This window comes from Halarchaeum grantii (assembly GCF_014647455.2).
Classification (GTDB): domain Archaea; phylum Halobacteriota; class Halobacteria; order Halobacteriales; family Halobacteriaceae; genus Halarchaeum; species Halarchaeum grantii.
The window spans coordinates 657318-712125 of record NZ_BMPF01000002.1 but is presented as its reverse complement, the minus strand read 5'-3'; the positions used below and the strand labels follow the sequence as shown (position 1 = coordinate 712125).

At 70.2% G+C, this 54808-nt stretch carries 60 protein-coding genes and 2 tRNA genes (2 of these 62 only partly in view); 29 read left to right on the top strand and 33 right to left on the bottom strand.

Going from position 1 to position 54808, the window contains the following annotated elements:
• A protein-coding gene (locus tag IEY12_RS09880; protein ID WP_188883346.1) for an aspartate kinase crosses the window boundary here: on the bottom strand, positions 1-894 show its 5' portion. It extends 291 nt beyond the left edge of the window; the window shows 894 of its 1185 coding nt (coding positions 1-894); the start codon lies at positions 892-894; its stop codon lies beyond the left edge, outside the window.
• A gap of 134 nt (positions 895-1028) precedes the next feature.
• Between IEY12_RS09880 and IEY12_RS09875 the strand changes: the two genes are divergently transcribed.
• Positions 1029-1427 (top strand): hypothetical protein, encoded by a 399-nt coding sequence (locus tag IEY12_RS09875; RefSeq protein WP_188883338.1) that lies wholly within the window; start codon positions 1029-1031, stop codon positions 1425-1427.
• A gap of 207 nt (positions 1428-1634) precedes the next feature.
• Here the strand turns inward: IEY12_RS09875 and IEY12_RS09870 are convergent, their stop codons facing one another.
• Entirely contained in the window at positions 1635-3263 is a 1629-nt protein-coding gene (locus IEY12_RS09870) for a DNA-directed DNA polymerase II small subunit (protein WP_188883336.1), read from the bottom strand.
• 98 nt (positions 3264-3361) lie between these two features.
• On the opposite strand from IEY12_RS09870, the gene IEY12_RS09865 reads away from it, so the two are divergent.
• Positions 3362-4096 carry a S26 family signal peptidase gene (locus tag IEY12_RS09865; RefSeq protein ID WP_188883334.1) on the top strand — a complete coding sequence of 245 codons (735 nt, stop codon included), beginning with the start codon at positions 3362-3364 and terminating at the stop codon, positions 4094-4096.
• Between the two features lie 24 nt (positions 4097-4120).
• On the opposite strand, the gene IEY12_RS09860 is transcribed toward IEY12_RS09865, so the two are convergent.
• Positions 4121-5596, bottom strand: a complete 1476-nt coding sequence (locus tag IEY12_RS09860; protein WP_188883331.1) for a Cdc6/Cdc18 family protein — start codon at positions 5594-5596, stop codon at positions 4121-4123.
• Between the two features lie 1164 nt (positions 5597-6760).
• Between IEY12_RS09860 and IEY12_RS09855 the strand changes: the two genes are divergently transcribed.
• From IEY12_RS09855 to IEY12_RS09835, 5 genes are all read left to right on the top strand, one after another.
• Positions 6761-7408, top strand: a complete 648-nt coding sequence (locus tag IEY12_RS09855) for an Era-like GTP-binding protein (RefSeq protein WP_123074578.1) — start codon at positions 6761-6763, stop codon at positions 7406-7408.
• Positions 7409-7414: 6 nt separating this feature from the next.
• Positions 7415-7798, top strand: a complete 384-nt coding sequence (locus tag IEY12_RS09850; protein ID WP_123074576.1) for a DUF2073 domain-containing protein — start codon at positions 7415-7417, stop codon at positions 7796-7798.
• The gene (locus IEY12_RS09845) at positions 7799-8608 is read left to right on the top strand and encodes an OapC/ArvC family zinc-ribbon domain-containing protein (RefSeq protein ID WP_188883330.1); all 810 of its coding nucleotides are present in this window, start codon (positions 7799-7801) and stop codon (positions 8606-8608) included.
• Between the two features lie 145 nt (positions 8609-8753).
• Complete coding sequence (locus IEY12_RS09840) at positions 8754-9743, top strand: bile acid:sodium symporter family protein (RefSeq protein ID WP_188883329.1); 990 nt, start codon at positions 8754-8756, stop codon at positions 9741-9743.
• 183 nt (positions 9744-9926) lie between these two features.
• Positions 9927-10703 (top strand): DUF7089 family protein, encoded by a 777-nt coding sequence (locus tag IEY12_RS09835; protein WP_188883328.1) that lies wholly within the window; start codon positions 9927-9929, stop codon positions 10701-10703.
• Between the two features lie 147 nt (positions 10704-10850).
• Here the strand turns inward: IEY12_RS09835 and IEY12_RS09830 are convergent, their stop codons facing one another.
• Positions 10851-11429 (bottom strand): DUF7090 family protein, encoded by a 579-nt coding sequence (locus IEY12_RS09830; protein WP_188883327.1) that lies wholly within the window; start codon positions 11427-11429, stop codon positions 10851-10853.
• 268 nt (positions 11430-11697) lie between these two features.
• Entirely contained in the window at positions 11698-12135 is a 438-nt protein-coding gene (locus tag IEY12_RS09825; RefSeq protein ID WP_188883326.1) for a DUF2391 domain-containing protein, read from the bottom strand.
• A 240-nt stretch (positions 12136-12375) separates the two neighbouring features.
• On the opposite strand from IEY12_RS09825, the gene IEY12_RS09820 reads away from it, so the two are divergent.
• Positions 12376-13053, top strand: coding sequence for a class I SAM-dependent methyltransferase (locus IEY12_RS09820; RefSeq protein ID WP_188883325.1), 678 nt, complete (start codon positions 12376-12378; stop codon positions 13051-13053).
• Here IEY12_RS09820 and IEY12_RS09815 read toward each other — a convergent pair whose 3' ends face one another.
• The 3 genes from IEY12_RS09815 to IEY12_RS09805 are packed head-to-tail and all read right to left on the bottom strand — an operon-like array spanning position 13054 to position 16978.
• On the bottom strand, positions 13054-14088 hold the full coding sequence (locus IEY12_RS09815) for an ABC transporter ATP-binding protein (RefSeq protein WP_188883324.1): 1035 nt from the start codon (positions 14086-14088) through the stop codon (positions 13054-13056).
• Positions 14076-15872, bottom strand: a complete 1797-nt coding sequence (locus IEY12_RS09810) for an ABC transporter permease (RefSeq protein WP_188883319.1) — start codon at positions 15870-15872, stop codon at positions 14076-14078. Before IEY12_RS09810 ends, IEY12_RS09815 begins: the two co-directional genes overlap by 13 nt.
• The gene (locus tag IEY12_RS09805) at positions 15845-16978 is read right to left on the bottom strand and encodes a thiamine ABC transporter substrate-binding protein (RefSeq protein ID WP_188883317.1); all 1134 of its coding nucleotides are present in this window, start codon (positions 16976-16978) and stop codon (positions 15845-15847) included. The genes IEY12_RS09810 and IEY12_RS09805 overlap by 28 nt, the downstream gene beginning before the upstream one ends.
• A gap of 103 nt (positions 16979-17081) precedes the next feature.
• Between IEY12_RS09805 and IEY12_RS09800 the strand changes: the two genes are divergently transcribed.
• A complete protein-coding gene (locus tag IEY12_RS09800) occupies positions 17082-18071 on the top strand; it encodes an AI-2E family transporter (RefSeq protein WP_188883314.1) in 990 nt (329 codons plus the stop codon).
• On the opposite strand, the gene IEY12_RS09795 is transcribed toward IEY12_RS09800, so the two are convergent.
• Entirely contained in the window at positions 18068-18847 is a 780-nt protein-coding gene (locus tag IEY12_RS09795; RefSeq protein ID WP_188883312.1) for a sulfurtransferase, read from the bottom strand. The genes IEY12_RS09800 and IEY12_RS09795 overlap by 4 nt on opposite strands.
• 252 nt (positions 18848-19099) lie before the next feature.
• Here IEY12_RS09795 and IEY12_RS09790 point away from each other — a divergent pair, with 252 nt between their 5' ends.
• Positions 19100-19966: a sulfurtransferase gene (locus tag IEY12_RS09790; protein ID WP_188883310.1), complete on the top strand. Its 867-nt coding sequence runs from the start codon at positions 19100-19102 to the stop codon at positions 19964-19966.
• Between the two features lie 224 nt (positions 19967-20190).
• Entirely contained in the window at positions 20191-20829 is a 639-nt protein-coding gene (locus IEY12_RS09785) for a rubrerythrin family protein (protein ID WP_188883308.1), read from the top strand.
• A 2-nt stretch (positions 20830-20831) separates the two neighbouring features.
• On the opposite strand, the gene IEY12_RS09780 is transcribed toward IEY12_RS09785, so the two are convergent.
• Genes IEY12_RS09780 through IEY12_RS09770 form a run of 3 tightly spaced genes read right to left on the bottom strand, consistent with a single transcriptional unit; the run spans position 20832 to position 22415 of the window.
• Positions 20832-21086 (bottom strand): hypothetical protein, encoded by a 255-nt coding sequence (locus tag IEY12_RS09780; protein WP_188883307.1) that lies wholly within the window; start codon positions 21084-21086, stop codon positions 20832-20834.
• 42 nt (positions 21087-21128) lie between these two features.
• Complete coding sequence (locus IEY12_RS09775; RefSeq protein ID WP_188883305.1) at positions 21129-21788, bottom strand: metallophosphoesterase family protein; 660 nt, start codon at positions 21786-21788, stop codon at positions 21129-21131.
• A 48-nt stretch (positions 21789-21836) separates the two neighbouring features.
• Positions 21837-22415 carry an IMP cyclohydrolase gene (locus IEY12_RS09770; RefSeq protein WP_188883303.1) on the bottom strand — a complete coding sequence of 193 codons (579 nt, stop codon included), beginning with the start codon at positions 22413-22415 and terminating at the stop codon, positions 21837-21839.
• Between the two features lie 173 nt (positions 22416-22588).
• Between IEY12_RS09770 and IEY12_RS09765 the strand changes: the two genes are divergently transcribed.
• A tRNA-Gln gene (locus tag IEY12_RS09765) sits at positions 22589-22661 on the top strand.
• Positions 22662-22784: 123 nt separating this feature from the next.
• On the opposite strand, the gene IEY12_RS09760 is transcribed toward IEY12_RS09765, so the two are convergent.
• The 5 genes from IEY12_RS09760 to IEY12_RS09740 all read right to left on the bottom strand — a co-directional run bounded on the left by IEY12_RS09760 (position 22785) and on the right by IEY12_RS09740 (position 27419).
• Complete coding sequence (locus IEY12_RS09760; RefSeq protein WP_188883300.1) at positions 22785-23057, bottom strand: amphi-Trp domain-containing protein; 273 nt, start codon at positions 23055-23057, stop codon at positions 22785-22787.
• A 35-nt stretch (positions 23058-23092) separates the two neighbouring features.
• Positions 23093-23740 (bottom strand): class I SAM-dependent methyltransferase, encoded by a 648-nt coding sequence (locus IEY12_RS09755; protein ID WP_188883298.1) that lies wholly within the window; start codon positions 23738-23740, stop codon positions 23093-23095.
• Between the two features lie 300 nt (positions 23741-24040).
• The gene (locus tag IEY12_RS09750) at positions 24041-24382 is read right to left on the bottom strand and encodes a DUF5789 family protein (RefSeq protein WP_188883296.1); all 342 of its coding nucleotides are present in this window, start codon (positions 24380-24382) and stop codon (positions 24041-24043) included.
• A gap of 272 nt (positions 24383-24654) precedes the next feature.
• Complete coding sequence (gene cgi121 / locus IEY12_RS09745; protein WP_188883294.1) at positions 24655-25167, bottom strand: KEOPS complex subunit Cgi121; 513 nt, start codon at positions 25165-25167, stop codon at positions 24655-24657.
• Positions 25164-27419 (bottom strand): ATP-dependent DNA helicase, encoded by a 2256-nt coding sequence (locus IEY12_RS09740; RefSeq protein WP_188883292.1) that lies wholly within the window; start codon positions 27417-27419, stop codon positions 25164-25166. The genes cgi121 and IEY12_RS09740 overlap by 4 nt, the downstream gene beginning before the upstream one ends.
• Before the next feature lie 85 nt (positions 27420-27504).
• Here IEY12_RS09740 and IEY12_RS09735 point away from each other — a divergent pair, with 85 nt between their 5' ends.
• Complete coding sequence (locus tag IEY12_RS09735) at positions 27505-27750, top strand: ferredoxin (RefSeq protein WP_188883288.1); 246 nt, start codon at positions 27505-27507, stop codon at positions 27748-27750.
• A gap of 13 nt (positions 27751-27763) precedes the next feature.
• On the opposite strand, the gene mdh is transcribed toward IEY12_RS09735, so the two are convergent.
• Positions 27764-28678, bottom strand: coding sequence for a malate dehydrogenase (gene mdh, locus IEY12_RS09730; protein ID WP_188883286.1), 915 nt, complete (start codon positions 28676-28678; stop codon positions 27764-27766).
• 219 nt (positions 28679-28897) lie between these two features.
• On the opposite strand from mdh, the gene IEY12_RS09725 reads away from it, so the two are divergent.
• Positions 28898-29644: an Sjogren's syndrome/scleroderma autoantigen 1 family protein gene (locus IEY12_RS09725; protein WP_188883279.1), complete on the top strand. Its 747-nt coding sequence runs from the start codon at positions 28898-28900 to the stop codon at positions 29642-29644.
• 39 nt (positions 29645-29683) lie between these two features.
• Complete coding sequence (locus IEY12_RS09720) at positions 29684-30076, top strand: universal stress protein (protein WP_188883277.1); 393 nt, start codon at positions 29684-29686, stop codon at positions 30074-30076.
• Here the strand turns inward: IEY12_RS09720 and IEY12_RS09715 are convergent.
• Positions 30066-32552, bottom strand: coding sequence for a DEAD/DEAH box helicase (locus IEY12_RS09715; RefSeq protein ID WP_188883275.1), 2487 nt, complete (start codon positions 32550-32552; stop codon positions 30066-30068). The two genes, IEY12_RS09720 and IEY12_RS09715, sit on opposite strands and share 11 nt — an antisense overlap.
• 140 nt (positions 32553-32692) lie before the next feature.
• Between IEY12_RS09715 and IEY12_RS09710 the strand changes: the two genes are divergently transcribed.
• Positions 32693-33079: a DUF5684 domain-containing protein gene (locus IEY12_RS09710; protein WP_188883271.1), complete on the top strand. Its 387-nt coding sequence runs from the start codon at positions 32693-32695 to the stop codon at positions 33077-33079.
• Between the two features lie 30 nt (positions 33080-33109).
• Here IEY12_RS09710 and IEY12_RS09705 read toward each other — a convergent pair whose 3' ends face one another.
• Positions 33110-34075: a cation diffusion facilitator family transporter gene (locus IEY12_RS09705; protein WP_188883269.1), complete on the bottom strand. Its 966-nt coding sequence runs from the start codon at positions 34073-34075 to the stop codon at positions 33110-33112.
• A gap of 73 nt (positions 34076-34148) precedes the next feature.
• On the opposite strand from IEY12_RS09705, the gene IEY12_RS09700 reads away from it, so the two are divergent.
• Together IEY12_RS09700 and IEY12_RS15870 are read left to right on the top strand one after the other, a co-directional pair.
• Positions 34149-34667, top strand: coding sequence for a metallophosphoesterase (locus tag IEY12_RS09700; RefSeq protein WP_188883267.1), 519 nt, complete (start codon positions 34149-34151; stop codon positions 34665-34667).
• Positions 34668-34831: 164 nt separating this feature from the next.
• On the top strand, positions 34832-34960 hold the full coding sequence (locus tag IEY12_RS15870; RefSeq protein ID WP_255494090.1) for a DUF7859 family protein: 129 nt from the start codon (positions 34832-34834) through the stop codon (positions 34958-34960).
• Here the strand turns inward: IEY12_RS15870 and IEY12_RS09695 are convergent.
• Positions 34957-35997: a threonine aldolase family protein gene (locus IEY12_RS09695; RefSeq protein ID WP_188883265.1), complete on the bottom strand. Its 1041-nt coding sequence runs from the start codon at positions 35995-35997 to the stop codon at positions 34957-34959. The two genes, IEY12_RS15870 and IEY12_RS09695, sit on opposite strands and share 4 nt — an antisense overlap.
• Positions 35998-36076: 79 nt before the next feature.
• On the opposite strand from IEY12_RS09695, the gene IEY12_RS09690 reads away from it, so the two are divergent.
• The 3 genes from IEY12_RS09690 (at position 36077) to IEY12_RS09680 (ending at position 38155) form a co-directional block, all read left to right on the top strand.
• On the top strand, positions 36077-37168 hold the full coding sequence (locus IEY12_RS09690) for an aminopeptidase (RefSeq protein ID WP_188883263.1): 1092 nt from the start codon (positions 36077-36079) through the stop codon (positions 37166-37168).
• Positions 37169-37413: 245 nt separating this feature from the next.
• Positions 37414-37953 (top strand): hypothetical protein, encoded by a 540-nt coding sequence (locus tag IEY12_RS09685; protein ID WP_188883260.1) that lies wholly within the window; start codon positions 37414-37416, stop codon positions 37951-37953.
• 7 nt (positions 37954-37960) lie between these two features.
• Positions 37961-38155 carry a hypothetical protein gene (locus IEY12_RS09680; RefSeq protein WP_188883258.1) on the top strand — a complete coding sequence of 65 codons (195 nt, stop codon included), beginning with the start codon at positions 37961-37963 and terminating at the stop codon, positions 38153-38155.
• Here the strand turns inward: IEY12_RS09680 and IEY12_RS09675 are convergent, their stop codons facing one another.
• A complete protein-coding gene (locus IEY12_RS09675) occupies positions 38156-39187 on the bottom strand; it encodes a disk-shape morphogenesis protein volactin (RefSeq protein ID WP_188883254.1) in 1032 nt (343 codons plus the stop codon).
• 209 nt (positions 39188-39396) lie between these two features.
• On the opposite strand from IEY12_RS09675, the gene IEY12_RS09670 reads away from it, so the two are divergent.
• On the top strand, positions 39397-39981 hold the full coding sequence (locus tag IEY12_RS09670; protein ID WP_188883252.1) for a phosphoribosyltransferase family protein: 585 nt from the start codon (positions 39397-39399) through the stop codon (positions 39979-39981).
• Here the strand turns inward: IEY12_RS09670 and IEY12_RS09665 are convergent.
• Entirely contained in the window at positions 39978-40892 is a 915-nt protein-coding gene (locus IEY12_RS09665) for a cell division protein CdpA domain-containing protein (protein ID WP_188883246.1), read from the bottom strand. The two genes, IEY12_RS09670 and IEY12_RS09665, sit on opposite strands and share 4 nt — an antisense overlap.
• A gap of 149 nt (positions 40893-41041) precedes the next feature.
• On the opposite strand from IEY12_RS09665, the gene IEY12_RS09660 reads away from it, so the two are divergent.
• The 6 genes from IEY12_RS09660 (at position 41042) to IEY12_RS09635 (ending at position 43354) form a co-directional block, all read left to right on the top strand.
• On the top strand, positions 41042-41191 hold the full coding sequence (locus IEY12_RS09660) for a hypothetical protein (protein WP_188883415.1): 150 nt from the start codon (positions 41042-41044) through the stop codon (positions 41189-41191).
• A 51-nt stretch (positions 41192-41242) separates the two neighbouring features.
• Positions 41243-41317, top strand: a tRNA-Arg gene (locus IEY12_RS09655).
• Positions 41318-41548: 231 nt separating this feature from the next.
• The gene (locus IEY12_RS09650; RefSeq protein ID WP_188883244.1) at positions 41549-41746 is read left to right on the top strand and encodes a XapX domain-containing protein; all 198 of its coding nucleotides are present in this window, start codon (positions 41549-41551) and stop codon (positions 41744-41746) included.
• Between the two features lie 40 nt (positions 41747-41786).
• Positions 41787-42158 (top strand): YccF domain-containing protein, encoded by a 372-nt coding sequence (locus IEY12_RS09645; protein WP_188883242.1) that lies wholly within the window; start codon positions 41787-41789, stop codon positions 42156-42158.
• A 237-nt stretch (positions 42159-42395) separates the two neighbouring features.
• A complete protein-coding gene (locus tag IEY12_RS09640; protein ID WP_188883240.1) occupies positions 42396-42947 on the top strand; it encodes an AAA family ATPase in 552 nt (183 codons plus the stop codon).
• Complete coding sequence (locus tag IEY12_RS09635) at positions 42944-43354, top strand: RNA-binding domain-containing protein (RefSeq protein ID WP_188883238.1); 411 nt, start codon at positions 42944-42946, stop codon at positions 43352-43354. The genes IEY12_RS09640 and IEY12_RS09635 overlap by 4 nt, the downstream gene beginning before the upstream one ends.
• Here IEY12_RS09635 and IEY12_RS09630 read toward each other — a convergent pair.
• The 10 genes from IEY12_RS09630 to IEY12_RS09585 form a co-directional block, all read right to left on the bottom strand.
• Positions 43351-44325, bottom strand: a complete 975-nt coding sequence (locus tag IEY12_RS09630) for a nucleoside recognition protein (protein ID WP_188883235.1) — start codon at positions 44323-44325, stop codon at positions 43351-43353. The two genes, IEY12_RS09635 and IEY12_RS09630, sit on opposite strands and share 4 nt — an antisense overlap.
• Before the next feature lie 48 nt (positions 44326-44373).
• Positions 44374-44937, bottom strand: a complete 564-nt coding sequence (locus IEY12_RS09625) for a magnesium transporter (RefSeq protein ID WP_188883233.1) — start codon at positions 44935-44937, stop codon at positions 44374-44376.
• A complete protein-coding gene (locus IEY12_RS09620) occupies positions 44938-45507 on the bottom strand; it encodes a magnesium transporter (protein ID WP_188883230.1) in 570 nt (189 codons plus the stop codon). It lies immediately after the preceding gene.
• Between the two features lie 44 nt (positions 45508-45551).
• On the bottom strand, positions 45552-46742 hold the full coding sequence (locus tag IEY12_RS09615; RefSeq protein WP_188883228.1) for an MFS transporter: 1191 nt from the start codon (positions 46740-46742) through the stop codon (positions 45552-45554).
• Positions 46743-46810: 68 nt separating this feature from the next.
• On the bottom strand, positions 46811-48217 hold the full coding sequence (locus tag IEY12_RS09610) for a signal recognition particle protein Srp54 (RefSeq protein ID WP_188883226.1): 1407 nt from the start codon (positions 48215-48217) through the stop codon (positions 46811-46813).
• Positions 48218-48263: 46 nt separating this feature from the next.
• Entirely contained in the window at positions 48264-48734 is a 471-nt protein-coding gene (locus IEY12_RS09605; RefSeq protein ID WP_188883224.1) for a DUF7522 family protein, read from the bottom strand.
• Positions 48735-48868: 134 nt separating this feature from the next.
• A complete protein-coding gene (gene ligA / locus IEY12_RS09600) occupies positions 48869-51139 on the bottom strand; it encodes an NAD-dependent DNA ligase LigA (RefSeq protein WP_188883222.1) in 2271 nt (756 codons plus the stop codon).
• A 48-nt stretch (positions 51140-51187) separates the two neighbouring features.
• Positions 51188-51355 (bottom strand): hypothetical protein, encoded by a 168-nt coding sequence (locus IEY12_RS09595; protein ID WP_188883218.1) that lies wholly within the window; start codon positions 51353-51355, stop codon positions 51188-51190.
• A 103-nt stretch (positions 51356-51458) separates the two neighbouring features.
• Positions 51459-52796: a cytochrome P450 gene (locus IEY12_RS09590; RefSeq protein ID WP_188883216.1), complete on the bottom strand. Its 1338-nt coding sequence runs from the start codon at positions 52794-52796 to the stop codon at positions 51459-51461.
• Positions 52797-52851: 55 nt separating this feature from the next.
• Entirely contained in the window at positions 52852-53487 is a 636-nt protein-coding gene (locus tag IEY12_RS09585) for a helix-turn-helix domain-containing protein (protein WP_188883214.1), read from the bottom strand.
• 105 nt (positions 53488-53592) lie between these two features.
• Here IEY12_RS09585 and IEY12_RS09580 point away from each other — a divergent pair, with 105 nt between their 5' ends.
• On the top strand, positions 53593-54808 hold the 5' portion of the coding sequence (locus IEY12_RS09580) for an O-acetylhomoserine aminocarboxypropyltransferase/cysteine synthase family protein (RefSeq protein WP_188883212.1). 77 nt of this gene lie beyond the right edge of the window; only the first 1216 of its 1293 coding nucleotides appear in the window; it begins with the start codon at positions 53593-53595; the stop codon falls past the right edge of the window.

Genomic DNA, 54808 nt, shown 5'->3' with positions numbered 1-54808 from the left:
GAAGGTGATGGAGTCCATCCCGGAGGCGACGCCGTCGATGTTGATGTCGGCGTCGCCGAGCGCCTGCGAGAGCCGCGCGAGGATGCCGTGGCTGTTCCGGATGGCGCGCCCGGCGACGGTGAGGCAGGCGAGCGGCGTGTCCCGCATGTCGATGATGTTCTCGAACTCGCCCTCGATGGAGGTGCCGCCGGTGAGGAGGTTGCTGTGCTGGTAGTGGATGACGCGGACGTCGAGGTCGGCGTCCTTGTAGGTGAGCGCGGAGGGCGCGACGACTTCGGCGCCGCGGAAGGAGAGGTTGCGCAGTTCGTCGACGGTTATCTCGCCGACGTTTCTGGCCCCTTCGACGACGTGGGGGTCGCCCGTCATAATGCCCTCGACGTCGGTGACGATGACGACTTCGTCCGCGTCCATGTAACACCCGAGCATGACGGCGGTGGTGTCGCTCCCACCGCGTCCGAGGGTCGTGACGTTCCCGTCGTGGTCCTCGGCGAGGAAGCCGGTGATGACGGGGACGACGCCGTCCATCCGCTCGGCGAGTTTCCGTGCGCGCCGCTGGGTCTCCTCGACGTCGACTTCGCCGCGTGCGTTCGTGACGACCGGCCAGTCGGGGTGGCCGGGTTCGAGGAAGACCGCGTCGATGTCGCGGGCGGTGAGCGCGGCCTTCAGCATCCGGACGGACGTCCGCTCGCCCATGGAGACGATTTCGGCACGGTCGCCCTCCTCGGCGTCGAAGGTGATGTCCTCGAGGAGGTCGTCGGTCGTCGACCCCATCGCGGAGGCGACGACGGCGATCTGGTGGCCCTCTCGAACGGCGTTCGCGACGGAGTCGGCGGCCCGGTCGATCCGGTCGCCGGAGCCGAGGCTCGTCCCGCCGAACTTCGCGACTACACGCATCGGGACACCCCGACACGGGTCGTGTCACACGCAGTCATGGACGGGGGTAGTAACGGGGTGGGGATAACGCTGTCCATCCAGACCACGGCGGGGGGATGCGATTTTTTACGCACGGCGCGCGAACCGTCTCCGCGATGACGAGTGTGACCGTTCGCGACGCCGCCCCCAGCGATGTCGACGCCGTCGCCGACCTCGTCGGCGTCCCGTCGCGCGCCGCCGAACGACTCCTCCGCGAGCGCGCGGTCCTACTCGCGGAGCGCGACGGCGACGCCACGGGCGCGCTCGCCTACGACGCCGACGCGGACGCGGTGCACGTCACGCGCCTCGTCGGGGACGCGGAGGCGGTCGCCGCCCTCCTCGAGGAACCGATCGCGTTCGCGCGCGCGGAGACCATCCCCGTGGAAGTGGTCGTCCCGGCGTCCGCGTCGGGGGCGCTCGATGCCGTCGCGAACGCGGGCTTCGAGGACGTCGGCGACGGGCCGCGCTTCGCGGGCGAGCGGACGGCGCGCTATCGGCTCGCCGTCGAGGAGTAGCACGCTCCCGCTTCAGGTCCAGTCGAGCCGCGGCTGACGGAGCGAGCCACATGATGAGCGTCCGGCGACCGAGCGGTCCGTCAGGACCCGGTGGGCCGCCGGTTCACTCGCGGCTTTGCCGCGAGGCCCGAGCACCCCAGAAGGGGTGTGACGGTGCTTTTGGTCGAGCTTTTGCAAGGGCGCGAAGTGCCCGCCGCAAAAGGTCGTTTAGAACTTCCGGACGGTGATGTCGAGGGTATCGAGGTCGACGATGGGCGCGGTGCCGACGTCGGGGTCGATGTTGACGGACTTCTGGAAGGCGGTCTGCTCCTGCCACGACCCGGAGTTGACGAGTTTGACGTTGCGGTACTCGCCGACGCCGAGTTTGTGGACGTGGCCGGTGTGGAAGACGTCGGGGACGTCGTCGATGACGAGGTAGTCCTTCTCCTCGGGGGCGACGCGCATCCGACCGCCGTACTGCGGGGCGACGTGGCGCTTCTTGAGGAGGCGCGCCATCGCGTTGTGCGGGGCGTCGTAGGAGACGCTCTCGTCGCCGTCCTCGGCGATGACCTCGTCGAGGCTGACGCCGTGGTACATGAGGACGTCGACGCCCTCGACGGTGACGGTGGCGGGGTTGCCGACGATGCGGGCGTCGTGCGCGCCCATGATCTCCCGGAGTTCCTCGTCGAAGCCGGGCTGGGGTTCGGCGAGGCGGACGGCGTCGTGGTTCCCGGGGATCATGACGATCTCCATGTCGCCGGGGACGTCCTTCAGGCGCTCGGAGAAGGCGCGATACTGCTCGTAGACGTCGACGATGTCGAGTTCCTCGTCCTGGTCCGGGTAGACGCCGACGCCCTCCACCATGTCCCCGCCCACGAGGAGGTACTCGACGGCCTCGGCTTCGGGAGTGTGGAGCCAGTCGGCGAAGGCGTCCCAGCGCTCGCCGGCGAACTCCTGGCTGCCGACGTGGACGTCGGAGACGAGCGCGGCCTGTACGTGCCGGTCGGCGGTGTTCGGTCGGTGGGTGCGCGGGACGTCCGGGAAGTGGACGCTGTCGGCGAAGAGGATGCCACCGTCGTCGGCGAGCGTCCCCTCGATGGCGATGACTTCGTCGAGGAGGAGTTCGTCGACGACGTCCGCCCAGTCGCGGTCCTTCATGATGAGGGCGGGAAACGTCCCGTTCGTGTCCTCGAGTTCGACGAGCCAGTGGCCGCTGGCCGTCGAGCGGATGTCGTTCACCATCCCCACTATGGCGGCGTCGCTCCCGCCGGGCATCGCGTCGAGCGCGTCCGTCGGGCGGTGGTTGATGCGCCCCCGGAGTTTCTTCGAGAGGCGCTCATAGCGGTCGCGAAAGACGGTGACGAAGTCGCCGTACTCGCCGGTCCCCGTGGAGTGGCCGGTGACGTCCTCGGCGACGGCGGGCGGGGTCGGCGTTCGCCCGCCGGCATTCGCCGATTCACCCCCTCTCGTTTCGTCTGGAGTCCCCGCTTCTGTCGGCGATTCACGCCCGGATGTGGCTCCACTCGAAGCGTCGGTCGATGTCGGGTCGGCCGGTGGCGTGGCGCTCGCGTCTGCGGTGGCGGATACGTCGGCGGGCGCACCGCCGTCCGTGGTCGTGTCGGGGGGCTCGGCAGGCGGGGTCGCGGCCGGCGCATCGTCGGCGTTCGCGTCGTCGAGGAGGGCGCGGACGTCGTCGGCGGAGAGCGTGAGGGCGTCGTCGGGGGCGGCGTCGGCGACGCGCTCGACGGCCGCGTCCGGGTCGGGTTCGTCCGCGAGGAGCGTCACGGCGGCGCGGTCGGCGTTGTAGCCGCGCGCCGTGAGTTCGCGGGCCACTCGGACGGGCGTCGAGTCGGGCACAGTTCGACTCCCACGCGGCCCGGAGCAAAAAGCGTGCGGATGCGGGCCACGTCCCGATTGGGGAACCTTCAAACGCGGGTCCGCCGTAGCGGGTGGCAATGAGTGCGGACGACGTCCCCGACCCTCGCGACGGTCCGCTCGCCGCGATTCGCTGGTTCCTCCGCACGGACACCGAAGCGGTCGTCTTCGTCCGCGAGCTGGCGAGTAGCGCGCTCGCCGTGGCGGTCGTCGGCCTCCTCCTCTTCGCCGTCAGCGGCCTCTGGCCGCCGCTCGTCGCCGTCGAGTCCGGGAGCATGCATCCGAACCTGAAGCAGGGCGACCTCGTCTTCGTGATGGAGGAGCACCGCTTCCCCGGCGACGGCGCCGTCGCCGGGACCGGCGTCGTCACCTATCAGCGCGGACAGGATACCGGGTACGCGAAGTTCCACAACCCGGGTGACGTCGTCGTCTACGCCCCGTACGGCGACGGTGAGCGGACGCCGGTCATCCACCGGGCGAGGTTCTGGGTGAACGAGAGCGAGAACTGGTACGACGAGGCGGATTCGGAGTACCTGCTAGGGGCGACGAGCTGCGAGGAGTTGGAGAACTGCCCGGCACCGCACGCCGGCTTCATCACGAAGGGCGACGCGAACGGCTACTACGACCAGGTCGCCGACATCTCCTCGCCGGTGAAGCCGGACTGGGTGCGCGGCACTGCGGAGTTCCGAATCCCGTGGCTCGGCTGGGTCCGACTCGTCATCACGGGCGACGTGGCGCTGTCGAGCCCGATTGTCGAGACGCCGGCCACCACGAACCCCCTCGTTTCCGGTGGAGCGGCGCCGCTCACGGGGTAGCGCGGCCGGGTAGCGGGGGAACGGCTAGTTGTCGAAGCGGGCCTGTACGAACGGCGTGACGTTCTCGATATCGCCGAGTCGCGAGTCCGCCTGCAGGACGGCTTCCGTCTCGTCGATGGGGACGGAGAGGTTGATCTCCTTCGTGCGCCCGTAGCGCCCCTTCGAGACGACGACGGCGTTCACGATGCCGAGCATGTCGAGTTCGCTGATGAGGTCGGTGACGCGACGCTGCGTGAGGACGTCCGCGTCGATCTCGTCGCAGAGCGTCTTGTAGATGTTGTAGACCTCGCCCGTGTTGATGTTGTGGACGCCGTGCTTCTCCAGCATCATGATGGCGAAGAGCACGAGTTTCGACTGCGTCGGGAGCGTCCGCACCACTTCGACGACGCGGTCGAGTTCGATCTTGTCCTGTGCGCGCCGGACGTGCTCTTCGGTGACGACGTCGGACTGGTCGCGTTCGGCGAGCTCGCCCGCAGTGCGGAGGAGGTCGAGCGCGCGTCGGGCGTCGCCGTGCTCCTGTGCGGCGAACGCCGCGCAGAGCGGGATGACGTCCTCGGAGAGCGCGTCGGCCTTGAACGCGTCCTTGGAGCGGTGCTGGAGGATGTCCCGGAGCTGGTTCGCGTCGTACGGTGGGAAGACGATCTCCTCCTCGCCGAGACTCGACTTCACGCGCGGGTCGAGGAAGTCGGTGAACTTCAGGTCGTTCGAGATACCGATGATCGACACCCGGGAGTTGTCGAGTTCGGAGTTCATCCGCGAGAGGTTGTAGAGAGTGTCGTCGCCGGACTTCTCGACGAGTTTGTCGATCTCGTCGAGCATGATGACGGCGACGCGCTCGACGTAGTCGACGGCCTCGAAGAAGACGGAGTAGACGCGGTCGGTCGGCCACCCAGTCATCGGGACTTCCTCCATCTCCTCGAGGTCGCGCTCGAGGTCCTCGAGACGTCGTTCGGCGTCCCGAACCGACTCGAACTCGGTCTCGGCGAGCGCCGAGGGATCGTCCTCGGCGTCCTCGATGAGGGATTCGATGTCGCGAATGCGCCCGCGCGCGTAGTCGCGGTTCTGCTCGATGAACGTGTTCGCGAGCTGCGCGAGCACGCGATACTGGGTGTCCGTCACCTCGCAGTTGATGTACTCGACCTCGCAGGGAACGTCGTACTTCCGCGAGGTGTTCTCGAGCTCCTGACTGACGTACTTCGCGGAGGCGGTCTTGCCGGTCCCGGTCTTCCCGTAGATGAGGATGTTCGAGGGAGTCTCCCCACGGAGCGCGGCGACGAGGATGGTCGCCATGTTGTTGATCTGCTCGTTGCGGTGCGGAAGCTCGTGGGGCGTGTAGGACGGGCGGAGGACTTCCTTGTTCTCGAAGATCGGCTCGCCGCTGAGCAGGTCGTCGAAGAGTCCTCCTTCCTCGTCGTCCTCCTCGTCCTCGAGGACGTCGTCGAGGTCGACGTCGAAGTCCCTGTCCGCCGTCCGCCGTTCGTTCGGTTCGTCGTCCGTCATCGTATCACGTGCACCCCTTTGTTTCGTCTGGAACAAACGGATCACACACCCGGAGTCGTCCGAATACGCGACGTTGACGCCGGACGATGGGACGCGGTCCGTCCAGTTGATGCAGATGAAATAGGCGACGCCGGTAGAGCAAAAGCGTTTCGATGAGATCGGTCACCGCGTCGCGTCGGGCGTCATCGACGATCGGGGACGCCGCCCGACCGACGGCACCTATGCGACTAGAGAAGGAGAGAGAACTCTAGGGGAGTACTAGTGTCTATCAATAAAATATCAGGTGTGCTGATTCATACCCACGAGCAGAGATGTTATCACTTGTTCGAGGTGAAACAGAGGTGTTCGTGTCGGATTTGGGCGGACAGAGCGGTAGCGTCCGAGATCGAGATAGCCGCTGATATGGCGTTTTGCGGCCTATATAGTGATTGTCCGCTACCGGTCTGTGTGGAATTAAATGGCCTGTTCCACCCGAAACAGAGGGGGTATTCCGGTGAACGGCCGCCAACCCCCCCCACCCCTTCGTTTCCGGTGGAACGTGATACAAGAGGGAGGGGGTGGGGGACCACCGGACGGGTCTCTAGATACGGAAACAGTTAAGTAGAAGACCGAAAAACCGAATCCGTACTGCAAATAGAGGGATTGGTTTCTAGTGGAATCGTGTCTAGTGAATCTACTTTCCCGACCGGAACCTTCGGCTGGCCTCCCCCTTCCCCTGTGCCCCCTACGGTCTCCACTCGAAACGAAGGGGTGGGGGGCGGTAACGCCTCGTGTTACCATACGTCTCTGTCTGCCTCCCGTTGTTGCGACCGGTCTTCGCGACCCTATCTCTCCTCAACCCCCCTCGTTTCCCGTCGACGCGGCGCCGTGGCTCGACAACCGCGGTCCTCCGCCACGGACGGCTGGTGAGTCGCTCACCACCCGGACCCCGCATTTATCCCCGGGCAGTGGCGGTTCGTCCCGTCCCGCCCGTCGGTCACCGTCGTCCGCCGCCCGCGACCCCCCTGTCGGTCGGCGACCCCCGTTCACCGTCCGTCGTCTGACGTAGGTTTAAGTCGCGTGGCGGGGTTCGTACATCTAACCGGGCGGCGGCGGGGATTCGCTACGCGGTCGCTGCGTCAAGTTTTCCCGTCTGGCCGCCCGTAACGTAAAGGAGACAAGAGGATGGGACTGTTTGCAGACCTCAGGGACAGCATCTCGGCGGTCACGGCGAAACTCTTCGCCGGCGAGGGCGAGGACCCGAAGCGGATCGGTATCTACGGGCCTCCCAACGCCGGCAAGACGACGCTCGCCAACCGCATCGCCCGTGACTGGACCGGCGACGCCGTCGGGCCCGAGAGCCACATCCCCCACGAGACACGACGCGCGCGGCGAAAAGAGAACGTCGAGATCGAGCGCGACGGGCAGACCGTCTCCATCGACATCGTCGACACGCCGGGCGTGACGACGAAGGTGGACTACGAGGAGTTCCTCGATCACGACATGGAGAAAGAGGAGGCCGTCCGGCGCTCCCGGGAGGCCACCGAGGGCGTCGCGGAGGCGATGCACTGGCTCCGCGAGGACGTCGACGGCGTCATCTACGTCCTCGACTCGACGACGGACCCGTTCACGCAGGTGAACACGATGCTCATCGGCATCATCGAGAGCCGTGACCTGCCGGTGCTCATCCTCGCGAACAAGACGGACCTCGAGGACGCGAACGTCCAGCGCATCCGCAACGCCTTCCCGCAGCACGAGACCATCGAGCTCTCGGCGCTCGAGGGCGAGAACATGGACGAGGTGTACGACCGGATCGCGGAGAAGTTCGGGTGATCCACGATGCCTGAACAAGACCCCGGCGACGGCGTGCAACTCGACCTCATCAGCGCGGAGCGCATGGAGGGGAAGACGTCCATGGAGAAGATCCGGATGATTCTCGACTCCGTCCACGACGGCGACATCGTCGTCCTCGAGAAGGGCCTGACGCCGGACGAGGAGTCGAGGCTCATCGAGGTGACGATGACGGAGATCAACCCGGACGGCTTCACCGGCATCGAGATCGAGTCCTTCCCGCGAAGCGAGACGAAGGACTCCGGTCTCCTCGGACGCATCATGGGGAAGGACGAGGACCCCGCGAAGCTCACGGTCATCGGACCGGCGAACCAGATCCAGTCCCTTCACAAGGACGAGACGCTCATCAGCGCGCTCCTCAAGAGGCAGTAGATGCCCCACCAGTGTACGAACTGCGGTCACACGTTCGCGGACGGGTCGAAGGAGATGCTCTCGGGCTGTCCGGAGTGTGGCGGGAACAAGTTCCAGTTCCATCCCGGCGATATTCCCGAGGACGCCGACGTCGACGGCGCGGAGGCGCCCGAACGCCCGGATACCTCCGGCGTCTCCTCGGCGGTCGGGAAGGCGGCGGCGACGGTTCGCGACTTCGTGCGCGACGACACCGACGCCGGCGCACCCGAAACGGGGGAGTCGGGCGCTCGCGGGGTCGAGTCGGCCGACGCGTCGACCCCGGTGGACTCCGAGTCCGACGCGCAGGCGTCTGACGCCCCCGACTCCGACGCGTCGACGTCGGTGATTCCCGACTCCGACACTCCGGATGCACCCGAAACGGAGGACGGGGCGGCCGAGAACGCCGACGGCGCAACGGACGCCGACACCGCCGCCGACGCCGAGTCGGCCCCGGACGTCGAGGCGGCGGACGACGCGGAGGACGCCGCGCAGGCGTCGGCGCGCAGCGAGATGGTCACCTCCGACGACCTCCCGAAGGAGCCCCCGAGTGAGGGCCGCGTGGTCAAGGAACCGGACGCGGACGCGGAGGAACCGGACATGGAGGCGCTGCGCGAGGAGCTCAACGACCAGTTCGAGTCCATCAAGGTGCTCGCGCCCGGCCAGTACGAGCTGAACCTGATGGAGCTCTACGACCGCGAGGAGTACATCATCGCCCTGCAGGAGAACGGCCGCTACGTCATCGAGGTCCCGGAGACGTTCGCGGGGCCGGTCGCGCGCGACGACGACGAGTAAGCGCGCGATTCCCGGGCGATTGACGCCGAACGGCGGGCGCCGCCGCGCTCGGCTCTGGCAACATCTGACGGCAGTCGCATCCTCTTGTGCCCCCATCCGACTATATCCGACGAATGTCCAGTTTCCTCGTCGCGGGTGAGCGCGGATGAGCGCGCTCGATACCCTCGAAACGGTCGCGTCGTACGCGAACAAGCTCTTCGTCCTCTGGGTCCTCGCGGCGGCGGCGCTCGCGCTCTACGTGCCGGGCGTCTTCACGCCGATTCTCCCCTATATCACGCCGCTGCTCGGTCTGATCATGCTCGGCATGGGGCTGACGCTCCTGCCGGAGGACTTCCGTCGCATCGTCGAGCGCCCGCGCGACGTCGCCATCGGCGCGCTGACGCAGTGGCTCGTGATGCCGGTGGCGGCGTACGCGCTCACGCTCGTCCTCGGGCTCCCGACCCAACTCGCGCTCGGCGTGGTGCTCGTCGGTGCGGCGCCCGGCGGGACGGCGTCGAACGTGATGACGTATCTCGGGAAGGGCGACGTCGCGCTCTCCGTCTCGATCACGACGGTGACGACGCTGACGGCGCCGCTCCTGATGCCGGCGTGGGTGGTGACGCTCGCGGGCGCGACCATCGACGTGACGTTCGCGTCGCTGTTCACGGACATCGTGCGCGTCGTCTTCGTCCCGGTGCTCGCCGGGTTCGCGCTTCGCTACCTGCTCGACCGGTACGCGCCGCGCCTCGCTGAGGTCGGCCTGACCGTCTTCCCGACGGTCTCGGTGGCGGCGATCGTCGCAATCGTCGCGGCCGTCGTCGCCGCGAACAAGGGCGCCATCCTCGGTGCCGCCGCCGGCGCCATCGCGGCGGTCGTCCTCCACAACGGCATCGGCTTGACCGCGGGGAACCTCGCCGGGCGCGCGACGGGGATGAGCGAGGACCGCGTGCGCGCGACCACGTTCGAGGTCGGCCTGCAGAACTCGGGACTGGCGGTGGCGCTCGCGACGGCGCACTTCAGCCCGCTCGCGGCGCTCGCGCCCGCGCTCTTCAGCGTCTGGCACAACGTCACGGGGCCGGCGCTCGCCTCCTACTTCGCCGCGCAGGGCGACGCGACGTCCGGCGGCGAGCCCGCCGCGCCGGAGCGCGCTGACTGAAGGCCGGCGCGGTGCCGACTGGCATCGCCGCTGTCGCGTCCCCCACTCCGAGTGCGAACTGCCCGATTTTAAGTGTATTCGGCGCGGACCGGCGTGTATGAGCACGGCCACGAAGATCGTCCTCACGACCGTCGGACTCTCCGCGATCGCCTCCCTCGCGCTCATCGTGAGCTCGATGGGCTGATGTTCGACGAACGGGACCTCCATCCGGACGTCGTCGCCGTCCGCGACGAGCACGCGCCGGGCGCGCTCGTCTACGACACGGAACGCGACTTCGAGGTGCTCCCCACCTCGGCGCTCACCGACCTCATGATGGTGGTCGACGGCGTCGAGCCGCGCGGCTACTCGGCGGACTGGCTCCCCGCCGAGCACCCCGAAATACTGGACCGACTCGTCGGCGACGACGTCGTCGTCGGCGCGCCCGGCGACGGGAGCGTCGCGTGGACGACGCAGACGACGCCGCCCGTGGTGCTCGTGAAGCCACGCATCGAGGGCTCTCCGGATGACTTCGTCTCCTTCCTCGTCGCGGAGGCGCTCGTGCAGGCCGGTCTCGGCGTCCCGGAGCACTTCCTCGGGTTCTTCGGCGAGTCGTATCCGGCGTTCGCGGCGGCGACGCCGACGGACCCGACGGCCACGTATCAACTCGCCCTCGCGGTCTTCGACGCCTACGTCGGCCTGCACACGCGCGAGGTCTTCGCGTCCTGGGCGGACGCCGAGGGGCGCGCGATGCTCGCCGACGCGTGGGCGGACGCGGGCGAGCGCCTCCAGCCCCGCCTCGACGGCCTCGGGCGCGCCGTGGCGCGCGGTGAGACGTCGTTCCCGGACGCGGCCGAACTCGCCGCGGGCGGCGTCAAGCACGGCCTCGACGTCCCGGCGCCGTTCGATGCGCTCGACGCGCTCGCGTACCGCGAACACGGCGCGTCCTACGCGGTGACGTGGGCGGAGAAGGTCTTCTCCTAAGCCCTCGCTCGCGCTGTTCGCTCGCCCGTAGTGTTCCGCCAGACCCGCTGGACGCGGGCGGCCGCTCGCCGAGCCCCCGAACCCATCACGCGGTGCGGGACCGCGCCGCTACGGCCACCGTCGTTTCCACCGGACCCCGCGTCCGCTCTAGAAGTCGGCGTCGACGCTCCCGTCTTCGTGGAGGTCGAGGACGCCGTCACAGCACGCGCGGAAGCGCTCGATGGTCTCCTCGTCGTGGACCTCGGTGGAGACGTGGAAGAGACCGACGGCGTCGTAGGCCTCGAGGAGACGCGCCATGCGTTCGAGCGCGTCGACGGCGCGGTCCTCGTCGGCGTAGTAGGCGAGCTCGGTGATGGAGTCGAAGCTGACGCGGCGCTTCCCCTCTTGCTCGGCGAGGAACTCCTCGGTGACGGTGCAGATGCCCTCGACGTCGTCCGGCGAGGAGACGTAGCGGACGTTGTTCCCGCTGCGCCGCGAGTAGCCCCGGTCGACGGAGAGCGTGTCGAGGATCTGGGCGCGCGTCTCGTCCACGTCGTAGTGGTCGAGTTTCTGCATCACTTCGCGCGCTGTGGTGCGCGTGGAGATGACGAGGAAGGCGTCGGTGTCGGTCTTGAGGAAGTCGGTGTCGATGCGGTCGGTCTCCCCGATGCTGGGATGCAGGAGGAGGACGGCGGTGCCGCCCGGGACCGTCTCGGGGGCGCCGTCGATCGCGAGCCGGTAGTCCATACTCGATGGGTGCGTGGCACCGACTTAGTGGTAGGTGGTGTTGGCGTCTCCCATGGGCGGCGACGCGACAGTTGCGCCCGCGTCGAGCGCGCTCAGCGGACGCCGCACGCCGTCGCGGCGACTCGCGAATCCGCCGTCGTGCAGACGGCGCCGCCACTAGAAGACGCTGTCCGCCGTCGCGGCAGCGTCGGAACGCTCCGCGTCCCGACTGGCTCACGAGACGCGCGGCGTCTCGTGAACGCCGACGACGCTGAAGACGGCATCGCCCCTAGAAGACGCTGTCCGCCGTCGCGGCGCCGACGACGCTGAAGACGGCGCCGACGCTCGTCGCTTTCAGGGTGAAGACGGCGAGGCCGACCGCGTCGAGTCGCAGTTCGAGGTTCGTCGCGAACGTCGTGGGCGCGCGGAAGGAGATCGCGAGCAGGAGGACGGCGCCGAAGGAGACGGCCATGAGCGAGACGAACCGGAGGGGGACGCCGGCGACTTCGGCTTCCCTGTCCGGGTCGCGGTCGTCGTCCGCCTGATAGAGCGCGCCGTAGCCGATGGCGGCGATGAGCCCGAGCGTGAGCGCGACGTGGTACCACCCCATCCGACTCGCGAGCACCCACACCTCCTCGGTGACGACGAACGGCCCGGCGAGCAGGAAGCCGCCGACGACCTGCTGGGCGGTGTCCGCGAAGGCGTAGCGCTTGCTCCGACCGACCATGGTTCCATCCTCGCGGCGCCCGCGAATAAAGCCACTCGCTTCCGCTCCCGGAAGCCGGTGGACTTCCCGGCGAAGCGGTCGCCCCCCGGGCCGCCCTCACGGCCGGTCGTCGGTGTCCTCGCGGGACTCCCCGTCGCCCGTGACGGCGTGCGTCGCGGGGTCGGTGCGCGCGACCGCCGGTCCCTCGACCACCCGCCCGGTCACCGAACGGTTTTACTCGCCGACGACCCTCCGACCGCCATGAGCGTACGCGAGGAGTTCGACGACTGGGCGGCGTCGGGCCGCGATAAGGGGATGGAGGAACGCCACTGGCACACCGCGAAGCACGTCCTCGCACGGATGCCGGTCGAGGAGTCCGACGCGGTCCTCGACCTCGGGACGGGGTCGGGGTACGCGCTGCGCGCGCTCCGCGAGCGCGGCATCGGACGCGGCTACGGCCTCGACGGCTCCCCGGAGATGACGCGCAACGCCCGCGCCTACACGGACGACCCCGACGTCGGCTACGTCGTCGGCGACTTCGGCGACCTCCCGTTCGCCGACGACAGCCTCGACCACGTCTTCTCGATGGAGGCGTTCTATTACGCCGCCGACCCCCTCGAGACGCTCGAGGAGGTCCGGCGCGTCCTCCGGCCCGGCGGGACCTTCTACTGCGCGGTGAACTACTACGAGGAGAACGTCCACTCGCACGACTGGCAGGCGGACATCTCCGTGGAGATGACGCGCTGGTCGCGCGCGGAGTACAGGGAGACGTTCCGCGCGGCCGGCCTCCACGTCGCCGAGCAGGACACCGTCGCCGACCGCGACATCGAGATCCCCGACGCCGCCGCGTTCCCCCACGAGGGCTTCGAGTCGCGCGAGGCGATGGTGGACCGCTATCGTCGCTGGGGCACCCTCCTCACGGTCGGCGTCGCGCCCTGATCAGCGCTCGAGGACGGTGGCGTCGCCGGGGTCGAAGCCGAGCGTCACCGTCCCCGTCGGGGGCTCGTCGAGGCGCGCGAGGAGCGGCCGTCCGTTCCACTCGAAGTGCACCCTGTAGGCGTCGCCGAGGAACTCGACGTCGGTGACGGCCGCGTCGAACCGGTTGTGCGAAGCGGTCACGTCCAGCGATTCCGGGCGCACGCAGAGCGTCACCGGTCCCTCGTGGTCGCCCGCCACCGCGAACTCCCGGTCGCCGACCGCGACGACAGACCCCCCTGTTTCCCCTCCAACCCCGCGACTCGCACGGCCCTCGAGGCAGTTGTTCTCGCCGAGGAACTCCGCGACGAAGCGCGTCTCCGGCCCGTCGTAGACGGCCTCGGGTTCGCCGACCTGCGCGACGCGCCCGTCGTGCATGACGGCGAGGCGGTCGCTCACCGCGAGCGCCTCGGCCTGGTCGTGCGTGACGTATATCGTCGTGATGTCGAGTTCGCGCTGGACGCGCTTCACCTCGAGGCGGAGGCGCTCGCGGAGGCGCGCGTCGAGCGCGGAGAGCGGTTCGTCGAGCAGGAGGACGTCCGGCTCGGGGGCGAGCGCGCGGGCGAGCGCGACGCGCTGGCGCTGGCCGCCCGAGAGCTCGTCCGGCATCCGCTCGCCCATCCCGGGGAGGTCGACGAGGTCGAGCAACTCGTCGACGCGCGCCGCGACCGATCCCGCGGGCGGGTCGAACTGGAGGCCGTAGGCGACGTTCTCGCGCACCGTCATCGTCGGGAAGAGCGCGTAGTGCTGGAAGACGACGCCGACGTTCCGCTCCTCGGGCGCGAGGCCGGTGACGTCCCGGCCGTCGAAGCGCACCGTTCCCGCCGTGGGCTCCTCGAGGCCCGCGACACACCGGAGGGTCGTCGTCTTCCCGCAGCCTGAGGGGCCGACGAGCGTGAAGAACTCGCCCTCGCGGACGTCGAGGTCGATGCCGCGCAGCGCGACGGCGTCGCCGTAGGTCTTCTCGACGCCGCCGAGTTCGAGGCTCACGGCTCCCACCGCCCGCCGAGGCGTTCGACGACGACGAAGCTCACCGCGGTGACACAGAGGAGGACGGTGCCCATCGCGGCCGCGGGGCCGAGATAGGGACCGACCGAGGGGTTCGAGAGGTATCGTTCGAGGGCGACCGGCATCGTGTAGGAGGCGGTGTCGCGCGCGAGCACGATAGTCGCGTTGAACTCGCCGACGCTGATGGCGAACGCGAACGCGGCGCCCGCGACGACGCCCGGCGCGACGAGCGGGAGCGTCACGTCCCGGAACGCTCGCGCGGGGCCGGCGCCGAGCGTGCGGGCGGCGGCGACGAGGTCGTCGTCGACGCGCGCGAGGAGGGGCGCGACGTTCCGCACGACGAACGGATATCCACCTACGGCGTGCGCGGCGACGATGGCGACCGGGCCCGTGACCGCGATGTGGTGTCCGAGGACGTCGACGCCGAAGACGAGGCCCTGCAGGAGGCCGATGCCGGTGACGACGCCGCTGACGGCGAGCGGCGCCATCAGGAGCGCGCCGCCGACGCGCGCGAGGCGCCCGCTCCGGTTGGTGACGACGGCGATGCTGACGCCCATCGGGACGGCGAGCGCGACGGCGCCGACGGCGAAGAGGAGGCTGTTCTGGACGGCGACCGTGGGGCGCGCGCCGCCGGTCCCCAACTGCTGGGCGAGGAGGAAAGCGTAGTTCGCGAGCGAGAACCCGCCGGCGCGCGTGAGGCTCTCCGCGACCATGCTCGCGAGCGGGCCGACGTAGAGGACGGCGGCGACGACGGCGTAGGCGGCGGCGAGGAGGCGTCCGAGGCTCGGCGGCCCGACGAGGGGGACGCGCTCGACGCGGGCGCCGGCGGTGCCGGAGCCGCCGCGGCGCTCGTAGCGTAGGTAGAGGTAGGTGACGCCGAGCGTGACGGCGGCTTCGAGGACGGCGAGCGCGGCGGCCTCCCCGAGATCGAGGTTGGCGGCGAGCGAGTAGATCCACACCTCGACGGTGGCGAGGCGCAACCCGCCCAACGCGAGGACGATTGGGAACGCCATGAAGTCGAAGACGAAGACGAGGAGGACGCTCGCGAGGAAGGAGGGGAACAGCTGGGGGGCGACGACGTCGAGGAACGCCCGCCAGCGCGGCGCGCCGAGTGTGCGTGCGGTCTCGACGGCGCGCACGTCGACGGTGTCCGCGGCGGCGACGACGAAGCGCGTGACGAGCGGGGCGTTGTAGAAGGTGAGCGCGGCGACGACGAGCGGGAGGCTGAACGCGACGTCGACGCGGAGGCCGACGACCGAGAGGACGTCGTTGAGGGTGCCGTGCGTCCCGAACATCGTGGTGAAGCCGACCGCGACCATGATGGCGGGGAGGACGAACGGGACGACGGTGAGCGAGCGAATCGTCTCCCGGCCGGGGAACTCGTAGCGCGCGAGGACGTACGCGCCGGGGAGGCCGACGAGCACCGCGCACGCGGTGCCGAGGACGGCGAGGTAGGCGGTGAAGCCGAAGAGCCCGGTGCGGACGGCGGGGAAGCCCGCCTCGACCCAGCCGACGAGCGCGCCCGGCGCGCTCGCGGGGTCGGCGATTACTCCGGAGAGGACGCCGAAGTAGAAGGGGTCGGTGAGCGTCGCCCACAGGGGCGCGAGCGAGAGCGCGCCGTCGTCGCTGAACGCGGCGAACAGCACCGTGCCAACGGGGTAGTAGAAGACGACGACGAGGACGGCGAGCGTCCCGAGGAACGCGCCGCGCGCGCCGATGCGGTCGGCGAGCGCGTAGAGCCGCGCGCTCAGTGTTGTGCGACCAGTCGTGCCCACTCCTCGACCCACTCCGTGACGTTCCCTGCGAGTTCGTCGTACGTGAAGGTCACGGGGTTCGCGGGCTCCTCGTTGTACTTCGCGAAGTTCCCCGAGAGCGACCCCGTGGTCGTCGCCGGCGACTGGTAGTTCAGCTGCGGGACCGTTCTCTGTGCCTCCTCGGAGAGCAGGAAGTCGACGAACGCCGTCGCGAGCTCCCGGCGCTCGCTCCCGCTGAAGACGGCCATGCTCTCGGGGTTCGCGTACCCCTCGTCGTTCAGGAAGGCGACCTGATACTTGTCGAGGTCCTCGCCCTGGTTCGCGGCGTACACCTTCGCCGTCGAGTAGGAGACGACCATCGGCGCCTCGCCCTTCGTGTAGGCGTTGTAGGCGGCGTCCCACGAGTCGAGGACGCGGACGTCGTTGTCGAGGAGGTCGCGCCAGTAGTCGAGATATCCGTCGGCACCCTGCTGGTGGATGGTGTGGAGGAGGAAGGCCTTCCCCGTGTCGGAGCTCTGGGCGTTCTCCGCGAGGAGGTCGCCCCGGTAGCGCGACTGGAGGAGGTCGTCGAAGGTCTCGGGGACGACCTCGAGGGTCGTCGCGTCGACGACGGGCGTGACGTAGCCGGTGTCGTAGGGGAGCGCGCGGCCCTTCGGGTCGACGTTCAGCCCCTCCTTCACGTCGGCGGCGTGCGTGAGGTCGTCGCGAACCGTGGCGAACAACTGCGTGTCGAGCTCCTGGTCGACGCGGACGAGTTCGTCCGTGTTCAGGCCGACGTAGACGTCCGCGTCGATGGCCGCGCCCTGCTTCGCGCGCTGGATGTACTCGTTGATGTTCGAGGAGCCGGAGGTGGGCGTCGACCACTCGACGGTGACGTCGTCGTGGGCGGCCTCGAAGCGCTCCTTGAGCCACGCGCCCGGCGAGTCCGACCCGTCCACGTAGGAGGGATAGGTCGCGACCGTGAGCGTCCGCGACGCGGACGCCGTCCCCGTCGTCCCGGCGGTCGTCGAGCCCGTCGTCGTCGTCGTCGCCGTCGTCGATTCGGTCGTCCCGCCGTCGCCCGTACAGCCCGCGAGGCCGAGCGCGCCCGCCACGCCCGCCGCCCGCAGGTAGTCGCGTCGCTTCATTACGTGGTGGTCCCACCCGGTGATACTCATGGCTGTCGGTTCGAAACCGCGAGCGTCACGGGTCCCCCGCGTCTTTTTACCTCCACCGGGCGAACCACCGCGCGTGCCGTACGCCCGACGAACCGTCCTCATCGGCCTGTTTGCCGCGCTCGCCGCGCTCGCCGCCGTCCTCCTCCACGGCGTGCTCGGCACCGTGGTCTTCGCCACTACCGTCGCCTACCTCCTCGTCCCCGTCTACCGCCGGGCGAACCATCGGCTCCCCGCGTGGTGGGCGGCCGCCGCCACCACGAGCGCCGCGACGCTCGGCGTCCTCTTCCCGATCACCGCCTTCGCCTACCTCCTCTACATCCGTTCGAGCGGCGTCCTCGCGCTCATTCAGTCGCTCCCCGACGAGTTCGTCCTCGGCTTCGGGACGTTCAGCTACGTCGTCGACGTCGCGACTCTCACCGGGCCGCTCACCGACACCGTCCGCGCGCTCGCCGTCGACGCCATCAGCGCGCTCCCCGTCCTCGGCGTGAAGTTCACGCTCTTCGCGCTCCTCGTCTTCGCGCTCCTCGTCGCCCACGAGGAAGCCGAATCCGCCGTCCTCGCCGCCGTCCCCCTCCGCTATCACGACGTCGTCGGCGCGCTCGCGCGTCGCGCCCGCGACACCCTCTACGCCATCTACGTCCTGCAGGCCGCCACCGCGTTCGCCACCTTCCTCGTCGCCGTCCCCGTCTTCTGGCTACTGGGGTATCCCTTCCCCGTCACCATCGCCCTCGTCTGTGCCGTCCTCCAGTTCCTCCCCATCGTCGGCCCGAGCATCGTCGTCGGCGCGTTCGCGCTCTACCAGCTCAGCGTCGGCAACGTCGTCGGCGCGGTGCTCGTCACCGTCGTCGCCGGCGCGCTCGTCGCGTGGCTCCCCGACCCGGTCGTCCGTCCCCGACTCTCCCGACACACCGCCCGCCTCCCCGGGAGCCTCTACTTCATCGGCTTCACCGGCGGCCTCCTCACCGTCGGCGTCATCGGCATCATCGCCGGCCCGCTGATCGTCGCGCTGCTCGTCGAAGCCGTCACCCTCATCGCGGACGAAGAACGGAAGAACAGGAACTAGGCCGACTCGAGCGGTTTGCCCTCGGCCTCCCACTCGGTCAGGCTCCCCTCGTAGAACGCGACGTCGTCGTAGCCCAACCACCGCAGGACGACGAACGTATGGCTGATGCGCCGCGCCGTGTTGCAGTAGAGGACGACGCGCTTCTCCGGGGTCACGCCCTTCGACGCGAAGATCTCCGACACGGTCGTGCGGGCCTTGAGGCCGCGCGTCTCCTCGTCGACGACCTCCTTCCAGTCGAGGTTCACCGCGCCCGGGATGTGGCCTTCGGCGTACTCCTCGGGTTCGCGCGTGTCGACGACGACGGCCTCCGGATCGTCGAGCGCCGCCTCGACGTCGCCCAGCGTGACGAGCGGCGAGTCGGCGGGCCGCTCGACGGTGTACTCCGTCGCCTCGACGTCGGGGGACTCGGTGCTCGTCTCGTGGCCCTGCATCCACGCCGAGTAGTCGCCGTCGAGGAGGCGGAGGCGGTCGTGCCCGTAGAGGAGCGCGGTGACGAGGAAGCGCGCCGCGAACACGCCGTGCGTGTCGTCGTAGGCGACGAGCGTCGTCCCCCCGTCGACCCCGTACTTGCCGAGGAGGGCCGCCCACTCGTCCTCCGGCGGGAGCATCCCCTCCTCGCCGCCGCCGCGGAAGGAGTCGAAGGGGACGTTCACCGCGCCGGGGACGTGTCCGATGCCGTCGTACTCCCACGCGTCGCGGACGTCCACGACGACGACGTCCGGGTCCTCTCTGTGCTCGTCGAGCCACTCGGCGGAGACGATGACGTCCTCGTCCATCGCATCCTCCTATAGCGCCCGCGTGGATACCGCTTCGGGTCGCGTCGCGACGCTCCGGACGCCTCCCGTGCCGTACCGTGTCATACCGCTGGCATCACAGGCAGAGGCAACACTTTCTGGTAGCGAAGACGTGCCATACGACGTCGCCGCCTTCGCGGAGCGAGTAGGGGCAAGACGCGCCGGGAAATGGAAGGACCGGGGGAACCTGCGAAGTGGCGCAGGGTTATATGCGTGGCGTCACAAGTCACGCACATGGTAGACGACGACTACGCCAACGACGTTCTCGTCAGCGCGGACTGGGTCGAGTCCCACCTCGACGAGTTCGAATCCGACGACCCCGAGTATCGACTCGTCGAGGTCGACGTCGACACCGAAGCGTACGAAGACTCGCACGCGCCCGGTGCCATCGGCTTCAACTGGGAGACGCAGCTCCAGGACCAGACGCAGCGCGACATCCTCTCCAAGGAGGACTTCGCGACCCTGCTCGGCGAGCACGGCATCAGCGACGACTCCACGGTCGTCCTCTACGGCGACAACTCCAACTGGTTCGCCGCCTACACCTACTGGCAGTTCAAGTACTTCGGCCACGACGAGGTCTACCTCCTCGACGGCGGCCGCGACTACTGGCTCGACGAGGGCTACCCGACCACGGACGAGGTCCCCGACTTCGACTCCGTGAACTACACGCCGCGCGGCCCCTTCGAGTCCATCCGCGCCTACCGCGACGACGTCGAGACCGCCATCGACCGCGGCATTCCACTCGTCGACGTTCGCTCGCCCGAGGAGTACAGCGGCGAGGTCCTCGCGCCGCCGGGACTCAACGAGACCGCCCAGCGCGGCGGCCACGTCCCCGGCGCGAAGAACGTCTCGTGGGCCGCGACGGTCCAGGAGGACGGCCGCTTCAAGTCCAAGGAGCAGCTCGCGGAGCTCTACGAGGAGGAAGGCGTCACGAACGACCAGGAGGTCGTCGCCTACTGCCGCATCGGTGAGCGCTCCTCGATCGCGTGGTTCGCGCTCTCCGAACTCCTCGGCTACGACGACGTCACCAACTACGACGGCTCGTGGACCGAGTGGGGCAACCTCGTCGACGCCCCCATCGAGACCGGCTCGGGCGAGTAACGAGGTTCCGCAGGAACCTCGAACCGGACGGGCGACTCTCGTGTCGCCCGTCCGATAACTCGAAACCGAAGGTTTCGCGAAGAGGCGAGCGCTGAGCGAAGCGAGGCGCGAGTAACGAGGCTCCATCTTCTCCCGTTTTTTCGCGTCGCGTAGCCACGGCGCTCTCCCGACCCACCCGCACCGGTGACGGTGGGTATTAGGCCTCCCGCGTGCAATCCCCGACCATGACTCCCGACGCATTCGTCGACGCCGTCCGCGACGACAACGACACCGCGCTCTCACGACTGGGCTCCTCGAAATCGCTCTACGCCGCGACCGGCGGCGACCTCGAACCCGAGGAGGTGCTGCGCGCCGCCGCGAACGCCGAGTACGCCGCCGCCGAGACGTTCGCCGCGTGGGCCGCCGACGAGGGCACTGACACGCCCGCCGGCGAGGCGTTCGCGGACGCCGCCGACCAAGAGCGCGAGCACTACGAGACCGTTCTCGACGAACTCGGCGACGACGGCTTCGAGCCGAGCGAGGACCCCTCGGCGATGCAGGACGTCCTCCGCGACCTCGACGACACCGCCGCGCGCGCCGGTGGGATGGTGGGGCGCATCCTCGCCACCGAGAAATCCAAGGAGCAGTACACCGGCTTCTTCACGGGGCAGGCCGACCCCATGACCGCCTCCACCTTCCGCGACCTCAAGGGCGACCTCGAGGGCCAACTCGATGCGGCGACGGCCCTCCTCGAGACCGTCTGTGAGGACGACGCGGACTGGGAACGCGCGAAGACGGCCGCCGACGACGCCATCCAGGCCGCCTACGACGAGTACACCGAACAGCTCGAGTCGATGGGCGTCAACCCCAAGCCGGTCTGCTGAGGCTACTCCTCGTCGCGTTCGCGCTCTGCGGGTCGGCGCGTTGGGTCGAACCCGCGCGCCTCCACGTCCTCGTCTCGCTCGTCCGGTCGGAGCGTCGGGTCCGCCCCGCCGGCGTTCGCTTGCGCCGTCAGGACGAACACCACCAGCCCGACGAGTCCGCCGACGAGCGCGCCCGGAACGCCGAAGAGCGCGAGACCGAGGGCCGAACTCGCGAGGAGCGCGACCAGACACAGGACGCCGAAGCCCGCCGAATCCATCACGGCGACACTCCCGACTCGAGGCCGATAGGCGTTCCCCGACTACCGGCCGTCGCGCAGTCGCGTCCCCGTCGACTCGGGGAGTCCGGTCTCCTCGACCGCCGCGACGACCGCCTCGACGTCGTATTCGACGCGGCGCTCCTCGATCGTCTTCTCCTCGAGGTCGAGCACCGCGTACGCGGCGCGCGGGTCGTCGTCGCGGGGCTGGCCGACGCTCCCGGGGTTCACCACGAGGCCGTCCTCGAACGCCCGATAGCCTTGGACGTGCGTGTGCCCGAGGACGAGCACGTCCTCGTCGCCGAGGAGGTCGGCGGAGAACTCGTCCGGGTACGTGTAGTGGTCGACGTACTCGGGGTGGTCGTGGACGACCCTCACGCGGCCGTCGCAGGCGACGTGCTCGCGCGGCAACCCCTCGATCCACGCGCGCTCCTCGGCGTCGAGGCGCTCGCGGGCGTGCTCGACCCCGGCTCTCGCCATCCCGTTCCCCCCGAAGTTCCGCCCGGACGCGAGCATCCGGTCGTGGTTCCCCATCACCGTCGGGACGCCGCGCTCGCGCAGGCGTTCGACGCACGCCGCCGGCCACGGGTTGTAGCCGACGACGTCGCCCGCGCACAGCAGGACGTCCACGTCCGGCATGTCGTCCAGTACCGCTCGCAGCGCCACGCGATTCGAGTGAACGTCCGAGATGAGACCGACGCGCATGCCCACGAGTACGGGCGCGCGACGCAAAAAAACGCTCGCGGGACTCGCTTACTCGCCGTTGTAGAGCGCGGTCTCGACGCCGTCAGCCGCCACCTCGGCCGCCGCCGCACAGACCGCGTGCTCGAAGTCCGCGTCGTACACCTCGCGCGCCGCCGCCTCGGCGGTCGTCGCCGCCAGCGCGTAGGCCTCGGGGTCGTCCTTCTCGTAGGTCGCGACGAGCGTCGCCTCCTCGACGCGCTCGACCTTCAGGGCGTCCGCGCGCACCGTCCCGACGTACGCTTCCTCGGCCCCGACGACGCCCGCGATACGCGGCGTGTCGTAGTCGTCCTTCTCGTAGTCGAGCGCGAACAGCGCCGTCGCGAGCGCGTCGCGCGGCGGATAGCCGAGGTCGAGTTTCTCCGCGATCGGGTCGACGTGCGAGCCGTTCCCCACGACCGCGAGGCCGTCGCCCGCCTCGCGCACGCAGTTGTAGGCGATGTAGGGGTTGTCCGTCTCCGGCGCGTCCGGCGTCGGCCCGACCGTGAGGGCGTCCTCGCGCGCGGTGACCTGGCGATTCGGGAACGACCGAGAGGAGACGCGGTACGCCCCGAGACCGGGACCCACCACGACGAAACGACCGACGTACATACACACGTCCGTGCGCCTATCGACGGTATATAGATGGCGGTCTATGCACGTTTGGGGTGTCACTCTGGCGCCTCGAAACCCGCCGACGCCACCGCCGTCCGGCACCTCGGTGGAGTCCGCAAGACTCATATTCGGCCACGGAGTATGCTCGTGTGCGAAGCGACGCCGCGCGTAGTTCCATGGGGTAGCGGCCAATCCTGTTGCCTTCTGGGGGCAACGACCCAGGTTCGAATCCTGGTGGAACTACTCCATTTCATCACGGTATCTCGAACGGAAGTGACAGCTGTCTCCATGCGGTGATTTCGACGCTCGCGTCCGGCCGTCACCGGGTGGGTGGGACCGCCGCGACGCATCGCCGGTCGCGCGACGCTACTCGACGCGCAACTCGCCGTCACCGCCCTCCCCGTCCGTCCACTCGAGTTCGAACTCGACGCTCGTCTCGACCGGGCCGGCACCCGTTTCCTCCTCGACTTTCGTCTCGAACGTCACGCGCTCCGGGACCGCGAGCGTCACCGATTCCTCGCCGGCGCTGAGCGTGACGTCGTCGCCCGCGTCGAGGCTGTCGGCGACCCGTCGCAGGAGCGCGGCGACGTCCGTGCGGCTCCGCTCGCTCTCGGACTCGAAGACGACTTCTTCGGGCATACCCACCCTACGGGCGCCGTCGGAATAAGTCACCCTCACACCTCGGCGACGAACACCGAGCAGAACCCCCCGAACAGTCGTCGTTCGTCGCATCGCGTCGCGCGTTCGCGCGCGGCGGCGTGCGCTCGCTCCACCGTGGCGTCGAGCGTCCGCGCCGCGCCCGCGGGCGTTCCGGGCGCGCCAGCGCGGACGAACGCCCGGAAGAGCGGGTTCGCGAGTCGGCCCGCAGGGTGCGCGCTCGTCGTCGCCTCCACGAGGACGAGGCGGTTACCGGGCTCGAGCAGGTCGCACCACGCGCGGACGGCGGCCGCGGCGTCGTCGAGAACGCCGACGACGAACGACGCGAACACCGCGTCCACGCCGCCTCCCACCGGCGGGCGGGTCGCGTCCCCGCGAACGAGCGCCGCGTTCCCGCCCGCTCGCCGGGCGCGCGCGAGCATCCCCCGGGACGCGTCGAGACCGACGACGCGCCCGGTTTCGCCGACGTGCTCGCGGAGGCGCGCGAGGTTCGCACCCGTCCCACAGCCGACGTCGACGACCGTGTCGCCCGCCGCCACATCGAGCGCGTCGACCGCTGCGTCGCGAACCCCCGAAACACCCGGTATCGAGCGTACGAGCGGGCCGTAGAGGTACGCCCAGCGGTCGTAGAACGCGAGCGTGCGGTCGTCGCGCGAGCCGTCCATCTCCTCGATTCGAGCACCGCCGGCGGCTAATACGTGTCGGCGACCGCCTCGACTGGCGAGGGCGAGCGTCGCCGCCGGAACGTCAGACGACTGTCAGCCACACGCGGGCGTCGTTTCGGGTGGAAACCCACCGCATGCGGCGGGCCACACCGTCGAGCCGGCTCTCCCCGTGCGGCGACACGACGGTGACTCCTCACGGCTCCCCCGCCGCGGGCCTTCGCTCGCTCAGGCCCGCACAACTCGCGCCTCGCTGTGCTCAGCGCTCGTGTCTCCGCGACCCTCGCGTCACTCGGCGTCGCGTCAGTCCTCGCGCTCCGCCTCCTCCATCGCGTCGAGCTCGCGCTCCGGGTTGTACTCGTTCGCGTCGCCGCGCTCCTCGCCCGCCTCGCCCGTGAGCTCGCCGAGGACGGCCTCGCGGGCGTCCTGTGGCGTGTCGTACTCGTCGGGCGCGAGGCGGTCGAAGACGTCGCCGAGCGTCTCCGTCTCGTTCGGTAACTCGCTCACCCGGTCGCTGTATGCCGCCTTCATCTCGCTCGGGTTCGTCGGATACTCGAGGCCTTGCACGGTCTCGTCGATGATGTTCTCGACGTGCTCTGCGCGCTCGTGCTGGCGCTCGGACGCGGTCTCGCTCGGATCTCCCATGGTCGGCTGTATCGACGCCGCCCGGAAGAACGCAACGGCCCATCTTTTTCCCATTCGGGGCCGCTACGCGACCCACTCGCCGCAAAAATATGAGTGAAAAACCCCGCGCGGCGAAGCCGCGCGGTGAACCTCGCTTTGCTCGCGCAGACACCGACCGCGCTCACTCGCGCTCGCATCGCCGTGATTCCTCGCGGTTCTCGGACGGTTGCTCGCGGTTCGCAGTCGCTCACCGCTCGCGTCTCCGTGGTTCTTCACCCCGTTTCAGAACCACGTCACTTCTCGACGTCGAGGAGCGCGACCCGCTCGCGGACGAGCGCCTCCAGTCCGGCGTCGGTCGCCGCCAGCTCCGCGTCGCCGATCTCGAAGAACGCGCGGACGCGCTCGTCGTCGCGCGCGTCGAAGCCGCCACCGGGTGCGAGGCGCTCGGCGACGGCGTTCGCGGCGGCGGCCTCCGCGCGCTCGGAGTCGGGCACACCGGCGTCGGCCGCGACGAGCACGACGGCGGGCGTTTCGCCCGCTTCGACGCCCATCGTGAGCGCGCGGCGGATCTGGCGGCGGCCCGCCGCGTAGAGCAGGACTTCGACCGCACGCTCGCGCGCGACGTTCTCGCCGCGCTCGAACGCCCGCTCGGCGTGCGCGAGCGCGCTCGCGAGGTGCTCGCGGCCCGCGACGTAGCGCGCGTCGAACGCCTGCACCGCGCAGTCGTTCGCGTCGCCGATAGCCCCCAACTCGGCGACGAACGAATCGAGGTCGTCGATCTCTGCCACTCCTTCGAGGAGCCTCATTCGAAATCACCGAGGCTCGCCTGCCCGTCCCCGCCGGCGTTTCCGCCCCCGTCGGTCGTCTCGGCCTCGTCGGGTGCGGCGTCCGGGTCCGCCGCCACGTCGTCCATCTCCGGGTCGGGGTGGCCGGCGGCCGCGAGCACGGACTCGGCGGTCTTGCGCCGGCCGCGGAGCGCGCCGAGCACCACGGGCTTCTCGGCGTTCCGCAGTCCGCTGCGGTCCTCGATGCCCGCCCGGTAGAGCCGCCGCGCGCGCTTGCGCCCGACGCCGCGCACGCCCGCGAGGTCCAACAGCTCCTCGCGGACGCCGTAATCCACGCGCTTGCGCGCGTCCCGGACCGCGGTCGTGCAGTCGAGGTCGAGTTCGCCCGCGAGGCGCTCGGCCGCGCCCAACAGCCACTCGGCGGTCTCCGTCTTCCCGCGGATGTCGCCGGGGCCGACGCCGTAGCGCTCGGCGATGCGGTCCTCGTCGAGCTCCTCCGTCCAGTCCTCCATGAGCGCCGCGGTCTTCAGCGCGGAGAGCCAGTCCTCGAACTCGCCCTCGGAGAACTCGGAGGGCGTACTCCCCGGTATCTCGGTCTCGCGCTCGTAGAGGAGCTCGGTGTATTTCTCGCGGTCGCCCGACCGAAGGTAGAGCTCGTACATGTCGGGCGTCCGCGAGACGAGGTGGTAGAAGCCCAAGGGCGTGGTCTCGGCGTCGGCCTCGCGGAGGCCGTGGATGATCTCGGCGGCGCTCATCGGGTCGACGTAGAGGCGGGAGACGAGCTCGCCCGTCTCCGTCGCGCGGAGGCCATCGTCGCGCTCGATGAACTCGTTCGCGTCGAGGTAGGCGAGCACGTCATCGGTGACCTGTTCGAGGCGCCCCGTCTCGTCGGTCTGCTCGGCGTAGAGCGTGCCGTCGAGGAACTCGAGGAGCTCCTCGCGCGTGGTCGCGAAGCGCGTCGCGACGGTCGCGAGGACGTGCGTGCGGAGCGCGGGCTCGGCGGCGAGCTTCGAGCGCACGGGCTCCGGGTCCGCGTAGATATACCGGTCGAAGAGGGCTTCGAGGCCGTCGTGGTCGTCCGTGACGAGCACCGCCTCGCCGTACGGGTCGAGGCCGGGGCGGCCCGCGCGCCCGAACATCTGGTGGACTTCGAGGACGTCGAGGGGCTTCATACCTCCCGAATCGCCGTCGTAGCGCTGCCAGTCGCGGACGACGACGCGGCGCGCGGGCGTGTTCACGCCGGCGGCGAGCGTCGGCGTCGCGCAGACCGTGCGCACCAGTCTGTCCCTGAAGGCCTCCTCGACGAGCTCGCGCTGGGTGCGCGAGAGGCCGGCGTGGTGGAAGGCGGCGCCGCGCTCGACGGCGCTCGCGAGCGTCTCAGCGGTCTCGGTGTCGCTGTCCGCGCGGATCTCCTCGGCCACCTCGGCGAGCTCGGCCCGCTGACCGCTCGTGAGTTCCTTCGCGACGACGGTCGCGAGGCGTTTCGCCGCGCCCTCGGCGTTCCGCCGCGAGTTCACGAAGACGAGCGTCGAGCCGTCGTCCTGCAGCGTGTCGCGGACGATGGCGGCGGTCTGAGCCTCCCCGCGCTCGACGGGGAGTTCGCGCGTCGTGCCGTCGTCGAGGTGGAGGGCCTGCCCGTAGTGGACGCCCGTGCGGAGGTCGATGGGCCGCCAGTCGGAGTCAACGAGTTCGGCGTCCAGCCACGCGGCGAGTTCGTCGGCGTTCCCGACGGTCGCGGAGAGCGCGACCGTCTGGAGGTCGGGGACGCGCGCGCGGAGTTTCGCGAGCGTCACTTCGAGCGTGGGGCCGCGGTGGGCGTCGTCGACGAGGTGGACTTCGTCCGCGACGACGCACGCGAGGTCGTCCACCCAGCGCGCGCCGTTCCGGACGAGCGAGTCCACCTTCTCGGAGGTGGCGACGATGAGGTCGTTGTTCGCGAGGCGCTCGCCGTCGCTCTGGTAGTTGCCCGTAGAGACGCCCACGGAGAGGCCATATCGCTCGAACTGCTCGAACTCGCGGGCCTTCTCGCCGGCGAGCGCGCGGAGGGGGACGATGTAGAGGGCCTTCCCGCCGCGCTCGATCGCGGCGAGCATCGCGAGTTCGGCGATGAGCGTCTTCCCGCTGGCCGTCGGGACGCTCGCGACGAGGCTCTCGCCGTCAGTGACGCCCTTCTCGACGGCCTCGGCCTGCGGGGGGTAGAGCTCCTCGATGCCCTGCTCGGCGAGGTGCTCCGGCACGCCGTCCGGTAGCCCCGTCAGGTCCGTCGGTTGCATTACCCGCGACTAGGCGTCGATTCGGGTTTAAACTGTCGTGTCAGCGACCGCCACCGCTAAACGCCCGCCGCGCCCACGCTCCGGTATGCGAGTCGAGTTCGACCGGGACGCCTGTATCGGGATGTTCCAGTGTGCCGCCGAGTGGGAGGCGGGCTTCGAGGTGGACCGCGACGCCGGGAAGGCCGTCCTCGTGGACGGCGAGGAAACCGAGGACGGCGTCTTCGCCCGCGAGGTCCCCGAGGACGCGGAACTGGACGCGAAGTTCGCGGCGCGCGCGTGTCCCGTGGACGCCATCGCCGTCTACGACGACGACGGCGAGCGCGTCGTCTGAGCCGCTCTTCCCTTCAGGAGATCTGTTCGTACTGCTCGGAGAGCTTCGCGGCGGCCTCGCCGAGCTGGTCGCGCTCGTACTCGGTGAGGTCCCACTCCACGACCTCCTCCACGCCGTCCGCCCCGAGCTTCACGGGGACGCCGAGCGCGGTGTCCTCGTGGCCGAACTCCCCTTCGAGGGGGATGCTCGCCGGGAGCACCTCGCCGGTGTCCCGCACGACGGCCTCGACCATGTGCGCGACGCCGGTCGCGGGCCCCCACTGGGTCGCGCCCTTGCGCTCGATGACGTCCATCGCGGACTGCTGGAGCTCGTCGAGGATCTCCGACTTCTCCTCGTCGGAGAACGCGGGGTCGCGGCCGTCGACGCGCACCTTCGAGAAGACCGGCACCTGGGCGTCGCCGTGCTCGCCGAGGATGGTCGCCTCGACGTTCCGCACGGCGGTGTCGAAGCGCTGGCTGAGCACGTAGCGGAAGCGCGCGGAGTCGAGACGGCCGCCGAAGCCGACGACCTTCGAGCGCTCCCGGTCGCCCGTCTCGTAGAGGTGGCGGTTCAGCAGGTCGACGGGGTTCGACGTCGTGATGGAGACGAAGTCGTCGTTGTACTCGGCGAGCGACGACCCGATGTCCTCCATGATGGGCGCGTTGTCGCCCGCGAGGTCGAGGCGGGACTGCCCGGGCTTGCGCGGGATGCCCGCCGTGACGACGACGACGTCCGACCCCGCCGTGTCCGCGTAGTCGCCCTGATAGACCTCCGTGTTGGAGTCGTAGGCGACGCCGTGGTTCGCGTCCGCCGCCTGCCCGACCGTCGCGTCCTCCTGGTCGGGGATGTCGACGAAGACCAGCTCGTCGACGACGTCGCGGAGCGCGAGGTTGTAGCCCGCCGCCGCGCCGACCGTACCGGCCGCACCGACGATGCTCACTTTCGACATATCACCTGCAACACGGCGTGGCGTCCCGTTAAACGTACCGCCTCTCCCCGCGCCGCCGGATGCTCTCCCGGGAGCCGCACTCGTGTTCGGCTCTCAGTCTCGCGTGTCGTTCGCGTCCGCCCACTCCCGCTCGACGTTCTGCGCCCCCGCTATCGCTCGGGCCCGCAACGGACGTCGAGCGTCATCACGCTTTTCGGCGCGCGCGTCCTGTACGCACCCATGAGCGACCGAGAGGACCCCGAGGGGTTCGACCGAGAGGCGCAGAAGCGCGAGCTCCGCGAGAAGTACGCGGCGGACGCGCAGGACCGCGAGCGAACCGGCCGCATGAGCGAACTTCTCCTGCAGGGCGCGACGATGACGAACAAGCACTGCGACCGCTGTGGGAACCCGCTCTTTCGCTACGAGGGCAACGAGTTCTGCCCGACCTGTCAGGCGGAGGGCGAGGCCGCGGAGGCGGCGGACGCGGACGCGACCGAGATCGAGGTCGGCGCGAGCGACGAAGAGGACGCCGACGCGCCGGGCGACGAGGCGGCGAGCGCGGACGCGCGGGCGACCGACGCACCCGCTGTCGACGCGAATGACGAGCGTGAGGTCGCCGACGCGTCGGCGGCGTCGACGGGCGCGCCGACCCGCTCGCTCGCCCCGGACGTCGACGCCGAGTCCCCCGAGGAGCACGCGCACGACGTGACGGCCGAGGCGCACGCGAACGCCGGCCGTGACGCGTCCCGTCCCGACCACGCCCACGCCGGGGGCGAGCGCGACCCGGCGCGCGAGCCGCCGCAGTCCGGCCGGTCCGAACCCGACGCGCCCGACGCGGCGGACGGCGTGGCGTCAGCGCGCGCGTCGCTCTCGCGCTCGGTCTCCACGCTCGCCGAGCGCGCCGCCGCCGCCGACGACCCCCGGAACGCGCGCGAACTCGCGGCGGCCGCCCGCGAGGCCGCCGAGGCGCTCGACGCGCTCCGGTAGGCGACAGGAGTTAACTCCGTGGCCCTCGACTCGGCGCGTATGCAGATTCTCGTCCCCATCGACGGCTCGGACTGCAGTTTCCGCGCGCTCGAGTTCGCGGCGGACATGGCGCCGCGCTACGACGCGAGCCTGCACGTCGTCCACGTCACGGACTCGCGAAACGACGCCACCGAGGACATCGTCGAGCGCGCCCGCGACGTCCTCGACACCCACGAGGTCGAGGACGACCCGGCCGTCCACACGGACGTGAGCCTCGACTTCCGACCGTCGAACCGGATCGGCAAGGACGTCCTCACGCTCGTCGAAGAGGAGGGCTACGACCACGTCGTGATGGGCCACCACGGCTCGGGCGCCGTCGAGCGCGCCATCCTCGGGAGCGTCACGGAGACGGTGATGGACGCGAAACGCGTCCCCGTCACCGTCATTCCGTAGCGTAGTCGCTCGCGACGACGTCCCGAACGCGCTCGGCGGTGACCTCGCCGACGCCCTCGACGTCCATGAGGTCGTCCTCGCTCGCCGTCATGACGGCCTCGACGCTCCCGAAGTGCGCGAGGAGCGCGCGCGCCGTCACCGGGCCGACGTCCGCGATGCTCGACACCACGTACTCCTGTTGTTCGGTCTTCGTCTTCGCGCCCTTCTCGCCGTGGACGGACACCTCCCGGTCGCGGGTGAGCTGCTCGCGCCCGGCGAGCACGTCCAGCATGTCCGTCGTGTCCGTCTCGTCCTCGGTTCGGAGGACGCTGATGCCGTAGTCGACGGCGACGGAGGCGAGCGCGCCCCGGATGGCGTTCGGGTGGACGTTTCGCGCGCCGTAGAGGTCGCCGCCCTCGAGGAGGAGGACGGGCCGGTCGTAGTGGCGCGAGAGGTCGCGCGCCTGCTCGAAGAGGTCGCGGTCCCCGCCCAGTAAGGTGTCGAGGAAGTCCGCGATGCTCTTGCGCTCGACGGCGACGCGGTCGGAGACGACGTAGTCGCCGACGGCGAGCGTTTCGAGGCGCGTGTCGACGTGCTCACGCTTCGAGAGGTCGCGCGCGATGTTCGAGTCGAGCTCGCGCTGGTCCACCACGACCTCGACGTGCTCCTCCGCCTCGGGCGGGTCGGCGCGCGCGACGACGCCCTCGTCCTCGCTCCCGTCCTCGGTGCGTTCGTCGCCGTGGCCTCCGGCCTCGCCGTCGGTTTCCCCGTCGCTCGCCGCGCCGTCGCCGGACGCGTCGGCGCCCCCGACCTCGTCGCCGCGCTCGAAGTCCGCGAGGCCGGCCTGCCCGTCCGCCGAACTCCGCACGCCCTCGCGCTCGTCGGCGGGCGCCTCGCCGTCCGCGTACTCCTCGAGCGTTCCCTGCCCGTCGTCGAGTTCGGCTTCGAGGTCGTCCGCGAGCGACTGGAGCGAGCGCAACTCGTTCTCCATCTCCTCCTCGCGCCGCCGCGAGATCCAGAAGTAGGCCTCGTCGCGGGTGTCCTCGGCCATCAGGACGACGACGCGCCCCTCCGTCTGCCGTCCCGTCCGCCCCTTGCGCTGGACGGAGCGAATCGCCGTCGGGACGGGTTCGAAGAAGAGCACGAGGTCGACCTCGGGGACGTCGAGGCCCTCCTCGGCGACGCTCGTGGAGACGAGCACCTCGAACGCGCCGGCCTTGAACTCCGAGAGCACCTCCTGCTGTTCGGTCTGCGTCATGCCGTCGGAGCCCTCCTTGTCGCCCTGCCCGACGAAGCGCCGCGCGTCGAAGTGGTTCCCGAGGAACTCCGTGAGGGCCTCGGCGGTGTCGCGGGACTCCGTGAAGACGATGACGCGGTCGCCGCCCTCGATACCGAGCGTCTCCGCGAGGAGCATGCGGGTGCGGCGGAACTTCGGGTGGAGGCCGTCGAAGGCCTCCGCGCGCCGCATCGCCTCCTTGACTCTCGGCTCGGAGACGAGGCGCTGGGAGGCCTTCGACGCCCCCGAGGAGCGCGCGGCGTTCTTCTGGCGCTCGAAGTACCGCCGTACCGACTCGACGCTCTGGGTCTCGACGAGCTCGACGGCGCGCCGGAGCTTCATCACCTCCGCGTGGAGGCTCATCCCCTCGTACCCCTCCGACTGGTCGTTGTCGATGAGCTCGCGCAGTTTCCCGTGGACCTTGTTCAGGTCCTTCTGCGAGAGGTCGGGTTGGGTGGTGTTGACGACGCCGAGTTCCTTCAGCTTCTCGAGGCGCTCGCGGATGACGTCGTTCAGCTCGTCGCGCACCTCCAGCACTTCCTCGGGGAGTTCGATGCGCTCCCACTCGACGTCCGTGTCGTAGGTGTAGTCGGCGACGTCGGCGTCGTCCTCCGTCATCACCGCGACCTCCCGGACGCCGAGGTTCGCGCAGACGGTCAGGATCTCCTCCTCGTCGCCGCCCGGGGACGCGCTCATCCCGGTGACGAGCGGGTCGGCGGCGTCCGCGTGGTAGCGCTCGGCGATGTAGACGTAGGCGTAGTCGCCGGTGGCGCGGTGGCACTCGTCGAAGGTGACGTGGACGACGTCGCGGAGGTCGATGCGCCCGCCGACGAGGTCGTTCTCCACGACCTGCGGCGTCGCGACGACGACGCGCGCCGAGCCCCAGAGCTCCGCCCGGTCGTCCGGGCGGACGTCCCCGGTGAAGACGACGATCTCGTCCTCGGGGATTTCGAGCGCCTCGCGGTAGAAGGTGGCGTGCTGTTCGACGAGCGGCTTCGTCGGCGCGAGCAGGAGGCTCTTCGCGCCGACGTCGTCCTGCAGGCGGTCGGCCGTGACGCGGAGGCTGACCGTCGTCTTCCCGAGGCCGGTCGGGAGGCAGACGAGCGTGTGGTCGTCGAGCGCGCGCTCGACGAGTTCGCTCTGGTAGCGTCGGTCCTCGAGGAAGCCCTCGGCGAGCAGCGGGTGCTCGACGTACGACTGCTCCGGGTCGGTGGCCGCCATTTGCCGTGGATTCGCCTTTCTGTCGGTTAAGGGTTCCGCGCGGTCGGACGCGCGCCGGCCGGCCCGCGAACGCCGGCCGCCGACCGCCGCGCCCGGCCGCCGAGACGGGGATTTATACCGGACGACGCCGACGGCCCGATATGGTCCTCACACTGACCGGTTCGCTCCCCCTCCAGCAGGGCGGCGGTAGCGGGTCGGGCGTCCTGTTCCTCGTCTGGCTCGTCCTCGTCCTCGTCTCCATCGCCGGCATCTGGAAGACGTTCGAGAAGGCCGGCGAGCCCGGCTGGGCGGCGATCATCCCGATATACAACACGTACGTCATGCTCAAGATCGGCGGGAACGCGTGGTGGTGGCTGCTGCTCTTCCTCGTCCCTATCGTGAACATCTACGCCGCCTACCGGCTGTCGAAGGGCATCGCGGAGGCGTTCGGACAGGGCCTCGGGTTCACGCTCGGCCTCTGGTTCCTCGGCTTCGTCTTCTTCCCCATCCTCGGCTTCGGGGACTACCGCTATCAGGGGCCGCCGTAGGCCGCCGGCGCGGGGTGGCGTCCGCCCCGCTTAGTGCCCGCCCGCGCTCGTCGCGGTCTCGGGTTCGATGTAGACCTTGCGGACGTTCGGGTTCTGTTCGACGAGCGCGTCCTCGATCGCGGTGATGCGCTCGTCAACGTCGCCGGTGTCGAGGTCCCCGTCGAACGCGACGTCTGCGGCGACGAGCACGCGATTCGGCCCGAAGTAGACGGTGCGGAAGTCCACGATGCCGGTGACGCCCTCCCAGCTCGCGACCGTCTCGCGCAGTTCGTCCTCCTCGTTCTTCTGGAGGGATTCGCCGAGCAGGAGGCGCTTGTTCTCCCACGCGAGCGCGAGCGCGAACCCCATGAGGAGGAGACCGATGCAGAGCGCGGCGAGGCCGTCCCAGAGCGGGTTCCCGGTGTAGTCGGTGAGGAAGACGCCGAGGAACGCGAGGACGATGCCGCTGACCGCGACGGTGTCCTCGGTGAACGCGGTGAGCGTCGTGATGTTGCTCGTCTTCTTGAACGCCTCGACGAAGCTCGTCCAGCCGTGTTCGTCCATGTCGATCCGCATCCCGCGATAGGCGGTGACGAGCGCGTAGGTCTCGAAGCCGAACGCGCCGACGAGCACGACGTAGTTGACGTAGACCGCGCGGAAGCTCGCGCCCAGCAACTCGACTTTGCCGTGGAGCGCGCTCGCGTGGCCGTGGACGATGGCCTCGTAGCCGTGCGTGAGCGACATCCAGCCCGCGATGCCGAAGAGGAGGACGCTCACGAGGAAACTGTAGAAGAACTGCGCTTTGCCGTAGCCGAACGGGTGGGTGCGGTCGGCCTCCCGGCCGCTGTATCGGAGGCCGATGAGCAAGAAGACCTGATTGCCCGTATCGGAGATGGAGTGATACGTCTCCGAGAGCATCGCGGGGCTCCCGGTCAGCAGAAAGCCGAGGAACTTCATGATCGCGATGGCGCCGTTCGCGACGCCGGCCGCGATCACGACTCGCTTCGAACTCGCCATTGGCGGACGAAGGAGCGGCCGCCACCTAAAGGCACCCGCTGTGCCTTTCTCCCTGCCGCCCGAACGGCCGGGTATGTTCGCCGTCCTCAGCGACACGCACAGTCGGAGCGGCCACGAACTCGCGGGCGCTGCCCGCGACGCCGTCGAGCGCGCGGACGCCGTCCTCCACGCGGGCGACTTCACGAGCGAGGCCGCGCTCGACGCCTTCCAGTCCGCGAGCGAGCGCCTGCACGCCGTCTACGGCAACAGCGACGGCCCGGGGGTCCGCGACCGTCTCCCCGAGGCGCGCACCGTCGACCTCGCGGGCGTTCGGGTCGCCGTCACGCACCGCGAGCGCGGCGGGCCGACGGCGCTCGCGCTCTTCGGGCGCGAACGCGGCGCGGACCTCGTCGTCTCCGGGCACACGCATCGCCCGAGCGTCACCGAGACCGAGGACTGCGTCCTCCTGAATCCGGGGAGTCACGCGGAACCGCGCGGGAACCCGGCGAGTCACGCCGAACTCACGCCGCGCGAGGGGGGACTGGACGGGAAAATCATCGACCGTGACGGCACCGTACTGCGGGAGTTCCGGGTGGAGGGCCGAAACGTCTAGCGGGGCAGGCGCGCGCCGACCGGGGCGTGGGTACGCCGCGCGCCTGTACACCTACCTACGGAGTCCGGTATCAATAGGGTAGCGTAGGCTCAAACGGCCGTTTCACCCTGCGATAGCGACGCGGGGGCGAAACCACTTTGCGGCTCGGCCGGGTAGTCGACCCCATGGCGCTGTTCCCGTCGGACCCGATGTTCTACGTCCTCCTCGCGCTCGTCCTCGGGTTCGTCTTCTTCTGCTATCTCCTCCTCCGGCGGACGCTCCTGAGCTTCCGCGAGGGGAAAGGCGGGCGCTAGACGACGCGTGCGACCCGCGCGACGGCGTCGTCGATGGCGTCCCGGTCGACGTCGAGGTGCGTACAGAAGCGCACCGTCTCCCGGCCGAACGCGCTCGCGAGCACGCCGACGTCCCGACAGCGCTCGACGAGCGCCTCGGCCCCGAGGGTCGCGCCCGACGTGTCCACGAGCACGATGTTCGTCTCGGGGTCCGCGGCGTCGAGGCCGTCGATGCCGTCGAGGCCGCGAGCGAGGCGCTCGGCGTTCGCGTGGTCGTCGGCGAGGCGCTCGACGTTCTCCGCGAGCGCGATGCGTCCCGGTGCCGCGATCAGCCCCGCCTGCCGCATCCCGCCGCCGAGGAGCTTGCGGGCGCGGCGGGCGTCCGCGACGAACGCCTCGCTCCCCGCGAGGACGGAGCCCACGGGCGCGCCGAGCCCCTTCGAGAGGCAGACGCTCGCCGAGTCGACGTGCTCGGTGTACGCGGTGACGTCGACGCCGGCGGCGACGGCGGCGTTGAAGAGGCGCGCGCCGTCGAGGTGGAGGGGGACGCCCAGTGCGCTCGCTTCGTCGCCGAGCGCCGCGACGTCGGCGACGTCGGCGACGACCCCGCCTTTGGCGTTGTGCGTGTTCTCGATGGCGACGAGGCCCGTGCCGGGTCGATGGAGGCTCTCGGCGTGGTGGGCCTCGCGCAGTTGGGCGGGCGACGGGACGACGCGCTCGCCCGCCTCGACGGGGCGCGTCTGGAGGGCGCTGTGCTGGGCGAACCCGCCGAGCTCGTAGTTCACGACGTGGCTCTCCGCCTCGACGATCGCCTCCTCGCCGCGCTCGGTGTGGACGCGCGCCGCGAGCTGGTTCCCCATCGTCCCCGAGGGCACGAAGAGCGCGTCCGCGAAGCCGAGGACGTCGGCGGCCGTCGCTTCGAGGTCGTTCACGCTCGGGTCCTCGCCGTAGACGTCGTCGCCGACCGGGGCGTTCGCAGTCGCACGGCGCATCTTCTCGCTCGGCGTCGTCACCGTGTCGCTCCGGAGGTCGATGGGCGCGTCCGCGTCGTCGCTCATACGCGTCCGTGGATGGCGCGCGCCAAAGGCCCCCCGCTCCGTCCGCAAGCGGTTTGGGGGTGCTCGCCGTTCTCACGCTATGGACCCTCGCGTCAGAGAGCACGCCGCAGTCGTCGTCGAGCACTCCACGAGCGTCGAGGCGGGCGACCGCGTCGTCGTCAACGCCCCGCCGGTCGCCGAGGACTTCGCGGTCGCCGTCTACGAGGAGCTCGCCGAGCGCGGCGCGCACCCGCTGATGCTCTACAACGGCCGCTTCGGGAGCGCGCGCGCCGAGCGCGCCTACCTCCGCGCCGTCGACGAGGACGACATCGGCGCCCACGAGCACCTCGAGGCGCTCTACGAGCACGTCGACGTCGCCATCCGCGTACGCGCCGACGAGAACGTCACCGAGTCCAGCGACGTCGACGGCGAGACGCAGGCCGCCTTCCAGCGCGCGTACGCGCCCGCTCGCTCCGAACTCCTCGACACGCGGTGGTGTCTCACGCAGTACCCCGCGCCCGCGAACGCCCAGCTCGCGAACATGAGCACGGAGGCCTACGAGGCGTTCGTCTACGACGCCGTCAACAAGGACTGGGAGGCCCAGCGCGAGCACCAACAGCAGATGGTGGAGATACTCGACCCCGCCGAAGAGGTCCGCATCGTCTCCGGTACTGAGACCGACCTCACGATGAGCGTCGCGGGGATGACGACGCTCAACGACCACGGCGAGCACAACCTCCCCGGCGGCGAGGTGTTCACCGCGCCCGTCCCCGAGAGCGTCGAGGGCACGGTCCGCTTCGACCTCCCGCTCTATCACCAGAGCCACGAGATCGAGAACGCCTCCCTCGAGTTCGAAGACGGACGCGTCGTGGACTACGACGCCGACCGGAACGCGGATGTCCTCGGTGACGTCCTCGACACCGACCCGGGCGCGCGCTACCTCGGCGAGCTCGGCATCGGGATGAACCGCGACATCGACCAGTTCACCTACAACATGCTCTTCGACGAGAAGATGGGCGACACGGTCCACCTCGCGGTCGGGATGGCCTACGACGACTGCGTCCCCGAGGACCGCGAGCCGAACGAGTCCGCCGTCCACGTCGACATGATCGTCGACATGAGCGAGGACTCGCGCATCGAGGTCGATGGCGAGGTCGTCCAGCGCGACGGGACGTTCCGGTTCGAGGAATAACGCGACAACCGAGCGAAGCGAGGGCGTCGCGGAACACCGAACGGGGAGCAAAGCGACCCGTGAGGAATAAGGCGAGCCTGAGCGTCAGCGAGGAATCGCCGACTACCGAGCGGGGAGGGACGACCCGCGAGGACGGGTTCGAGGAATAACGCGATTCCAGAGGAATCGCGAAATCGAGCGCCGACCGGCGACGCCCGCGCGTCTCGACGCCCACCTATTTGGTGCCCGGCCGCCCGTGTTCGAGTATGCCCGAGATCGACATCGCCGCCGAGCAGGCGGAGTACTTGGAGGAGCTCCGCGCGGCGCTCGCCGAGGAGCATCTGGGCGAGTACGGGACGATGCGGACGCGCGACGCCCTCCAGTACCTCATCGACCAGCACGAGGCGAGCGACGACGGCAGCGCGCTCGGCACCGACACGGACGCGGCGGCCGCGAGCGACGACGGTGACGCCTCCGACCTCTCCGTCGACGACCTGCCGGACGAGACGCCGGCCGTCGAGGCTGAGACACCAGATGCGACGGGCGAGGGCGCTGGCGAGGACGTGGAGGCGGCCGATATCGACGGCGATGCGGACGACGGTGACGGCGGCGATGCGGACGCGGACGCCGGCGGCGGCCCGAGCCCGCTCGCGCAGACGATGCAGCTCCTCGAGGACAACGACGACGTCTGGGAGGAGGTGGAGTCGAGCGACGGGAAGTACGCGGTGACGCTCCCGGACGGCTCGACGAAGCACGCGCGGACGAAGGACGACGTGCGCGCGCTCCTCTTCAAGCACTACCGCTAACGACGTCATGAGCTCCGAATCCGACGAACCGGCCGTGGACTGTCCGCGCTGTGGCGGGACGCTGGAGGCGCTCGTCTTCGAGGAGCACCGCGCGGTCGTCTGCGAGGACTGCGGGTTCGCTGACGTCCCCGCCGACCACTCGCCGGCGGAACGCGAGGACGAGTCGTGGGACGCGGCGCTCAGGCGCTTCCTCGAGGGGTAGTTACTGCTCGGCTTCGGCCTCGGAGTCGGCGCTCTCGCCTTCGCCGCCGGCCGCGCCCTCCTCGGAGCGGGCGGCGACGAGCGCGCCGCGCGCGACGCTGTAGAGGGGCTGGCGCGCGCGCTGGACGCCGCTCACCGAGAAGGGGAGGTCGGCTTCGGCGAGGCGCTCGCGGAAGAGGCCCTCGAAGCCCTCCGGGCTCGCGGTGCCGCCGGTGACGACGACGGGCACGTCGAGGCCCTCCTCGACGTCCTCCTCGTCCACCTCCTGCACGACGTTCTCGACGACGTAGTCGAGGAGGTTCTCGTAGTAGATGCCGAGCGCGCCCTCGACGCCGCCGACGTCGCTCGTGAAGTCGAGGCGGAAGTCCTCCTCCTTCGTGGAGGTGACCTTGTCGACGGGCGTCCCGGTGGCGCGCGCCGCCTGCTCGTCGATCCAGTCGCCGCCGCGCGCGATGGAGAAGCGCATGACGGGCACGGCGTAGTAGGAGAGACAGACGTTCGTCATGCCCGCGCCGAAGCTGATGCCGAGGCCCGTGAAGTCGTTCTCCGCGAGCTCGCTGTAGATGACCGCCATCCCCTCGTTGATGGGCTCGGGGTCGTAGCCCATGTCGCCGAGGATGGATTCGAGGGTCTTCTGGTGGTAGAGCGTGGAGAGCTCGGAGTCGATGGGGTCGGCGGGCGTCGAGAAGAACAGCCGCTCGTTCGGGCGCTGGGGGTCGTCGACGACCTGCTGGAGGATGAGCTTGATCATCGGGATGGCGGACTTCTCGTCGGAGGAGAGGATGCCCGCCTTCATCGGGCGCCGCGTCTCGCGGTTGAAGATGTTCGCGAAGTTCAGGGCGTCGTCGCCGACGACGTAGACCTGATCGCCCTTCTTGATGTGGAGGACGTCGCTTCGCGAGAGCATCTGGTCCGCCATGTCGCTGTAGTCGAGTTCGACGAACGAGTTGCGCTGCTGGACGAAGACCGTGTCGGCGTCCTCCTGGCGCGCCGAAATGAGGTTCATCGTCCCGACGTCGAGTCCTTTGGCCATACGCGAATGCTCGAAACCGCTCATCTTAAAAGTATGGCAGCGAACGATGACTGTTCGACCGTCCGCCTCGGGAGGTCTCCGGAGGCCTCCCGAGTCCCGGCCGCGCCGTTCGGCGGCCGCGACCGGGTGAACGTCTAACTGCGTCGCGCCCGTTCGTTCGGTATGCACGACGCCGACCCCATCGACCGCCCGCTCGGGGGCCGCCCGCGATGACTCGCTACGAACGCCCGTATCGCGACCGGGACGCCTACACGCTCGAACTGTTCGGGGAGGAGTGGACCCTGCCCGTCGTCGCGGTCGACGACGACACGTACGTCGCCTCGGACGCCCGCCTCGTCCTCGGGACGACGCGCTTCGTCGAGTCGGCCGCCGTGGCGCTCGCGGACCGCCTCGCCGACCGCGACCCCGCCATCGACTACCTCGTCACGCCGGAGGCGAAGTCCCTCCCGCTCACGCAGGCGCTCGCGGCCGAGCTCGGCGTCGAGTACGTCGTCGTTCGCAAGAGCGTCAAATCGTACATGCGCGACCCCGTCTCCGTCGCAGCCGACTCCATCACGACCGCCGGCGAACAGCGCCTCGTTCTCGACGGGGCGGACGCGGAGCGACTCGACGGCGCGCGCGTCGCGCTCGTCGACGACGCCGTCTCCACCGGCGGGACGATGGCGTCGCTCGACTCGCTCATCGAGACCGTCGACGCCACCGTCGCGGCGCGCGCCGCCGTCTTCGCCGAGGGCCGCGAACACCCGGCCGTCGAGACGCTCGCGACGCTCCCCCTCTTCGTCGCGGAGACCTAGCGAAAGAGCGACTTCACGCGGTCGATGACGCCGTCGTCGTCCTCGGTCGCGAGCTCCTCCATCTCCTGCTGGTGGCGGAGCTCCTGTAAGGCCGCGACCTGGTCGTCCGCGCCCTCGCCCGTCTCCTCCGTCGACTCGCCGCCGCGAAGCTTCTGGAGCCCGCTCACGGCCGAATCGACGCCCTCGCTCCGCGAGACGTTCGCGTTCTCGGTCGTCAGGTTCGAGCGCTCCACGTCCTCGTCGCCGGTGTCGATGTTGAGCCGCGTCGTGTTCGTCTTCTCGACGCCGCCCCACGAGAGCTCGGAGTCCGACATCGCCTCCTCGATGTCGCGTTCGACCTCCGCCTCCGACACCGCCGGGTCGTCGCCCGCCCCGTCGTCCGCGCTCGCGGCGTCCGTCGCCGTCCCACTGCCGCCGCCGGCGAGGCGCGCGCGCTCCACGCGGTCGGAGACGAGGCCCGCACCGCCCGCGCCGACGAGGCCGACGAGGCCGGCCGTGTAGACGACGACGCCGAGCGTGCTGTGGTCGGTTGTCCCCTGTACGTTCCAGTGCTGGGGGTAGCTCGCGACGAAGACGCCGACGCCGACGAGGCAGACGACGCCCCCCACGGCAGCGACGTACGTCGCGCGACGGTCCACCGGTAGGAGCACCGGGATGCTCAGGAGGAACGCCGGCAGTCCCGTGAGCGCGAGCGCGCCCGCGATCTCGCGCAACTGCCAGTGGAACGGCGACGCGGCGGGAATCGTCGTCGCCCAGAGGAACATCAGCACGCCGACGACGCCGAGCGTCACCCCGCCGAAGAACAGCCCGAACCCGACGTAGACGTCCGCGAGGCGGTCCGGTTCGCCGACGTAGCGCCTGTACGTCTCGACCAGCGTGTTCGCCACCCGACTCCTGCTATCTAGCTCCATACGCTTCCTCTAGTGCCATGCATTAAGACTGTTCGCCACCCCTCGCCCGGTAGCCCTGCCGGCCGCGAACCGCCCGACTGCCCGCCGGCGCCGCGTCGACCTATCCGAATGCCAACCGTTTAAGTGCGTAGCGCGTGTGACTCTCACGCGTGCCCAAGCTCGACTGTCCGGAGTGCGAACGCGGCATCGCGATGCACGAACTCCAAACCCGGACCGTCGCCCAGCGGACGGGCTTCGAGACGAACTACCGGTGCCCCTACTGCCGCAGCGACTTCGACGACGTCGACGGTCTCCTCTGAGTCCACCCCGTCCCGAACGTCTTTTGCCCCCTCCGGCGTACTCTCCCGGTGGGGCACGTAGCTCAGTTCGGACAGAGCGTCTGGCTTCTAACCAGAAGCGCGAGGGTTCAAATCCCTTCGTGCCCGTCCGTGTTTTTCCGACTCGGGTGCGCGGAGCGCACCGCTCGTCGCAAAAACACGGGAGAAAAAGGCCGGTCGCCTTCGGCGACCGGTGAAACTCGCGCGTCGCGCGAGTACGCTGGTTCCGCACCACTCCCGGACCGCTCCGAACCCCGACCGCTCCGGACCGCTCCGAACCGCGACCGCACCGCGCCGCGCTTCGGCGTCCTTTTCCTCGCGCCCGCCGTCGCGACGCGTATGAACACCACACTCGTCGCCGCCGCGCTCGTCGTCGGCGTCTGCACCGGCGCGCTCTTCGCCGGCCTCCGCGTGCCGATTCCCGCGCCGCCGTCGCTCCCCGGTATCGTCGGCATCGTCGGCATCTACCTCGGCTATCGCCTCGTCGGGGTCACCGGCGTCGGCTTCGACCTCCTGCGGTGGCTCGGCCTCTCGTAGCGCCCCCGACGTTTTCCCCTCGCGGCGCCTCCCACTGGGTATGGCCGAACAACGCTCGTTCCTCGCTCGCGCGCTCTGGTTCGTTGTCGTCGGCTGGTGGGCGACGCCCGTGCTCGTCAACGTCGCGTGGTTCCTGAACGTCACCGTCGTCGGCATCCCCATCGGCATCAAACTCATCAACCTCGTTCCGACCGCGCTCACGCTCAAGGAGCCCCGGGACCTCGACGCCGAGGACGGCGGAAGCCAGCACGGCCTCCTCCTGCGCGCCGTCTACTTCGTCCTCGTCGGCTGGTGGGCCAGCCTCCTCTGGGCGAACCTCGCGGCGTTCCTCGCCGTCACCGTCGTCGGCCTCCCGATCGCCATCTGGATGTTCGGGAGACTCCCCTACGTCACGTCGCTCTATCGCTTCTGAACGCTCCCGCTCGCCGGCCGCGCCGGCGTCCCGTCCGCCTGCCGGAGGGCGTACGCATATGTGGCTCTCCCGCGCACACCCGGTATGAGCGACGACACCGCGTACTGTCCGACGTGCGAGGAGACGCAGCGGACGACGACGACGAAGCCCTGTCACCCGCCGCTCTGCCTCGGCTGCGGCGAGCACGTCACGTAGGGATGCTGGTGTTTAAACCGCCGACGCGGCTATCTCTCCCGTATGAAGGTCATCGGTATCGTCGGTCTCCCGGGGAGCGGGAAGAGCGAGGCGGCGGCGGTCGCGGAGGAACTCGACGTGCCCGTCGTGACGATGGGCGACGTCATCCGTCGGGAGTGCGAGGCGCGCGGCCTCGACCCGACGACGCACCACGGTGACGTGGCACAGGCGCTGCGCGAGGAGGGCGGGCCGGCCGCCGTCGCGGACGCCTCCCTCCCCGTCATCGAGGACGCCCTCGACGGGAGCGAGGTCGTGCTCGTGGACGGCATCCGCTCGGACGCGGAGGTCGAGCGCTTCGAGGAGGCGTTCGGCGAGTCGTTCCTGCTCGTGAACGTCCACGCGCCCTTCGAGGTGCGCCGCGAGCGCGTCGGCCAGCGCGGCCGCGACGCCACGGCGGACGAGGGCGGCGAGAGCCTCGAGGAGCGCGATCGGCGCGAGCTCGGCTTCGGGATGGGCGAGGCCATCGAGGCCGCCGACCTCACCATCGAGAACACGGACACCCTCGAGTCGTTCCACGAGTCGGTCCGCGACCTCCTGCGGGGTGAGGCGGCGTGACCGTCTACAGCGTGGACGTCGAGGTGCGCGCGCCCGTGCAGGCGACGGAGGTGCCGGACCGCGTCGCGCGCGCCGTCGAGGAGCTCTTCCCGAACGCGGACGTCGAGGTCGGCTCCGAGGAGGTGGTGGCCTCGACGCACGACCTCGAGGCGTTCCGCGAGTGCCTCTTCGAGCAGCGCATCCTCGACACGGCGCGCTCGACGTTCTTCGACGGCCGCACCGACTCCGGCTTCGCGTTCGACCTGAAGAAGCAGGCGGCCTTTCGCGGCGTCGTGAACTTCTCGGTGGGTAAACCAGCGGAACTCGGCGACATCCACGTCGCGGTGACGGTGCGCGAACCCGACGTCGAGGAGTTCATCACGTACCTCGCGCCGGAGACGGAGGACGGCGACCCCGTCGAACTCTAGACGGCGAGGAGGAGGGCGAGCGCGAGCGCGACGAAGACGATTTTCGTCGCAACGTTCACGGCGACGACCTTCGAGCCGAACGTCGGCCCCCAGATACCGTACTGGAAGGGGATCGAGCGCTTGAACGTCGAGACGGCAAAGGAGAAGACGCCGCCGAGCAGCATCGCCGCGACGCCCTGTTCGACGGTGAGCGTCTCGGGGACGAGGCTCGCGGCGGTGAGCGCGCCGACGGTCGTGTTGAATGTGAAGGCGACGACGACGGGCACGCTCTCGACGGGGAGGCCGGTGACCGCCACCGCTACCTCGTTCAGCGGCCCGGTGTGGCGCGTCACGTCCACCGTCATCAGGACGGCTTCGAGGACGAGGTAGACGACGAGCAAGCGCGGGAGAATCGAGCGGAGGCGCGAGGCGGTCGTTTCGGCGGCCGAGCGGAGTTTCTCGCGCGTCGATTTCGCCTCCTCGCCCGGGGCGTCGGCGTCGATGGTCCCGAGTTTCGCGCGGTCGACGTTCGCCTCCGAGAGCAACAGCGCGCCGGCGAGCACGCCGAGGACCGTGATGGCGAGCGCGATGCCCGCGCGGAAGCCGACGTAGAGGAGGCCCATTCGGAGGCCGAGGATGGGGACGAGGACGGGCGCGTAGAACGTGAAGACGTGCTGGGCGAAGCCGAAGAACGTGTTGATGGTGACGGCGACGAGGGTCGCGCGGTCGTCGAGCGCGCCGGACTCGCGGAACTCGGCGAGCATCCCGTAGCCGGCGGTCGTCGAGGCGGCGGTGGTGAGGATGGCGCTCCCGACCTCGCTCGGGAGGTTCGCGGGGCCGGTGAGGGGTTTCGCGAGCGCGGCGACGTAGCGCACCGCGCCGAAGTCCACGAGGAGGTTCGCGACGAAGACGCCGACCGAGATGAACGCGACGACCGTGGCGACCCGCGGGAGGACGACTTCGAGGACGTCGACGACGGGGACGCCGAGCATACTCGGGCTACGGGCGCGCGCCGCAAAAGGCGCGTCGCTCCGCGCCGACTACCCCACGAGCAGCTGCACGACGGCGAAGAGGACGACGATGCCGAGGACGTCGCAGACGTTCGTGACGACGGGGATGACGACGTCGTCGGGGTCGAGGCGGAGCCGATAGGCGAGGTAGGTCGCGACCACGGTCACGACGACCGCGAGCAGGGCGAGCACGGCCCCCGAGGCGAAGGAGACGGCGACGACGGTCCAGACGCCGAGGTCGGTCTGCGCGGCGGTGAGCGCCGTCGCGCCCCACGCGCCCGCGCCGACGAGCGGGAAGACGGTGAGCGCGAGCGTGACGGTGGCGAGGGCGTTCCCCGCGAGGTCGTCGTCGGTCGCGGCGAAGGTGAGCGTGCCGAGGTGGAAGGACGTCGAGAGCCGGGAGGCGAGGATGCTCCCGAGGTTCCCGGCGGTGCCGATGGTGACCGGGACTAACACGAGCAGGCTCGGGTGGCGGTAGAGCGTCGCCTCGAAGCTCTCGAGGACGAGGCCGCTCCCGATCTCGACGGCGGTGAGCCCCAGGAGAACCGGGAGGGTCGCGCGGACGATGGCCGAGACGGTCCACTCCTCGGGCACTCAGGCCACCCCCAGGACGAGCCGAACGGCGACGACGAGGAAGGCGAGGCCGAAGACGTCGCCGATGGTGGTGACGAGCGGGCCGACGAGCGCGTCCGGGTTGTACCCCCGCCTGAAGCCGACGACGACGACGGCGACGACGGCGACGGTGAGGACGACGCCGGAGAGGAGGCCGGCGACGAACGCTATCGCGGCGAGCACGCCGAGCGACGCGACCTCGCGGCCGAGCGCGAGGAGCACGCAGAACGCGAGGACGGCGGCGGCGACGGAGGCGAGGAGGCCGTTCGCCATCGCGGCGGCGGCGGCGTTCACGAGGCGCTCGTCGGCCTCGAAGCGCGGCCGAAGCAGCCCCTGATGGAGGCCGGTGGCGAGGCGTGCGCCGAGCGAGCCGTAGACGTTCCCGCGCGTCGCGAGGAGCGCGGGGACGCAGACGAGCAGCCCCGGCACGGCCTGCAGTTCGGCGCGCATCCCGCTGAGGACGACGCCCGCGAAGAGACCCCCGACCATGCTCGCGACGAGCGCCGGCGCGGCCTCCCGGTAGGCGCTGGCGGCGACGTCGCGGATGCTCATGGTGGACGCAGACGCCCCACCCCGTAAAATACCCCGGCCGCCGCTCATCCGTCGGCGGCGAGCAGGACGGCGGCGCCGCCCGCCGCGCCGACGAGCGCGACGCAGAGCGCGCCGAACGCGACCGTGAAATCGGCGTAGGTGGAGAGGACGCCGACCGTAGCGGGCGCGAGCGCGCCCGCGCCCATCAGGACGGTCCGGACGACGCCGAGGCCGCCCCCGGAGCGCTCGGCGGGGAGGAGCGCCATCAGGTACGCGCCTCGGACGGGTCGGAAGCCGTGGCCGCCGAGGCCGAAGACGACGACGGCGGCGATCAGCCCGACCGTTCCGAACCCGCCGAAGGTGAGCGCGCAGAGGCCGAGCGCGGCGAGCGCGAGCGTCCCGGTGACGACCGCGAGCGGCCCCACCCTGTCCGCGAGGTCGCCGGTGACGGTCTGGACGAGGCTGACGACGAAGAGGCCGCCGTAGACGGCGCTCGCGGTCGCGGGCGTGAGGCCGGCGTACTCGAGGAAGCGCGGGAGGAACGCGACGACGCCGTTGTAGGCGAAGGCGGCGCAGACGGTGACGGCGACGAACCCCGCGAACGCCGGGTCGCGGAAGAGCGTGGCGTAGCGCGCCAGCGGGACGCCGTCCCCGTCGTCATCCCGGTCCGCGGGCGCGGGTTCGCGGGCGCGCATTCGCGGGTAGGCGAGCGCGGCGAGCGCGAGGCCGACGACGCCGGCGACGGCGAAGAGCGCGTGCCAGTCGAAGCGCGCGCTCGCGAGCAGGACGGCGACGGCGGCGGGCGCGGCGACGCCGCCGAACGCCCCCACCGTGTCGAGGACGCCGAGCGCGCGGCCCGTCCGGTCCGGGTAGACGGCGGAGAGCAACCCGACGGCGACGGTCTTGTGGACGCCGGTGCCGAGGCCGACGAGCACCATTCCGGCGGCGAGCGCGAGGAAGGGGACGTCGACGGCGAGCGCGAGCGCCGCGCCGGCGGCGACGACCGCGCCGGCGGTGATGACGCGCGCCGCGCCGATACGGTCGGCGAGCGCGCCCGAGGGGAACTGGAGGGCGGCGTAGACGAGCATCATCGCGGTGAACGCCGTGCCGAGCGCGGCGTCCGTGACGCCGTAGCGCGCGCCGAGGGCGGGGAAGAGCGGCGGGAACGCGTAGCGGAGGAACTTCGCGAGGAACCAGACGAGCGCCGTCGCCGCGAGGACGTCGAGCGAGCGGAGGCGGGCGAGGCGGGACGACACGCTCTCTGGTGCGCTCGTCGCGGACTAAAACGCGCCGACTGCGGCAGACGCGACGTGCGATGCGCGCCTCAGAAGGGACCGAAGCCGCCCATGCCGCCGCCGCCACCGCCGCCGCCCATGCCTCCGTCGCCCTGCTGCATCTTCTTCATCATCCGCTGCATGTCGCCGTCGCCCATCCCCTGGAACTGCTTCATCGTGCGCGACATCATCTTGTGCTGCTCCAAGAGCTCGCGGACGGTTTCCTCGCCCTGCCCGGAGCCCTTCGCGATGCGGCGGACCTGCGAGGCGCCGATGGAGCGGGGGTTCTCGAGTTCGTCCTCGGTCATCGAGTCCATGACGACCTCGAAGTTCCGCATGCGGTCCTGGGTGACGTCCATCGCGTCGTCCGGGAGCTGGTCCATGAGGCCCCCGCCCATTCCGGGGATCATGTCCATCACCTGGTCGAGCGGCCCCATCTTGTTCATCGCGTCCATCTGGCGCTTCATGTCCTTGAGGGTGAACTCCCCCTTCAGCATGTCCTCGGGGTCCCAGTCCTCCTCCTCTTCGGCCTGGGTCTCCTCCATCGCGCGTTCGACGCGCTCGGTGAGCTGCTTGAGGTCGCCCATCCCCAGCAGGCGGGAGATGAAGCCGCTGGGCTCGAAGCGCTCGATGTCCTGGACGGTCTCGCCGGAGCCGAGGAAGGCGATGGTCGAGCCGGTCTCGTTGACCGCCGTCAGGGCGCCCCCACCCTTCGCGGTGCCGTCGAGTTTCGTGATGACAACGCCGTCGATGCCGACGGAGGTCTCGAACTGCGTGGCCTGGTCCTTCGCGCCCTGCCCGATGGCGGCGTCGAGGACGAGCAGGGAGCGGTCCGGCTGGACGGTGGCCTCGATCTCCTCGATCTCGTCGATGAGGTCGTCCTCGAGGGCGTGGCGACCGGCGGTGTCGACGATGCGGACGTCGGCGTCCTCGGTCGCTTCGAGGCCGTCACGCGCGATCTTCACGGGGTCGTCCTCGTCGGGGTCGCCGTAGAAGTCGACCTCGGCGCGCTCGCACATCTGCTTGGCCTGCTCGTAGGCGCCGGGGCGGAAGGTGTCGGTCTGGATGACGGCGGGGCGGAGGCCCTTCTTCGAGAACCACCACGCCATCTTCGCGGCGGTCGTCGTCTTCCCGGACCCTTGGAGGCCGGCGAGCATGATCGTCTGCTCCTCTAAGGGGAGCTCCGTGGATTCGCCGACGAGGTCGACGAGCTCCTCGTAGACGATGCGGAGGACGTGGTCGCGCGCCGTCGTGCCGGCCGGTGGCTCCTCCTCCAGCGAGCGCTCCTCGATGGAGTCCGAGAGCTCCATCACGAGCGAGACGTCGACGTCGGCCTGGAGCAAGGAGCGCTGGATCTCCTTGACGACCTTCTCGACGTCTTCCTCGTCTATCCGGGACTTCCCACGGAGCGAGTCGAGCGTGCCCCTGAGGGAACTCCCGAGGTCGTCGAGTACCATTTGTCTACTCTAGACGCCGAGGACGCATTAAAGGCTTTATCGTGGCTCACGCCTCGGAGACGAACTCCGGGCGGTGTTCCTCGCGCGCCGTCTCGACGAGCGCGTCGACGTCGAGCGAGCGTGCGCGGTCCACGGTGAGGACGACGCCCGTCGTGTTGTCGAACGGCACCTGCACGAGCGTCGCCCCCTCGAAGAGCGTCACCGTCGCCTCCGTCCCACCGAGGTGGAAGAGCGACTCGTAGTGCGGGTTGGAGAGCGAGTCCTGGAAGGCGTGCTCGTCCGCGATGCGCTCGAGCTCCGCGTCGCTGTACTGCTCGCCGACGTGGTCGGCGAGGTAGGTGTACTCGCTCACGGCGCCGTCGTAGACGAGGACGGTCCGGAGCCCGTCACCGTAGCGGTCGTAGAGCCACTTGGTGAGGTGACTCGACTCCCGCACGAGCGACTCCTCGCTCTCGTCCGGTCGCCGCGCGATTCCCCGGCCGCTCCGCATCCGTTCGTCGCCGATGTCGTCGCTCATCCGTGCCCCCTCACTGTCCCGGATACTGCTCCGCGATACACGAAGTATGTACCTAATCACTGAGGGTACTACTCCCGCGTGACACATCTGAACGGACGTGTATTCGCGGTGGAACTAGATATATAGTTACATATCTAACTATCGTCTCGTGATTCGACGTCGATTCCGCGCTCGGCGAGCGAGTCGAAGAACGCCTCGGGGTCGCGCTCGTCGACGCCGTGCTCCTCGGCGGCCTCGCGCTTCGCCGTCCCGGGGTTCTCGCCGACGACGAGGTAGTCCGTGTTCGAGGAGACCGAGGACGTCGCCGACCCGCCGTGGCGCTCGACGAGGCCGTGGAGTTCGTCGCGCGTCCACCCCGCAACGCTCCCCGTGAAGACGTACGTCTCGCCGTCGAGTTCGTCGCCCGCTCGCGCGGCCTCGGGCGACTCGGGCTCGCCCAGTCGCGACTCCTCGCGCAGGCGCTCGATGACGCGGCGGTTGCGCTCGTTGTCGAGGAACTCCGCGACGTGCTCGGCGACGGTCGGCCCGACGCCCTCGACGGCCTCGTACTCGGCCTCGTCGGCGTCGAGGACGGCGTCCAGCGTCCCGAAGTGGGCCGCTACATCGGCGGCGACGGTCGGGCCGACCTCCGGGATGCCGATGGCGGCGAGGAAGTCGCCCAGCGGCGGGTGGCGCGCGTCCTCGAGCTCTGCCACGAGGTTCTGCGCGCTCGTCTCGCCCCACCCGTCGAGCGCCGCGAGGTCGTCGACGTCGAGGTCGTAGAGGTCCGCGACGTCCGTCCCGACCAGCCCCGACTCGACGAGTTGCTCGGCGGCGCTCTCGCCGACGCCCTCGACACCGAGGACGTCCGTGAAGTACGCGACGGCGCGGACGAGTTGGGCGTCGCAGGCCAACCCCCCCGTGCAGTAGGCGACGGGGCCGTCGTACTCGACGGCGCTCCCGCAGACCGGGCACTCCCCGGGGAACTCGTACGCGCCCTCGCTGTGCTTCTCGACCACCGCGTCGACGTACGGGATGACGTCGCCCGCGCGCTCGACGCGCACCTCGTCACCGACGTTCACGCCCAACGCCGCGAGCTCCTCGGGGTTGTGGAGGCTCGCGCGCGAGACGGTGACGCCGCTCACCTGCACGGGCTCTAAGAGCGCGACCGGCGTCAGCCGACCCGTTCGCCCGACCTGCACGACGACGTCCGTGACGGTCGTGCGCTCCGTGCGCGGCGGGAACTTGTAGGCGTACGCCCACCGGTAGTGGCGCGCCGTCGTCCCGAGCGCCTCGCACTGCGCGCGGTCGTTCACCTTCAGCACCGTGCCGTCGATGTCGTAGTTCAGCGACTCGCGGGCCTCCCGCAGGTCGTCGCGGTAGTCGATGGCCGCCTCGACGTCCTCGACGTGCCGGTCGCGGTCGTTCGTCTTCAACCCCCAGTCCGGGAACCGCCCGAGTTCGCCCCACTGCGTCTCCAGCCCGTCGATGCCGCTCGCGTGCGCGCCGCCCGACGCCGACACCGTCCCCGAGAGCGCGTCCAGCAGGTCGGCGACCGAGGCCTCGTCCGCCCGCCACGCCGCCCACGCCTCGCGGACGGTACCATCTCCGGCGCCCTCGTCGGCCTCGGGCGCGTTCCACGCCGCGAGGACGTCGTAGACGTAGCAGTCGAGCGGGCGCTCGGCCGTCACCGAGGGGTCGAGCTGGCGGAGGGTGCCGGCGGCGGCGTTTCGCGGGTTCGCGAACGGCTCGTCGCCGCGCTCGACGCGCTCGCGGTTGTACGCCTGAAAGGCGTCCTTTGGGATGTAGACCTCCCCCCTGACGACGAGGACGTCCGGGTGGTCCCCGCGCAGCCGCTGGGGAACGGACTCGACCGTGCGGACGTTCTCCGTCACGTCCTCGCCGGTCTCGCCGTCCCCGCGGGTCGCCGCGCGCACGTAGCGCCCGTCGACGTAGACGAGCTCGACGGAGAGCCCGTCGAACTTCGGCTCGCAGACGTACGTGACGGCCGCGCCGTCGAGCTCGCGCCGGACGCGCGCGTCGAAGTCCCGGACGTCCTCGGCGTCGCCGCTCGAGCCGATGGAGAGCATCGGGACGACGTGCTCGACGGTGCCGAGTTCCTCGAGCGGCTCGCCGCCGACGCGCCGCGTCGGCGAGTCCGGCGTCTGGAGGTCGAAGGCGTCCTCGAGCTCGCGCAGGCGCTCGAAGAGCCGGTCGTACGCGCGGTCCGCGATCACGGGGTCGTTCAGCACGTAGTAGCGATAGTCGTGGAAGCGCACCGCCTCGCGGAGGTACGTTGCTTGCGTCTCGGCTTCGTCCTCGCCGAGGTCGTCGACGTCCCTGAAGTCGAGATCCGGGTCCGTGACGTACGGGTTCTCGGGGTCGAGATCCGCCGCCCCCTCGAGGTCCGAGAGCGAATCGGCCATACGCCGGCTACTGCGCCCGTCCCCGTAACGCCTCGGGCGGTCGGCGCCCTACCCCCGCCGGTACCGCGACGCGACCGCGCGCGTCGCGAGCAGCGCCGCGCCGACGAGCGACGCCTGCACCCACCACCGCGACGCGCCGACGACGCCCGCCGTGAGCGCGACGCCCGCCGTCAGTGACGCCGCGAGCAGCGTCTCCCCGCCGGCGGCCGAGGGCATATCTCGGCGTTCGACGCGCCCGCAAAAAGAACCGGGGGTCGCTTCGAGCGGCGTGGCGCACCCCGCTGGCGTTCCGCGGCGGCTCGCTCGTTCGGTCGGGTGCCTATCGGCGCACGACCCGCATCTCGACCGGGCCGTCCGGCCGGAGCGTGATCGACGGGTCGAACGAGAGGTCCGCCCGCGGTTCGAGGCGCCAGTCGCGGACGATGGTCGCGAGCGCGAGACGCGCCTCCTGCATCGCGAAGCGGTCGCCGATGCACCGCCGTGGGCCGCCGCCGAACGGGAAGTAGGCGAACTTCGGGAGGTCGGCCTCGAACTCGCCGGTCCAGCGCCCCGGGCGGAACTCCGTCGGGTCGTCGTACCACCGTGGGTCGCGGTGGACGACCCACTGGTGCATCGCGACGGTCTGTCCGGGCTCGATCTCGTAGCCGCCGAGTTCGTCGCGCTCGTCCGCCTCGCGCACGAGCTGCCAGACCGGCGGATAGAGCCGTAACCCCTCTTTCACCGCTCGCTCCGTGTCCGCGAGGTCGTCGAGGTCGTCGGAGCCGGGCGTCCGCTCGCCGAGCACGTCGTCGACCTCGGCTTCGAGGCGCCCGCGCGCGTCGTTGCTCCGCCCGAGCGCGTGGAGGGTGTAGGTGAGCGCGAGCGCCGTCGTCTCGTGGCCGGCGAGCAGAATCGTTACGATTTCGTCGCGGATCTGCTCGTCCGTCAGCGGCGCGTCCGTGTGGTCGGTGGCGCTCAGGAGGATCGAGAGGACGTCCGACCCGTCGCGCGGCGCGTCGCTCGTGGCTCGGTACTCGGCGATGATCGAGTCGACGACGTCGTTCAGCGTCTCCTGTGCGCTCTCGAAGCGCTCGTTGCCGGGCGTCGGGAGCCAGCGCGGCAGTTGGACGGGTCGGCGCATCCGCGCGGAGGCGTCGTCCATCAGGGCTTCGAGCGCGTCGGCGATGGCGCCCTCCTCCTCGCGGATGTCGACGCCGAAGAGCGCCTGAGAGGCGATTTCGACCGTGAGCTGCATCATCTCATCGTGGACGTTGCGGACCTCGCCGTCCTCCCACTCCGCGAGCATCCGTTCCGTGTACTCGGCCATCACGTCCGCGTACGCCTCGAGCATCCGCGGGTAGAAGGCCGGCTGCATCGCGTGGTGCTGCTCGCGCCAGTACTCGCCCTCGCTCGTGAGGAGGCCGCTCCCGAGCGTCGGGCGTAACGACGTCTGGAAGCGCTCGCCCTTCCGGTAGGCCTGATTGTTCTGCACGAGGACGTTCTCGACGAGCTCCGGCGAGGAGACCTGCACGACGTCCTCCGTCCCGAGGTCGTAGCGCGCGACGTCGCCGTATTCGCGGGCGATTCGGGTGGGGAACCCGAGGGGGTCGTCGGCGAACGCGAGCGTGTCACCGACGACCGGTTTCCCGTCCGGGCCGGGGATGCGCTGTCGTTGCATACGGATGGAGAGGCGCGCCCCGGGGGAATCCGTACTGCCGGTATTCGCCGGCCACTTACGTACCGTCGAGGAGGTGGGGGAGGACGCGCGCCTCGATCTTCCGCAGGTGCTCGGAGACGGTGGAGGCGGAGACGTCGAGGTCGTCGGCGACGTCCGCGACGGTCGCCCCGCGCGGGTTCTCGTAGTAGCCGGCGGCGACGGCGGCCGCGAGGACGTCCCGCTGGCGCTCCGTGAGCGCGGAGTGGAGGCCGTCCTCGCCCGTGTACTCGGTGAGGCGTTCGACGCGCATGTCCGCGCGAACGGCCTCCGGGAGCGCGCTCGCGGCCTCGCTGATGCGCGCGGCGGGCCCGAGGAGGGTGACGGTGACGTGCTCGTCGTCGAAGTAGACGGGCGTGTCGAGGACGAGTCGATGGGATTCGAGGCGGTCGAGGAGGGAGCGGACGCGCGCGCCGGGCCGGAGGTGGACGTAGAGGGTGCGGTCGTCGACGACGGCGTGGTCGCGGACGTGCGTGTCGTCGTCGAGGGCGTCCGCGACGGCGGCGGCGACGGGGCGCTCGAACTGGCAGAGTTCGAGGACGGTGCCGTCGCGACGCCGCCTGACGGTCCGGAGGCGACCGCGACGCCCCTCGGCGGGCGCGAAGCGCGCGGCGTCCTCTCCCGTCCGGTCGAACGTGACGCTGAGCCGTTTCACGACCCGGGGTACGCCCTCCCGATTCAAGTATCCGCTCCGCCGGTAATCGGCGAACGTTGCCGTAACTGCCGTGCATATCCCTCTGGGAGAATATGCATACAGTACATGAGCGACGAGGACGACCGGCGGTTCGACACCCGGACCGTCCACGCCGGGCAGGCCCACCCCGACGCCGCGACCGGCGCGCGCGCACCCCCCATCTATCAGACCACCTCCTACGTCTTCGAGGGCGCCGAGCACGCCGCCGCCCTCTACGCCCTCGAGGAGGAGGGCGACCTCTACTCGCGCATCAGCAACCCGACCGTCGCGATGCTCGAAGAGCGCCTCGCCAGCCTCGCCGGCGGCGCCGGCGCCGTCGCGACGGCCTCGGGCATGGCCGCCTTCGACGCCGCGACGTTCGTCCTCGCGGAGGCCGGCGACAACGTCGTCTCCGCGTCCGACATCTATGGCGGCACCCGGACCTACCTCACCGGCACCGCGAGCCGCCGCGGCATCGAGGCGCGCTTCGTGGACACGCTCGACGTCGAGGCCTATCGGGACGCCATCGACGAGGACACCGCCTTCGTCCACCTCGAAACCATCGGCAACCCCTCGCTCGTCGTCCCCGACATCGAGGCGGTCGCCGACGTCGCCCACGACCACGGCGTCCCGCTCTTCGTCGACAACACGTTCGCGACGCCCGCGCTCTGTCGCCCGCTCGAACACGGCGCGGACGTCGTCTGGCACTCCACGACGAAGTGGCTCCACGGCTCCGGTACCACCCTCGGCGGCGTCGTCATCGACGGCGGCACCTTCGACTGGGACGCGGAGGACTACCCCGAAATCGGCGGCGACAATCCCGCCTACCACGGTCTCAACCTCTCCGAGCGCTTCCCGGACGCCCCGATGGCCGCCGCGACCCGCCTCCGAGGTACCAGAACGCTCGGGAACGCCCAGAAACCCTTCGACGCGTGGCAGACGATGCAGGGGTTGGAGACGCTCGGCCTCCGCATGGAGCGCCACTGCGAGAACGCCGCCATCGTCGCCGAGTACCTCGCCGACCACGAGGCGGTCGCGTGGGTGAGCTACCCCGGTCTCGCCGACCACGAGACGCACGCCAACGCGAGCGAGTACCTCGACGGGGGGTACGGCGGCATGATCACGTTCGGCCTCGAGGGCGGCTACGAGGCCGGCAAGCGCTTCTGCGAATCGACCGACCTCGCGTCCTTCCTCGCGAACGTCGGGGACTCGAAGACGCTCGTCATCCACCCCGCGAGCACGACGCACGCCCAGTTGAGCGAGGACGAACAGCGCGCGTCGGGCGTCACGCCCGACATGGTGC

Coding starts and splice junctions, on each gene's coding strand:
- IEY12_RS09875 (WP_188883338.1), top strand. CDS start 1,029: ATGACGAGTGTGACCGTTCGCGACGCCGCCCCCAGCGATGTCGACGCC.
- IEY12_RS09865 (WP_188883334.1), top strand. CDS start 3,362: ATGAGTGCGGACGACGTCCCCGACCCTCGCGACGGTCCGCTCGCCGCG.
- IEY12_RS09860 (WP_188883331.1), bottom strand. CDS start 5,596: ATGACGGACGACGAACCGAACGAACGGCGGACGGCGGACAGGGACTTC.
- IEY12_RS09855 (WP_123074578.1), top strand. CDS start 6,761: ATGGGACTGTTTGCAGACCTCAGGGACAGCATCTCGGCGGTCACGGCG.
- IEY12_RS09850 (WP_123074576.1), top strand. CDS start 7,415: ATGCCTGAACAAGACCCCGGCGACGGCGTGCAACTCGACCTCATCAGC.
- IEY12_RS09845 (WP_188883330.1), top strand. CDS start 7,799: ATGCCCCACCAGTGTACGAACTGCGGTCACACGTTCGCGGACGGGTCG.
- IEY12_RS09840 (WP_188883329.1), top strand. CDS start 8,754: ATGAGCGCGCTCGATACCCTCGAAACGGTCGCGTCGTACGCGAACAAG.
- IEY12_RS09835 (WP_188883328.1), top strand. CDS start 9,927: ATGTTCGACGAACGGGACCTCCATCCGGACGTCGTCGCCGTCCGCGAC.
- IEY12_RS09830 (WP_188883327.1), bottom strand. CDS start 11,429: ATGGACTACCGGCTCGCGATCGACGGCGCCCCCGAGACGGTCCCGGGC.
- IEY12_RS09825 (WP_188883326.1), bottom strand. CDS start 12,135: ATGGTCGGTCGGAGCAAGCGCTACGCCTTCGCGGACACCGCCCAGCAG.
- IEY12_RS09820 (WP_188883325.1), top strand. CDS start 12,376: ATGAGCGTACGCGAGGAGTTCGACGACTGGGCGGCGTCGGGCCGCGAT.
- IEY12_RS09805 (WP_188883317.1), bottom strand. CDS start 16,978: ATGAAGCGACGCGACTACCTGCGGGCGGCGGGCGTGGCGGGCGCGCTC.
- IEY12_RS09795 (WP_188883312.1), bottom strand. CDS start 18,847: ATGGACGAGGACGTCATCGTCTCCGCCGAGTGGCTCGACGAGCACAGA.
- IEY12_RS09790 (WP_188883310.1), top strand. CDS start 19,100: ATGGTAGACGACGACTACGCCAACGACGTTCTCGTCAGCGCGGACTGG.
- IEY12_RS09785 (WP_188883308.1), top strand. CDS start 20,191: ATGACTCCCGACGCATTCGTCGACGCCGTCCGCGACGACAACGACACC.
- IEY12_RS09780 (WP_188883307.1), bottom strand. CDS start 21,086: ATGGATTCGGCGGGCTTCGGCGTCCTGTGTCTGGTCGCGCTCCTCGCG.
- IEY12_RS09775 (WP_188883305.1), bottom strand. CDS start 21,788: ATGCGCGTCGGTCTCATCTCGGACGTTCACTCGAATCGCGTGGCGCTG.
- IEY12_RS09770 (WP_188883303.1), bottom strand. CDS start 22,415: ATGTACGTCGGTCGTTTCGTCGTGGTGGGTCCCGGTCTCGGGGCGTAC.
- IEY12_RS09760 (WP_188883300.1), bottom strand. CDS start 23,057: ATGCCCGAAGAAGTCGTCTTCGAGTCCGAGAGCGAGCGGAGCCGCACG.
- IEY12_RS09755 (WP_188883298.1), bottom strand. CDS start 23,740: ATGGACGGCTCGCGCGACGACCGCACGCTCGCGTTCTACGACCGCTGG.
- IEY12_RS09750 (WP_188883296.1), bottom strand. CDS start 24,382: ATGGGAGATCCGAGCGAGACCGCGTCCGAGCGCCAGCACGAGCGCGCA.
- cgi121 (WP_188883294.1), bottom strand. CDS start 25,167: ATGAGGCTCCTCGAAGGAGTGGCAGAGATCGACGACCTCGATTCGTTC.
- IEY12_RS09740 (WP_188883292.1), bottom strand. CDS start 27,419: ATGCAACCGACGGACCTGACGGGGCTACCGGACGGCGTGCCGGAGCAC.
- IEY12_RS09735 (WP_188883288.1), top strand. CDS start 27,505: ATGCGAGTCGAGTTCGACCGGGACGCCTGTATCGGGATGTTCCAGTGT.
- mdh (WP_188883286.1), bottom strand. CDS start 28,678: ATGTCGAAAGTGAGCATCGTCGGTGCGGCCGGTACGGTCGGCGCGGCG.
- IEY12_RS09725 (WP_188883279.1), top strand. CDS start 28,898: ATGAGCGACCGAGAGGACCCCGAGGGGTTCGACCGAGAGGCGCAGAAG.
- IEY12_RS09720 (WP_188883277.1), top strand. CDS start 29,684: ATGCAGATTCTCGTCCCCATCGACGGCTCGGACTGCAGTTTCCGCGCG.
- IEY12_RS09715 (WP_188883275.1), bottom strand. CDS start 32,552: ATGGCGGCCACCGACCCGGAGCAGTCGTACGTCGAGCACCCGCTGCTC.
- IEY12_RS09710 (WP_188883271.1), top strand. CDS start 32,693: ATGGTCCTCACACTGACCGGTTCGCTCCCCCTCCAGCAGGGCGGCGGT.
- IEY12_RS09705 (WP_188883269.1), bottom strand. CDS start 34,075: ATGGCGAGTTCGAAGCGAGTCGTGATCGCGGCCGGCGTCGCGAACGGC.
- IEY12_RS09700 (WP_188883267.1), top strand. CDS start 34,149: ATGTTCGCCGTCCTCAGCGACACGCACAGTCGGAGCGGCCACGAACTC.
- IEY12_RS15870 (WP_255494090.1), top strand. CDS start 34,832: ATGGCGCTGTTCCCGTCGGACCCGATGTTCTACGTCCTCCTCGCGCTC.
- IEY12_RS09695 (WP_188883265.1), bottom strand. CDS start 35,997: ATGAGCGACGACGCGGACGCGCCCATCGACCTCCGGAGCGACACGGTG.
- IEY12_RS09690 (WP_188883263.1), top strand. CDS start 36,077: ATGGACCCTCGCGTCAGAGAGCACGCCGCAGTCGTCGTCGAGCACTCC.
- IEY12_RS09685 (WP_188883260.1), top strand. CDS start 37,414: ATGCCCGAGATCGACATCGCCGCCGAGCAGGCGGAGTACTTGGAGGAG.
- IEY12_RS09680 (WP_188883258.1), top strand. CDS start 37,961: ATGAGCTCCGAATCCGACGAACCGGCCGTGGACTGTCCGCGCTGTGGC.
- IEY12_RS09675 (WP_188883254.1), bottom strand. CDS start 39,187: ATGGCCAAAGGACTCGACGTCGGGACGATGAACCTCATTTCGGCGCGC.
- IEY12_RS09670 (WP_188883252.1), top strand. CDS start 39,397: ATGACTCGCTACGAACGCCCGTATCGCGACCGGGACGCCTACACGCTC.
- IEY12_RS09665 (WP_188883246.1), bottom strand. CDS start 40,892: ATGGAGCTAGATAGCAGGAGTCGGGTGGCGAACACGCTGGTCGAGACG.
- IEY12_RS09650 (WP_188883244.1), top strand. CDS start 41,549: ATGAACACCACACTCGTCGCCGCCGCGCTCGTCGTCGGCGTCTGCACC.
- IEY12_RS09645 (WP_188883242.1), top strand. CDS start 41,787: ATGGCCGAACAACGCTCGTTCCTCGCTCGCGCGCTCTGGTTCGTTGTC.
- IEY12_RS09640 (WP_188883240.1), top strand. CDS start 42,396: ATGAAGGTCATCGGTATCGTCGGTCTCCCGGGGAGCGGGAAGAGCGAG.
- IEY12_RS09630 (WP_188883235.1), bottom strand. CDS start 44,325: ATGCTCGGCGTCCCCGTCGTCGACGTCCTCGAAGTCGTCCTCCCGCGG.
- IEY12_RS09620 (WP_188883230.1), bottom strand. CDS start 45,507: ATGAGCATCCGCGACGTCGCCGCCAGCGCCTACCGGGAGGCCGCGCCG.
- IEY12_RS09610 (WP_188883226.1), bottom strand. CDS start 48,217: ATGGTACTCGACGACCTCGGGAGTTCCCTCAGGGGCACGCTCGACTCG.
- IEY12_RS09605 (WP_188883224.1), bottom strand. CDS start 48,734: ATGAGCGACGACATCGGCGACGAACGGATGCGGAGCGGCCGGGGAATC.
- ligA (WP_188883222.1), bottom strand. CDS start 51,139: ATGGCCGATTCGCTCTCGGACCTCGAGGGGGCGGCGGATCTCGACCCC.
- IEY12_RS09595 (WP_188883218.1), bottom strand. CDS start 51,355: ATGCCCTCGGCCGCCGGCGGGGAGACGCTGCTCGCGGCGTCACTGACG.
- IEY12_RS09590 (WP_188883216.1), bottom strand. CDS start 52,796: ATGCAACGACAGCGCATCCCCGGCCCGGACGGGAAACCGGTCGTCGGT.